This is a genomic window from Streptomyces sp. Q2, assembly GCF_056820935.1.
Genome location: NZ_JBXEJE010000032.1, coordinates 55,393 through 109,331, shown reverse-complemented (window position 1 = coordinate 109,331; position 53,939 = coordinate 55,393). Strand labels below are relative to the sequence as shown.

The window sequence follows — 53,939 nt, the reverse complement described above, 5'->3', positions numbered from 1 at the left end:
GGTGTTTAGCGGGCATACGTGAACCCTCCGTACTCTTCGACGGCCTTTGCCATCTCATCGGCGCTGGAGGCCCGTTCGTCCCCAGGAACAGGAGCCGGGCCTTCCTTCTGGGAGTGCGTCACGATTTTCCAGTCACCGCTGGTCCATTGCAGCTTCATGTCGATGGTGAACCAGCTGCTCGTGACCGGGTTGGTGGAGTTCTCGCCGGCGAGGCCGAGGAGGCCGCCGCACCAGACCGCGACGCTCACGCTGTTCGTGGAGGCTTCGGTAACCTTTGTGCCGATCGGGCTTGTCCGAGAGACGAAGGTGTAGCCCGACGGCGCGGAGCCGTCCTCGTTCAGACCGACGTTCTTGTTGAACTCGGGCGTGTACGCCTTGTCCAGCGTTGCCTTCAGGGGCGGGATCCGGGAGGGGGCCATGACTGTCTGCAGGAGCGCGTCCCGCTTGGCCTTGTTGAACATGTCGGCAGACCCCAGCGCCACGGCGTAGTTGGCGGCCGCGCTCTGCGCACCCTGCTCGTCGTGCGCGTACCCCGTCGGGATCCCGCCCGCCTTCTTCGTCACCGGGCGGCTTCCGCTCGCCGCCGTCGACGCTGCGTCCGGCTGGGTGGCTGTCGTGTCGGTGGATGCGGAATCGTCTTTTCCGCGGTTCGCGAAGGCGATCGCGGCGATGAGGAGGACGATGACGCCGACGACCGTGACCAGGCTGCGGGAGGAGGAGCGGCCGCCTCGTCTGGCGCCGCCGTAGACGTCGTGGTCGCGGTCGGGCAGGCGGGTGGTGCGGGTCTGGCCGGTACCGCCGTAGCCGCCGGAGGAGCCCGGCTCGTGGTCGTCCCCGAGAGTCATGCCGCGTACGCCCCCTCGACGTCGTGCGGAAACACGTAGGAGTACGACGGTAGCCGTGCTGGTTCCCGCGCGGGCGCGGTGTGGTGACTCGACATCAGGGAAACGCAACCTCAGCCGGTGGGCACGACGGACGGGTGGGGTAGGGGGAAACCGGGCGCGCCCGGCCGGACCGGAGGTGCGTCGACCGGACGCGGTGCCTACACGGCCATGCCGTACACGATGGTGAAGAGCGTGCCGAGGGAGCCGATGATGAAGACTCCGGTGAGGCCCGCGATGATGAGGCCCTTGCCCTGTTCCGCGCTGAAGGTGTCGCGCAGTGCGGTGGCACCGATGCGCTGTTTGGCGGCGCCCCAGATGGCGATGCCGAGGCAGAGCAGGATGGCCACCGCCATCACGACCTCGATCATCACCTTCGCCTCGTTGCCCAGGCTGCCGAAGGGGCCCCAGTCCGGAGCGATCCCCCCGATGATGGTGTTGATGTCTCCCTCGTCGGCCGCAAAGAGCATGTAAGTCACCGCCCCTGGTGGGTAGTTCCGCGTCCCCTGCACGGGCGCAGAGGTCAGGCATCATTCTCGCCGACAATGACGCTGCCGTATGTCGACTTGGCGTCATCGGTTGGCGGTTTTCGTACGAATACCTTGTCACCGGCCCGCGAGGGTCCCTCGGACGGGTGCGGGACGGTATACGAGGAATCGTATCGTCACTCTGTGTATCACGGCAGGTCACGCCGGGCAATGAGGCCTGAGCGGAACCTGTCGTGTGGTTCCGTCGTTGACCCCTTTCACGACCGGACACGGTGGGTGACGGCCAGTCGGGTGAGTGGTCGGGAAGAATGTTCTCATGGCGAACGGGCCGCGGCTGGATGCCGCGGCCCGTTCGGCCCCGTGCCGCCCGCGGGCCCTCACGGCCCCCTGAGGCGAGATGTGATGACGGTCGTTCAGCCGGTGAAGGCGGCGGTGCCCTCCGGGGTGCCCCAGCCGGTCGGTCCGTCGTAGCCGGAGGCGGCGGTGCAGAAGTAGCTCGTGGAGCAGTTGCCGTTGTTGCCGGAGGTCACGTCGTTGAGCGCCGAGGTGCCGGCGGCCTTGTACGGGAACTGGGCCGGGTAGGAGCTGCTGGACGGTGTGCCGGCGAGGGCGTAGACGGCCGCGATGATGGGCGAGGAGGCGCTGGTACCGCCGAAGGTGTACCAGCCGGCGGTGACGCCGTAGGAGTCGTAGACCGAGACGCCGGTCGCGGGGTCGGCGACGGCCGAGACGTCCGAGATCATGCGCTTGGTGCAGCCGGTGTCGGTCTGCCAGCTCGGCTTGGCGTCGTATTTGGAGCAGCCGGAGCCGGTGCCCTCGGTGGTGCTGGTCTTCCACACGCTCTCGGTCCAGCCGCGGGTCGTGGAGGAGGTGGAGAGCTTGGTGCCGCCGACGGAGGTGACGTACTTGGAGGCGGCCGGGTATTCGGCGCCGTAGGCGGAGTCGCCGGCGCTGACGGTGATGGCGACGCCGGGGTGGTTGAAGTACGAGGAGTCGTACGACGTGTCCGAGGAGGACTCCGAGCCGCCGTAGCTGTTGGAGACGAACTTGGCGCCGAGCTTGACGGCCTCGTTCACGGACGTGCCGAGGTTGGCCATGCTGGCGGACGTCGCCTCGACGAGCGTGATGCTGCAGTTCGGGCAGGTGGCGCTGGCCATGTCGAGGTCGAGGGAGATCTCCTCGGCCCAGCCGCTGTCGGCGGCGGGAAGGGAGGTCGTGGAGCCGGTCTGGCTGACCTTCTTGAAGCAGCCGTTGGCGGTGGTGCAGGTGGAGAGGCCGTAGTACGAGCGGTACTTCGCGAGGTCGGCCTCGGCGTTCGGGTCGTCGTAGGCGTCGACGATCGCGATGGTCTCGCCGGAACCCTTGGTGGAGGCGGCGGAGGTCAGGCCGTAGGCGGACTGGAGGTCGGACGGGCCGTAACCGGTGGGGGTGGAGGCGTCGGCGGCCTTGGGGGTGACGCCGTCCTGCGTCGCCTGCTGCTTCTGGAAGGCGGTGAGGCCGCCGGTGACGCGCAGGGAGTCGCAGGCCAGTTCGCCCTTTTTCTTGGGCGTCGCACAGGGGGTGGCGGACCAAGTGACCTTGGAGGAGGTGGTCTTGGCGGCGGTGGTGGCTTCGGGGGTGGCGCTCGCCTGGGCGGCCGCGGTGCCGAGTCCGGCGAACACGAGCGCGGCGGTGGTCACGGCGGTGGATGCGGTGCGGGTCCATCTGCGCCGGGCGGTGGGGGAGTTGGGGGGTGTCGTACGCAACGTACAGCCTCCTGAGAGTGGTTGACAGGGGCAGTGCGGGTGCTGATGCCGTCGGTACGTGGTCCCCGGCGGCGGGCGGCGGCCCGCCGACGACTGTTGCTTGTTGAGTACGTGACAACAAGGTGGGCTGCGGAATCCTGACTTCCGCCTTACTGAAGGGGGTTGGGGGATTGCTGATCAATGGCCGCGTGATGGCGGGGGGATGGCTGTGGCTTGACCCGGCGCACAGCTGCCGCACAGTTTCCGTTGCGGCTCGGCGGCTCGGCGGCTCGGCGGCTCGGAGGGTTCAGCGGGCTCGGAGGGCTCAGCGGGGCTTGAGGCCGTGGATCAGGTGGTGGATCACGTCGTCGAGGTGGTCGTGGGCCGCGGCCGCGTCGAGCATGCCGCCCGCGGTGAACGAGGCGAGGCCCTGGAGGGCGGCGCCCACGACGATGGTGAGGCGTGCCGGATCGCCGTCGACGATCTCGCCGCGCTCCTGGGCGTCCGCGATCAGCCGCTCCAGGGAGCCCACCGTCCGGTCGACCCCGGCGGCCATCTGCTCCGCGGCCTCGGGGTCGTGCTTGCGGGCGTACATCAGCTCCAGCAGCTCGGCGTTGTCGCTCGCGAACCCCATGTAAGCCCGGGCGAGGGCGGTGAGGCGGGGCTCGAGCGGGAGCGTGGGGTCGTCGGCGGCGCCCAGGGTCTGGGCGAGCCGCTCGTAGCCGGCCAGCGCCAGGGCGTTGAGCAGGGCCTGCTTGTCCTTGAAGTGCCGGCCCGGGGCGGCGTGGCTCACGCCCGTCTCGCGGGCGAGCTCGCGCAGCGAGAGGGAGCCGACCCCCTTCTCCCGCAGGCTGCGTTCGGCACCGGCGAGCAGGGCGGCTCGCAGATCTCCGTGGTGGNGCGGCGTGGCTCACGCCCGTCTCGCGGGCGAGCTCGCGCAGCGAGAGGGAGCCGACCCCCTTCTCCCGCAGGCTGCGTTCGGCACCGGCGAGCAGGGCGGCTCGCAGATCTCCGTGGTGGTAGGGGCGGCTCTCGGGCATGTGGGACATCGTAATCCGATGTTGTCGCTGCCACCTCGCTGCTGTTCCGGCTCCTACCGTTCCCGTGGACTGAGCAGGAGTGAGTCCGCTCAGCCGCGCCCCCCGGACGGTCTTGGGGAACGGTCTTGGGCGCGCTGGTCCCCGGCGCACTCGACCCCGGGGCAGCGACACGGATCCTGTCCGTGGTCCGATCCCGGGAGGCCGGTTCCCTCACGACCTGGCCAGATGGGTACAGCCAGAGGCGACGGGGAGGCCCCGAACCATCACTCCGGTGGAACGGGGGCCCCGCACACTGGCGCCGTACCCGGCGTCCCAGATCACACGATCACCGTAGCCCGAACGGACCAGGACGCCGCAAGCCCGTAAGTCGACCATCACATGATCGAGTTAAACCGTCCTCGTGCCCATTCCCCTGCCAACAGCCGGCAACCCCTTGGCCGCCTTCAGTCGTTGCATGGCCGTCAGGCGGACGGCGAAGTACACCGCGGCTCCCGCGGCGGCGATGTCCAGGGCGTCGGCCGCCATGTACTGCAGCACGGCGTCCCGGACTTCCGACATCGTCTCGGCGCTGTCATAGCGCGAGCCGGCGTACCGGCCGAACAGCGCGCCGGCGACGAACAGGCCCCACCACAGGTTCACCGGCCAGATCGATGCCCGGTACGGCTCGCCGTCGGTCGGCAGCGGGGTGCCGGCTCCCCACATCTCGACGGCGATGCGGTACGGGATCCAGAGGTTCGCCAGCGGGATGAGCCAGCCCCCGATGGCCCAGCCGGCGCCTCTGCGGAACCGGTCGGGGGCCAGCAGCCCGGTGTTGCGACGCATCCGGAAGAACCAGACGACGAAGAGGATCGCGCAGGGCACGTAGACGATGCCGTGAGCGTTCCCGGCCGTCTGGTACAGCGTGTACGCGTCGTCCAGTTCCCGCTGCGGGGCACTGGCAAGGCCGTCCTCGTCGATGAGCGTGTAGATCCGGGCTCCGACGAACACGGCGAACAGATCGCTGAGGGCGACCACGGTGAGCAGTGCCGACGCGGCGGCCAGCAGGGCGCGCGACGAGCGCGGTGCCCCGCCGGGCAGCGAGGGCCGTGGACGCAGGTCACTGGATGCGGACATGATGGCGGCCCCCCACGGGCGAGACGACGGAACGGCCCGCGGAAGATCGCGTGCAGGGGCACGATACGGCCGGCGCTCGGCTGTGCGCATGTCGCCCGGGCGGGGTTCACGAACGCGTGCCCTACGCGTGGGGCGGGTGCTCGGCCCCCTCCACGAAGTGGTCGAACTCGCCCGCCCGTACGCCGAGTACGAAGGCATCCCATTTGCGGCGGTTGGTGGTGACCACGTTGTCCGGGTCGCTGGTCTCGCGGAGGTAGACGGGGGCGTCCCCGTCGTCGCCCTCGCCGAAGGCGATCTCGATCCAGGGGCCGGGGCCGGTGGCGCCGGGTGGGGCGGCTCGGGTCCAGGTGAGGTCGGTGGGGATGTCGCTCAACGGTGGGTTTCCCTCTTCGGTACGGACAGGAAGGCGTCACGGACAGGAAGGCGTCACGGACAGGAAGGCGTCAAGGATCGCCGGTCAACCGTATGCGCACGGAACGCGTTCTCACCTTCGTGCGGCACGCTGGGCTCTGATGAAGCGCCACTTTCACCCCGTCCTCCACGCCGTACTCCTCCTGCTCGCCCTCACCTCGGCCTCCGAGGCCGCCGCCGACGATGGTGCGGGCCCCCTCGGAGTGACCACGGTCGCCGTCCCGACGGCGCGGACCGCTCGCGTGGGGGCGCTGTTCGCGGCCGGGCAGCACTTCTGCACCGCGTCCGTCGTGCACAGTCCGCACCGGGATCTCATCGTCACCGCGGCGCACTGCCTGGACGGGAGCACGGGCACGCTGGTGTTCGTGCCGGGGTACCGGGACGGCCGTGCTCCGTACGGGGCGTGGACGGTCCGCCGGCGGTTTCTGCCCGGGGGCTGGGCCAAGGGGCAGGACGAGGACAGCGACGTGGCCTTCGGTGCCGTCGCCGACCGGGACGGCAAGGGCGTCGAAGAGGCCGTCGGCGGTGGGAACCGGTTCGTCACCGGGATGGCCACCGGGGCGACCGCGGTGACCGTCACCGGGTATCCCGACTCCCGCGACGCCGCCGTCAGCTGCACCAACAGGCCCACCGCGCACAGCCGTACGCAGCAGCGCATCGCATGCCCCGGACTCAGCGGAGGCACCAGCGGCAGCCCGTGGGTGAACGGAGAGGGCGACGTCGTCGGCGTGCTGGGCGGGCACGAACAGGGCGGGGCCACCGCCGACGTCTCGTACAGCGTCGTTCTCGGCGCCGAGGCCACCTCCTTGTACCGGGCCGCGGAACGGGACACCGCGTCCGGCTCTCGGTCGGGGTGAGGCCGAAGGCGACAGGCCCCGCCGACTTCGCGTGCATCGGTTGCGCCGGATTCCCGGTGGGAAGCTCCTAGACTGACGCGGGACTCCCAGTGGCCGAGGGGCGGTTGACGGTGCGTAAGGCATGGATCGTGGGGGGCGCCGCTCTCGCGGCGGGTCTCAGCTTCGTGATGCTGCTCGTCGTCGGGGTGTACGTCGTCGCCGGGAACCTCGTCAACGGGGTGAGCGGGGGCACCAAGGCGTTGGCCAAGGGGGCCGTGCCCGCCGCCTACCAGACCCTTGTGCAGAAATGGGGCAACCTGTGCCCCGCCATCAATCCGGCGCTGCTCGCCGCCCAGCTGTACCAGGAGAGCGGATTCAACCCGAAGGCGCAGAGTCCCGCGGCGGCCCAGGGGATAGCGCAGTTCATTCCCGGGACCTGGGCCACGCACGGAGTCGACGGCGACGGGGACGGAGACAAGGACGTATGGGATCCGAATGACGCGATTCCGTCGGCTGCGTCCTACGACTGCTCCCTGGCCTCGTACGTGAAGGACGTCCCGGGGAATCTGACCGAAAACATGCTGGCCTCGTACAACGCGGGGGCCTACGCGGTCATCAAGTACGGGGGAGTGCCGCCGTACAAGGAGACCCGGAACTACGTGAAGACGATCACGACCCTGGAGGAGAGTTTCGCCGCTCCCGTCAGCCGGGTCGATCCGTCGAAGCAGGCCGCCGGTGCCATCTACTACGCGCAGAAGAAGCTGGGCACGCCCTATCTGTGGGGCGGTACCGGTACCGCTGAGCAGGGCGGGCGGTTCGACTGTTCGGGGCTGACGCAGGCCGCGTACGAGACGGTGGGGATCACGCTGCCGCGGGTCGCCAATGACCAGTACAACGCGGGGCCGCATCCGGCCAGGAGCGAGCTGCTCCCCGGGGACCTGGTGTTCTTCTCGGACGACCTGACCAACTCGCGGGCCATCCGGCATGTGGGCATTTATGTGGGTGGCGGGTACATGATCGATGCGCCGAGAACGGGTGCTGTGATCCGGTTCGACCCGATCGACACCCCTGACTACTTCGGAGCCACCCGGGTCACCGAAGATGGCGCGAAAGCGCTGCCCACAACGGTGTGAACCGAGCGTGAACCTGCCCCCTGAGCTGCAGCGATGAGTCTCTCTTCGGTAACGTCTGAGTGATCATTCGGTGGAGTGTGGAACGTATCAACGAGAGTCATGCGTTCCTGATGACGTAGCTGAGCGGACGACGGACATCACAGTCGGCGGATGCGGATCTACACACCACGGGGGTGGGCACAGCGGTGCGCGCAAGGGCGTGCCGGGAGAGACGACGAAGGGGCCGTGCGCCATGGCTGGACTCGCAGAATCCGGGTCGAACCCTGACGTCGATCTGCTGTACGACATCAACGGCCTCGCCAAGGACGCGCCGGCCTGGTTCGACCGGGCCATGGAGTACGTCGGCGAGTACGGGCTGCTGCTCGCGATGGTGCTGCTCGTGGTGTGGTGCTGGTGGTCCGTGCGGCGGCGGGGCGGTGAGGACGCGGCGTCGTCCGTGGCTGCCCTGGTCTGGGCGCCGCTCGCCGCCGGGATCGCGGTCCTGGTGAACGTGCCGATACGAGGGTTCGTGGAGCGGCCCCGGCCCTTCCTCACCCATCAGGGGCTGGACGTCCTGGTCTCCGGCAAGACCGACTACTCCTTCGTGAGCGACCACGCCACCATCACCATGGCCATGGGCGTCGGGCTCTTCGTCGCCAATCGGAAGTTCGGGCTCTTCGGGCTCGGACTCGCCCTGCTCGAAGGGTTCTGCCGGATCTACATGGGTGTGCACTATCCGACGGACGTGGTCGGCGGGTTCGCGCTCGGTACGGCTGTCGCACTGCTGCTCTCGCCCGTGGCCATGGCTCTGCTGACGCCCGTGGTCAAGGCCGTCGAGCGGTCGCCGCGGGCCGGGTGGCTGGTCAGGGCGCGGGGGCGGTCGTACGACGGGCCGGACACGGTGATTTCGGGGGCTCGGCGTGAGGCGGGGGCCGAGGAGCGGGACCTGGCCGCGTAGGCGCGTTCTCCCAGGCTCCCGGTGTCCTACAGCGCCTGCGGGTAGGTGAAGAAGCGGGTCGGGTCGTACTGCTTCTTCAGCTGTGCCAGGCGGGTCGCCGCATCGCCGTAGTACGCGTTTCGCCAGTCCTTGAGGGTCGGGTCCGTGTAGTTCTGGTAGGCCGCGCCCGAGGCGTACGGCTTCATCGCCGTGTGGGCCCCGGTCAGCCAGGACTCGGCCGTCGAGCCGCTCGTGCCGGCCCGCCAGGAGGCGATGTACTGGGCGAGCATCCGGGAGCGGCGGTGGACGAACGCCGTCGCCGTGGGGGAGACGCGGTTGACCGCTCCGCCGAGGGCCGTGAACGCGATGCTGCCCGAGCCGCCGCGGACGGACCTCAGCTGCTTCAGGAGGATCTGGACCGCGGCGGGGGAGAGCGACCTGTCGAAGAAGTCCGACCGGGCCGCGTAGGTCTCCCGGCCCAGTGCTCCCTGCGGGGAGCGGCCGGGGGTCGTGCCGGGCAGGTGGCACATCGCGTCCGCCGAGAAGGACGAGCAGCCCGCGTAGATCTCCATCGCCTCCTCGTAGCCACGGCGGCGGAGGGAGACACTGCTTGCCGGGGCGCCCACCTTGTCCGCGAGGCGGTCGACCGCGTTCTGGAGCTCGCCGTACGTGCCGAGGGAGAAGGCGGCGACCGAGACGGTGGAGTGGCCGCCGGACGTGCCCGCCAGGTGCAGGGACGACCAGATCTCGTCCGGCTGGGTCGGACCCCACTCCTGCCAGGCCCTGACGACCGCCGCGGCCCTCGACCACGGCCAGGACAGGTACGCCGTCACGGCCTGCGGGGCCGGGTGGGTCTTGAAGCGCAGTTCCGTCACGACGCCGAAGTTGCCGTTGCCCGCGCCTCGCAGGGCCCAGAAGAGGTCCTTGTGGTCGGTGGCGTTCGCGGTGAGTTGCTTGCCGTCCGCGGTGATCAGGGTGGCCTGGGTGAGACTGTCGCAGGTCAGGCCGTAGGCGCGGGAGACGACTCCGTGGCCGCCGCCGAGGGTGAGGCCACTGACGCCGACGGTCGGGCAGGAGCCGGCGGGGATGGTCACGCCCTTCGCGGCGAGGGCACGGTAGACGTCGATGAGCTTGGCGCCGGCGCCGACGACCGCCGTGTCGCCGCTTGCCCGGACCCGGTTGAGTTTCGAGACGTCGATGATCAGGCGGCCGTTGCCCGAGGACCAGCCGGCGTAGGAGTGGCCGCCGTTGCGGATCGCTACGTGGAGGGTGTGGGCCCGGGCGTAGGAGAGGGCCGTGCGGATGTCGTCGGGGTGCGCGACGTAGGCGACCGCGGCCGGTTTCAGGGCGTCGAAGCGGGTGTTGTACAGCTGGCGGGCTGCCGGCCAGTTGGCGTCGCCGGGGCGGACGAGGGGGCCGTCGAGGGTGCGGGCGAGGGCGGACCAGTTGGCGGGGGCGGTGGCGGTGGTCGACTTGAAGGTTGTCGTTGTCCGTGTGCCGTTGTCCGGCCCGGGATCGCCGGCCTTGCAGGCTGTGGCCGCGGCCGTGAGGGTGGCTGCGCCGGCGGCGAGGAGGGTGCGCCGTTCCATGTCCGTGCCTGTGCCTTTCGTCGGGCCTTCGTGGAACGAGACGGGGGAACGGGGGTGGGGGTTCCATGGTGCGGGGGGCTTGGGGGCGGGGGTAGGGGTGGGTTGCGCAGCCCGGCGCTGCGGGGTGCCGCCTGCGCCCACCCGTGCCGCCCCGGCTGCCCGCGGGTTGGCGGGTGGGCTGGGGGCGCGCCAGCGGTACGACTGTCCGCAGATTGGCGGGGTCGTTCAGTTGGGGAGGTGGGCCTCCGCGTCTGCTCTTGCTGAGCTTCTTGCTCTGCGGGCCGGGCCGCGCCAGCCGCAGGTGCAGTGGGCTGTGCAGAAGCGGCCCTGTTCGACTGTCGTCGTGCGGTGGGTGGGTCGGTCGGCGGGTGGGGGGATCCTGTCCTGCTGCGCCACGCCGACAACGTTACCCATGCCGGGTAAAGCGTTGGTACGCGCGTGACGACCCCCGTCTGCTCGTCGTTAGGCGGAACGACAGTGGGCCCGTGACGGCGTACCGGCTGGGGGTAGACAGGCGATGGCGGAGCGGCAGCACGGTCGGGTGGGTGGGGTGGTCGTCGCGGTGGGGGTCCTGGCCGGTGTCTGCTTCGGGGCCGCGGGGTGTTCCGCGAGCGGCGCCGCCCTCGACGAGGACGCGCGGGCCGGGGATCCGGTCGAGACCTTGCACCGGGCCGCGGACACCCTGGTGGACGCCGGGAGTTCGAAGGCCCGTACGTCCATGGAGATGGCCACCGGGGGGACCCGGGTCACCATTCGCGGCCAGGGGGTGTACGACTACCGGCGGCAGTCGGGGCGGTTGAAGGTGATGCTGCCGCAGGATCCGGCGGGCACCAGCAAGCACCGGCCCATCACCGAACTGCTCGCCCCCGGGGCGCTGTTCATGAAGAACCGGGGCGCCGGGGTGCCCGTCGACAAGTGGGTGCGGGTCGACACCGCCACGCTGACCGACGGGAACCTGGTGACCGGCGGGGCCACGGATCCGTTCGCCGCCGCCGAGGTGCTGCGCGGGACGCGGACGGCGGTGTATGTGGGAAAGACCGAGGTCGCGGGGACGGCGGTGCGGCACTATCGGGGGACCGCGGATCTCCGGCGGGCGGCGCGGGACGCGTCGGCCGGGAACAAGGGGCCGCTCGCGGCGGCGGCGAAAGGGTTCGCCACGGCCCGTGTGCCGTTCGACGTCTATCTCGACGACGAGGGGCGCATCCGCAAGGTCCGGCACCGGTTCAGCTTCCTGAACGGGCGGCAGGAGGGGACCGTGGCGGTCGCTTCCACGACGCTGTTGTACGACTTCGGGGTCGCCGCCGACGTGCGGTTGCCGGCCGCCGGTGACATCTACGCGGGCAGGATCGCTGAGGAGTGAGGGCGGTTTCGGCCATGGGCGCGGGCCCGTGACGGCCTCAAGGACTAGCCCGTCCGTGCCATGCGCGGTGTGTACGCCGCTCCCTACTCTAGGAAGTCGGTGACGGCAGAGAAGAGGTGATGCGCGTGGCTCCGGTCGGCGGTACGGCAGTTCAGGACCACGTGGCCCTCGCCGAGATCGAGTTGTGCGGAGAGCTGATCATCGCGGCCTCGGCGGCGGACGAGGACCGGCTCAGTCTGGAGAGCATCGACGAGGTGCTGAAAGTGGCCGAAGAACGCGCGAACGCCTCCGGCTACTAGCCGGAGGCGCCCCTGTCCCGGGCCTCAGCCCCGGGTCGTCACGTCCGCAGCAGGCGGGCGATCGCCTTGGTCGCCTCCTCCACCTTCGCGTCGACCTCGGCGCCGCCCTTGACGGCCGCGTCGGCGACGCAGTGGCGCAGGTGTTCCTCCAGGAGCTGGAGGGCGAAGGACTGCAGGGCCTTGGTGGAGGCGGAGACCTGCGTGAGTATGTCGATGCAGTAGGTGTCCTCGTCGACCATCCGCTGCAGGCCCCTGATCTGGCCCTCGATGCGGCGCAGGCGCTTGAGGTGTTCGTCCTTCTGCTTGTGGTACCCGTGCACGCCGCGGTCGTGGTCCGTCACGACTTCCGGCTGTGCGGCGGAGGGCGCCTCCGCGCCGGCCTCGGTGGTCGTCATCGCGTCCTCCACATCATGGGCAGACATATACCCCTCCTGGGTATATGGTACCGAACTTTGCGGGGTATGTGGCCTGCGGGCGGCCCCCGTGTCGAACACTCTGCCTGATGGGCGACACTGGTGGACGGCCCGTTAGCCGTGGCCGGATGATGCGCCTAGCATCAGCCTGACCGAAACCGATGCACCCCGAGGACCCCTTGTGCGCTTTCGTCTGACCCCCAGGGAGACGAGCTTCTATGACATGTTCGCCGCATCCGCGGACAACATCGTCACGGGCTCGAAGCTCCTCATGGAACTGCTCGGAGCGGACACCGCCGGCCGGGCCGAGATCGCGGAGCGTATGCGGGCCGCGGAACACGCGGGTGACGATGCCACGCACGCGATCTTCCACCAGCTGAACTCCTCGTTCATCACGCCGTTCGACCGCGAGGACATCTACAACCTCGCGTCCTCCCTCGACGACATCATGGACTTCATGGAGGAGGCCGTCGACCTGGTCGTCCTCTACAACGTGGAGGAACTACCCAAGGGCGTCGAGCAGCAGATCGAGGTACTGGCCCGGGCCGCCGAGCTGACCGCCGAGGCGATGCCGAACCTGCGGACCATGGACAACCTCACCGAGTACTGGATCGAGGTCAACCGGCTGGAGAACCAGGCCGACCAGATCCACCGCAAGCTGCTCGCCATGCTCTTCAACGGCAAGTACGAAGCCATCGAGGTGCTGAAGCTCAAGCAGATCGTGGATGTGCTGGAGGAAGCGGCCGACGCGTTCGAGCACGTGGCGAACACGGTGGAGACCATCGCCGTCAAGGAGTCCTGAGCTTTTCATGGACACCTTTGCGTTGATCGTGACCATCGGGGTCGCGCTCGGATTCACCTACACCAACGGCTTCCACGACTCGGCGAACGCGATCGCCACGTCCGTGTCGACGCGCGCGCTCACACCGCGGGCGGCGCTGGCGATGGCCGCGGTGATGAACCTCGTCGGTGCCTTTCTGGGCAGTGGGGTCGCGAAAACCGTCAGCAAGGGGCTGATCGAGACGCCCCAGGGCGACAAGGGGATGGGGATCCTCTTCGCGGCGCTGGTCGGCGCCATCGTCTGGAACCTCATCACCTGGTACTTCGGTCTTCCCTCGTCCTCGTCGCACGCCTTGTTCGGCGGCATGGTGGGGGCGGCGCTCGCGGGCGGGACGGAGGTCATCTGGTCCGGCGTCCTCGAGAAGGTCGTCATCCCGATGTTCATCTCGCCGGTCGTCGGTCTGATCGCCGGCTACCTGGTGATGTGCGCCATCATGTGGCTGTTCCGCCGGTCCAATCCGCACAAGGCCAAGCGGGGTTTCCGTATAGCGCAGACCGTGTCGGCGGCCGGTATGGCGCTCGGACACGGTCTTCAGGACGCGCAGAAGACCATGGGCATCGTGGTGATGGCGCTGGTCATCGGTGACGTCCAGGGGGCGGACGCCCCGATCCCGGTGTGGGTGAAGATCGCCTGTGCCGTGATGCTGTCGCTGGGGACGTACGCCGGTGGCTGGCGGATCATGCGGACGCTGGGCCGGAAGATCATCGAGCTGGACCCGCCGCAGGGGTTCGCCGCCGAGACGACCGGTGCGTCGATCATGTTCGTCACGGCGTTCATCTTCAAGGCGCCGATCTCCACGACCCACGTCATCACCTCCGCGATCATGGGCGTCGGCGCGACGAAGCGAGTGAACGCCGTGCGGTGGGGCGTCGCCAAGAACATCGTCCTGGGCTGGTTCATCACGATGCCGGCGGCGGGGATCGTGGCCGCGGTGAGCTTCTGGATCGTGGACCTGGCGTTCCTGTAGGGCCGGTTGCTCCACGGCCGCCATCAGAAGACGGGCCCGCCCCCTGAAACCAGGGGGCGGGCCCTTCTCGTCCTCGCGGTGGCACCGCCATGCAGCACCGCGAGGGTCTTGGGGGGAGAGCGGTCTAGCCGAAGCGGCCGGAGATGTAGTCCTCCGTGGCCTGGACCGACGGGTTGGAGAAGATGCGCTCCGTGTCGTCGATCTCGATCAGCCGGCCGGGCTGGCCGACCGCCGCGAGGTTGAAGAAGGCCGTGCGGTCGGAGACGCGGGCCGCCTGCTGCATGTTGTGCGTCACGATGACGATCGTGAAGCGTTCCTTCAGCTCGCCGATCAGGTCCTCGATGGCGAGGGTCGAGATGGGGTCGAGCGCCGAGCAGGGCTCGTCCATCAGCAGCACGTTCGGCTCCACCGCGATCGCCCGCGCGATGCACAGGCGCTGCTGCTGGCCGCCGGAGAGGCCCGAACCGGGCTTGTTGAGACGGTCCTTCACCTCGTTCCAGAGGTTCGCGCCCTTGAGGGACTTCTCGACGACGTCGCTCAGTTCCGACTTCTTGTACGAGCCGTTCAGGCGCAGACCCGCCGCGACGTTGTCGAAGATCGACATCGTGGGGAAGGGGTTGGGACGCTGGAACACCATGCCGACCTCGCGGCGGACCGACACCGGGTCGATGCCGTGGCCGTAGAGGTCCTCGTCGTCCAGCAGCACCTTGCCCTCGACGCGGCCGCCCACGGTGACCTCGTGCATCCGGTTCAGCGTGCGCAGGAACGTCGACTTGCCGCAGCCGGAGGGGCCGATGAAGGCCGTCACCGAGCGCGGCTCGACCGTCATCGAGATGTCCTCGATCGCCTTGTGGGCGCTGTAGTAGGCGGTGAGCCCGCTTACGTCGATTCGCTTGGCCATGTCTCTACTTCACTTCCAGGATCAGTCGCCGTATGGCCGCGTCAGCGACCGGTCTTCGGGGCCTTCCAGCGGGCGATGCCGCGGGCCCCCAGGTTGAGGATCATCACGAAGGCGATCAGCGTCAGCGACGCCGCCCAGGCGCGGTCGTAGGCCGCTCCGGAGCCCGCGCTGTTCGCGTACTGCTGGTAGATGTACAGCGGCAGCGAGGCCTGCGCCCCCTCGAAGGGGTTGGAGTTGATGAACGGGTTCCCCCACACCAGGAGCAGTACGGGAGCCGTCTCACCCGCGATCCGGGCGATCGCCAGCATGATGCCGGTGGTGATGCCGCCGATGGAGGTCGGCAGGACCACCTTCAAAATCGTGCGCCACTTCGGGACACCGAGCGCCAGGGAGGCCTCGCGCAGCTCGTTCGGGACGAGCTTGAGCATCTCCTCCGTGGAGCGGACGACGACCGGCATCATCAGGATCGCGAGGGCGAGCGAGCCGGCGAAGCCGAACGGCTCCAGGTCCATCATCAGCATCAGGCTCAGGATGAACAGACCCGCGACGATGGAGGGGATACCGGTCATCACGTCGACGAAGAAGGTGATGGCCCGGGAGAGGTTGCCGCGTCCGTACTCGACCAGGTAGATCGCGGTGAGCACGCCGATCGGCGCGCCTATGAGTGTGGCGAGGGCGACCTGCTCCAGGCTGCCGAGGATGGCGGCGTAGATGCCGCCGCCCGGCTCGGTGTCGGCGACGACACCCATGGAGTGGGTCAGGAAGTAGACGTCGAGGACCTTCACGCCGCGCGCGACGGTCACCCAGACCAGGGAGACCAGCGGGACCACGGCGAGCAGGAAGGCCACCCAGACCAGCGAGGTCGCGAGGCGGTCCTTGGCCTGGCGGACGCCCTCGACGCGGGCGGCGACGACGTACGAACCGACGATGAAGAGGATCGCGGCGATCAGGCCCCACTGGATGCGGCTGTCGAGGCCGGCGGCCAGGCCGACGCCGACCGCCACGGCGACGGAGCCGGCGGCGATGACGTAGGGGGACCACTTCGGGAGGCGGGCACCCTGCAGGGTGCTGGGGCGCTTGTCGGCGAGTGCGGTGCTCATGCGTTGGCCCCCGAGTACTCCTTGCGGCGGGCGATGATCAGGCGAGCCGCGCCGTTGACCAGCAGGGTGATGACGAACAGGACGAGGCCGGAGGCGATGAGCGCGTCACGGCCCTGCTCGGTGGCCTCACCGAACTTGCTGGCGATGTTCTGGGCGAAGGTGCCGCCGCCCGGATCGAGCAGGCTGGCCTGGATGTCGAAGGTCGGCGAGAGCACGGTGGCGACGGCCATCGTCTCGCCGAGGGCGCGGCCGAGGCCGAGCATCGAGGCGGAGATCACACCGGAGCGGCCGAAGGGCAGGACGGCCATGCGGATGACCTCCCAGCGGGTGGCGCCGAGGGCGAGGGCCGCTTCTTCGATCATCAGCGGGGCCTGGCGGAACACCTCGCGGCTCACGTTGGTGACGATCGGCAGGATCATGATCGCGAGCAGGATGCCGACCGTGAGCATCGACCGGGGGGCACCGCCCTCCCAGGAGAAGACGCCGGTCCAGCCGAGGTAGGTGTCCAGCCAGCCGAACAGGCCGTTCATGTGCGGTACGAGGATCAGCGCGCCCCACAGGCCGTACACGATGGACGGCACGGCGGCGAGCAGGTCGATCACGTAGGCGATGGGACCGCTCAGCCGGCGCGGGGCGTAGTGCGAGAGGAACAGCGCGATGGCCACCGCGATCGGGACCGCGATGACCATGGCGACGATCGAGGAGACCACCGTGCCGAAGGCCAGGACCGCGATGCCGAACTTCGGCGGGATGGCGGTGGCGTTCCACTCGAAGGCGGTGAGGAAGTTGGCCTCGTCCTTGCTGATCGCGAGGGAGGCGCGGTAGGTGAGGAAGACCGCGATCGCGGCCATGATCACCAGCAGCAGGATGCCCGACCCGCGGGAGAAACCGAGGAAGATCCGGTCACCGGGTCGGGTGGCGCCACGGGCCGCGCGCTTTTGTTCGGTCGCGGTCGGTGGCTCGATTGGGGCAGGAGCTGCGGTGCTCTTCGTGGTTATGTCCATCGGGTTTCTCCGGTCTGCGGGCCGTACGCGCCGTACGGCCCTGTGGAGCCGTACGCGATGTGCGGGTGGCTCCTGGCGGCGGTGCACCGGACGGTGCGGTCCGGACCGGGGTTTTCGGGCCCCGGGCCGGACCGCACTCGGATCAGCTCAGGCCCTCGATGGTGGTGCGGACCTTGGCGATGATGTCGTCGGGGATGGGGGCGTAGTCGTTCTCGGCGAGGATCTTCTGGCCGTCCTCGGAGGCGATGTAGCGCAGGAACGCCTTGGTGGCGGGCAGCGTGTCGGCCTTGTTGCCCTTGTCGCAGACGATCTCGTACGTGACGAGGACCATCGGGTAGGCGCCGTCGGCCTTGGTCGCGTAGTTCAGCTGCAGCGCGAGGTCCTTGCCGGTGCCGACGACCTTGGCGTCCGCGATCGCCTTGGTGGCGTTGTCGACGGTGGCCTCGACCGGGGTGGAGGCGCCGGTGTCGAGGGCGACCGTCTTGATGCCGTCCTTGGCGTACGACAGCTCGAAGTAGCCGATGGCGCCGTTGGTCTGCTTCACCTGCTGGGCGACACCGGAGGACTGCGGAGCGGACTGGCCGCCCTTGGCCTGCCAGGCCTTGCCGCCCTCGTAGGGGAAGTCGCTCTTGGCGGTGGCGATCAGGTACTTGGTGAAGTTGTCCGTCGTGCCGGACTCGTCCGAGCGGTGGAACGCCTGGATCTTGAGGTTGGGCAGGTCGACGTCGGGGTTCAGCTTCTTGATCGCCTCGTCGTTCCAGTTGGTGATCTCGTTGTTGAAGATCTTGGCGAGGGTCGGGGCGTCCAGGGTGAGCTTGTCGACGCCGGACACGTTGAAGCCGACCGCGATCGGGCCGCCGACCATCGGGAGGTCGATGCCCTGACCGCCGGAGCAGACCTGCTTGGAGGCGGTGACCTCTTCGGGCTTCAGCGCGGAGTCGGAACCGGCGAAGGGCACCTGGCCCTGCGTGAACGCGGTGACACCGGCGCCCGAGCCGCCGCCCTTGTAGTTGATCTGCACGCCACAGGCGGCGGAGAACTGCTTGACCCAGGCGTCGATCGCGTTTTTCTGCGCGGAGGAGCCGTCGGCGAGGAGCTGACCCTTGGCGTCGTCACACTTGATGTTCCCGGCCGCCGCGGTCGAGGTGGCACCGCCGCCGCTGGTGCCGGTGTCGTCCGAGCCGCACGCCGTGAGGGCCAGGGCGCCGGAGACGGCGAGAGCACCGAGGGTGAGGGCCCGCCGGTTCATGCGCTGAAGCTTCACTTGAGGGAGTTCCTTCCGAGAGCCGCCGTCCTGAACCGGCGGCGTGCGAAGTCTGTACGGCTGAAATTAGGCAGAACAGGTGAAGGCGCCGAAGGCCGTGAATGAACGGGGGGTGAACCCCTGAGGACGGTGCGGTGAGGTCACGGAACGCTCACGTCGAGGACACGGAGTGATTTCCGTCGACTATCTCAGGCGAAGGGCCCGGAGCAGGGCGTCGACGAGGGCGCGGTCCCTCGGCTGGGTCAGGCGGTTTCGGGCCGCGGTCGGAGGCAGCCACAGGATGCGGTCCACCTCGTCGTTCGGGGTGAAAGCGCCGCTCGTCGCCTCGGCCGCCCAGTAGCGGACCTCCTTGGGACGGTCGTTCGCCAGGTAGCGGACGGTGGGCAGGCGGGTGCCGGCCACGGCCCGGTGACCCGTCTCCTCCTCGACCTCGCGCAGGGCGCCGGACAGATGGGCCTCGCCGCGCTTCAGCTTGCCCTTGGGGTGCGACCAGTCGTCGTACTTCGGCCGGTGCACGAGACAGATCTCCAGCTTGCCGTCGACGGGGGAGCGGCGCCACAGGACGCAGCCGGCCGCCTGGACGGGGGGCTCCGCGGCTTCCTTCGCTCGGGGCATCGGTGTCACCGCCTCCACGGGGAGATGGGTCAGGGCGTGCCGACCGCCTGCCTCTGCCAGCACTGCTGGAAGGCGAAACGTGCCGCCTCCACCTCGTGCCGCTGGTCGGCGTGCAGCACGCCGAGGGCGTACGCCGTCGCCGGGGCGATACGGGGGGTACGGGCCGCGTGGGCCGCTGCCGCCGCGGCCTCCGAGGCGTCGCGGTGGCGGTCGAGGGCCTGGCCCGCGGTGAGCAGCCGGACGTCTACGGGTGCCATCTCGCCGTCGAGGACCTCGCGGGCGTAGCGGTGCAGGCGCAGGAGGAGACGGACCTGGTGCCAGGGGGCGTCCTGGGGGTGCGGGGCCGGGTCCGGGGAGAGGCCGTGGATCAGGGCCTCCGCGTTGTAGGGGCTGCCGGCGGTGACGAGGGGCAGGGCGGCGATCGCGTCCGTGAGGCGGTCCTCGGCGGCGGCGGCGAAGGAGTCCAGGCCGGTGGTGGTCGCCGTGGGGGTGAGGGGGACCTCGCTGGCGAGTAAGGCGATGTTGTCGGCGACCGCGTGGAAACGGGAGGAGCCGAGGGCCTGGAGGGCGGTGCTGTGCGCTCGGGTCCGGGCGAGGGTGAGCTGGCGGTCGAGCAGGGCGCCCGCCTTTGCCGCGCCGACGGTGAGGTTGCCGCGGTCCGGGGCGGGGGCGGGGGCGGGGGCGGGTGCGGTGGGGTGGGTCGGGGAGCCGGCGTTGCCGGGTGCCGCTGCGCCCACCCGTGCCGCCCCAGCGGCACGACTGCCCGGAGCTGCGTCGGCGCGACTGCCCGCAGCTTCGCGGGCTGTCGCGTTGCCCGCCGACTGGGTCGGGAAGACCGCGCCCGACAGGCGGTGCAGGGCGAGGAGCAGGCGGTCCAGGCGGGCGCCGTACGCGTGCTCCATCGCCAGGGTTCCCGACAGCCAGGCCAGTTCGGGGCGCGTCGCGTCCGACCACTCGGGGTCGAGGAGGGGGCGGAAGGTGTGCAGGCTGCCGCTGATGCGGCGGACCGAGCGGCGCAGGGCCCGGGCCGCGTCGACGGAGTCCTCCGCGCCGTTCGCGCCGGCCGCGGTGCCGCCGGTTTCGCGGTGCAGCCGTAGCGCGCGGAGGAACTCCGTGGCCTGGGACCGCAGGTAGCCCGCGAGGGCGTCCCCCGTCACGGGCCCGGCGGGCCCGGACCGGGGATCCGTCGGGTCAAGGTGTTGCTGTGCCACGCCGGCGCCTCCGGGCGTCTATGAGCATCTCCTGGACGTTGCGCAGGGGCTGGCCGTCCTGGTCGGTCGCGTGCCGGGTCCACTCGCCGTCCGGGCCGAGGTGCCAGGACGCGGTGGTGTCGGACATGCCGGTCTCCAGCAGGCGGTTGAGGGCCGCCCGGTGGGCCGGGTCGGTGACCCTCACCAGCGCCTCGATACGGCGGTCGAGGTTGCGGTGCATCATGTCGGCGCTGCCGAACCACACCTCCGGCTCGCCCCCGTTGCCGAAGGCGAACACCCGGGAGTGTTCGAGGAAGCGGCCGAGGATCGAGCGGACCCGGATGTTCTCGGACATGCCCGTGACGCCGGGGCGGACCGCGCAGATGCCGCGCACCCACACGTCGCACTCCACGCCCGCCTGGGACGCCCGGTACATGGCGTCGATGATCGCCTCGTCCACCATCGAGTTGACCTTGATGCGGACGAAGGCGGGGCGCCCGGCACGGTGGTGCTGGACTTCCTTGTTGATCCGCGCGATCAGGCCGTCCCGCAGGGACTTGGGGGCGACCAGGAGGCGGCGGTACGTCTCGCGGCGGGAGTAGCCCGAGAGGCGGTTGAAGAGGTCCGAGAGGTCCGCGCCGACCTGGGGGTCCGCCGTCAGCAGGCCCAGGTCCTCGTACAGCCTGGCCGTCTTCGGGTGGTAGTTGCCCGTGCCGACGTGGCTGTACCGCCGTAGCGTGTCGCCCTCCTGACGGACCACCAGGGACAGCTTGCAGTGGGTCTTCAGACCGACCAGGCCGTAGACGACATGGCAGCCCGCCTCCTCCAGCTTGCGCGCCCACTTGATGTTGGCGTGCTCGTCGAAGCGGGCCTTGATCTCCACCAGGACGAGGACCTGCTTGCCGGCCTCGGCGGCGTCGATGAGCGCGTCGACTATGGGGGAGTCGCCCGAGGTCCGGTACAGGGTCTGCTTGATGGCGAGGACGTCCGGGTCGTCGGCCGCCTGCTGCAGGAACGCCTGGACCGACGTGGAGAAGGAGTCGTACGGGTGGTGCAGCAGTACGTCCCGGGTGCGCAGGGCGGCGAAGATGTCGGCCGCGGACGCCGACTCGACCTCGGCCAGGTCGCGGTGGACACCGGCGATGAACTTCTTGTACTTCAGTTCGGGCCGGTCGAGGGAGGCGATGCGGAAGAGGCCCGTGAGGTCCAGGGGACCGGGCAGCGGGTACACCTCCGCCTCGCTGATCTTCAGCTCGCGGACGAGGAGGTCGAGGACCTCGCGGTCGATCGACTCCTCCACCTCCAGGCGCACCGGCGGCCCGAAGCGGCGCCGCATGAGCTCCTTCTCCAGGGCCTGGAGGAGGTTCTCGGCGTCGTCCTCCTCGACCTCCAGGTCCTCGTTGCGGGTGAGGCGGAAGGCGTGGTGCTCCAGGACCTCCATGCCCGGGAACAGCTCCTCCAGGTGGGCGGCGATGACGTCCTCGATGGGGACGTAGCGGCCCGGGGAGCTCTCCAGGAAGCGGGACAGCAGCGGCGGCACCTTGACGCGGGCGAAGTGGCGGTGCCCGGTGACGGGGTTGCGTACGACGACGGCCAGGTTGAGGGACAGCCCCGAGATGTACGGGAAGGGGTGGGCCGGGTCGACCGCCAGCGGGGTCAGCACGGGGAAGATCTGGTGGCGGAAGAGGGTGAACAGGCGGGCCTGTTCCTTCTCCTGGAGCTCGCTCCAGCGCACCAGGTGGACGCCCTCCTCGGCGAGGGCGGGGGCGACGTCCTCGTGGTAGCAGGCGGCGTGCCGGGCCATGAGTTCGCGCGAGCGGGCCCAGATCATCTCCAGGACCTCGCGGGGCTGGAGGCCGGACGCGGACCGGGTCGCGACCCCGGTGGCGATGCGGCGCTTCAGGCCGGCCACCCGGACCATGAAGAACTCGTCCAGGTTGCTGGCGAAGATCGCGAGGAAGTTCGCGCGCTCCAGCAGGGGGGTGTTCGGGTCCTCGGCGAGTTCGAGGACCCGCTCGTTGAACGCGAGCCAGCTGCGTTCCCGGTCGAGGAAGCGGCCCTGCGGGAGCTGGGGGCCGTCGAACGGCGCCTCTTCGTACGCGTCGAGGTCGGCGTCGATGTCGGGTTCCAGGTCGGAGACGGCGGCCGACACGGTGTGCGGGCGGTGCGCGGCGATGGAACCCACGGAGGGCTGGGCGTGCTGGACCTGTGCCTGGGTGTTTGGCTGGCTCATGGACCCATTCTTCCGCGCCACGAGCGATACAGGCGCGTCGGACAGGGCGGGCGGGAGCGCGGGGGCGAAACGGGCCTCCCCGTTCCTCGCTGTCCCCTCGGGGGGCGGCGCGGGCTCTGGCACGACGGGCTTCATCCACTGAGCCTCGCAAGCCTGTCTGAACCAGCGGTTACGGCGACATGGCGTGTGGGACACCGGGGAACGGCTCACGGGCGTCCGCACCTGGCGAGGGACGCCTTGACGTGCGTCCCTTCTCCCCGGCGATGGACGTCTCGACTGTGCGTCCCTGGCTCCGGTGGACGGCGTCTTGACCGTGCGTTCCGGTCCTCTGGTGGCGGACGTCTTGGCCGTGCGTCCCTGCCTCCGGTGGACGGACGTCTCGGCCGTGCGTCCCGCGGCGATGGACGCCTCGGCCGTGCGTCCCGCGGCGATGCGTCTTGACCGTGCGTTCCGGTCCTCTGGTGGCGGACGTCTCGGCCGTGCGTCCCTGGCTCCGGTGGGCGGACGTCTCGGCCGTGCGTCCCGCGGCGATGGACGCCTCGGCCGTGCGTCCCGGCGGCGATGGACGTCTTGACCGTGCGTTCCGGTCCTCTGGTGGCGGACGTCTTGACCGTGCGTCCCTCCCCCCCCGTGGAGAGACGCACGGTCCGCTTCAGCGGGTGCGGCGGCGCAGTAGCCAGAAGGCGGTGGTCGTGGCCGCGGCGGTGACGGCGAGGAGGATGCCGGTCTCGACGAGGTGCAGGGGCCAGAAGTGGGACGGGGGATGGTAGGTGCCGTTGCCCACCTGCCACCAGTCGTTGGTCACCTTGCGGGCGCCGGAGCCGCCGGTCACCGTCGGCCAGAAATCCTCCCGCTGCCGTTCCATGATCTGGTTGAGCACCACCATCACGGCGACGGAGACCCCGAGCGCGGGCAGCGAGCGGCGCAGCACGAGTGCCGTGAGCGTGCCGACGGCGAGGGCGCACAGGCCGTAGGCCACCACCGCCGGGCCGTGGGCGGCGAAGACGTCGGCGAAGCTCCAGCTGTCGCCCATCAGGTCCCGGTTCGCCGACCAGGCCCACCGGTAGACGGGGACGAAGACAGCGCCGGTGAGGATGATCAGCAGGGCGGGCAGCGCGAGTTTGACGGCCAGCCAGCGGGTGGGCGTCACGCCCTGCGTCCAGGCGAGCCGCGCGGTGCCGCTCTCCAGCTCGCGGCCGATCAGCGAGCCGCCCGCCCAGGCGGCTACGGCCCAGAAGCTGTAGTACATGAACGTGCTGATCCAGCCCGTCGGCGCGCTGTAGTCCAGGCCGGCCCAGACGGCGTGGCAGAGGCCGGTGTTCCTGGGGCAGCTGTCCAGCGCGGCGCGCGCCGAGTCCGCGGTGACCTCGTTCAGCCACACCAGCCAGGCGACGGAGCCGAGGACGAAGAGCCCCCACACGATCCCGGCCGTGCGGTGCAGCCGCAGCACCGTGCGGGCCAGGCCCTGGACGGCGGTCATACGGCGGCTCCCTTGCGGACGCCGGTCCGGTGCCGCAGCACCCGGAACGCCAGCACGGTCAGCGTCGCGGTGACGGCGAGGAGGACGGCGGTCGCCATGAGCTGGAGGGGCCAGTAGTGCGACTCGGGGTGGTAGTCCTTGTAGAAGCTGACGGCGTCGAGGCGGTCGAAGAGCGTGCCGCACGTGGGGCCGGCGTTGCTGCCGCAGTACTGGGGGATGTCGAGGCGGTCGCCGTCGGCGGTGAGCAGGCCATCGGCGACGCCCATGCCGGAGCCGGACGGGCCGTCCCGCAGGCTGCTGACGTGGGTGGCGGTCGGCCAGAGGTGGGGCAGGGCCAGGAACATCGCGATCCACAAGGCGCCCGTGGTGCAGACGGCGCCGACCATGGCGGCGAGCGACCGGCGCAGCAGCAGGCCGAGGAGGGCACCGGCGGCCAGGCCCGCCAGGGCGAGCCCGACGACGATGGGCCCGCTCGCGTAGAGGGTCTCGACGCTGTACCAGGGCTTGGTGTTGTCGACGCGGCCCTGGCCCGCCGACCACGCCAGGCGGTGCAGCAGGGCCGCGAGGGCGGTGCCGGCGGTGATCAGGGCCGCGGGCAGGGCGAGCTTGGCGGCCAGCCAGCGGGTGGGCGTCACGCTCTGCGTCCAGGCGAGCCGGGCGGTGCCGCTCTCCAGTTCGCGGCCGATCAGCGAGGCGCCTGCCCAGGCGGCGACCAGGAACGGCACCGCCAGGAGGGCGAAGCTCGTGTAGAGGGAGACGTCCTTGTAGAGGAGGATCGCGTCCTGGTCGTACGCGCACGCCGTGTTCATCCCGCAGGCGTCGTACCCCTGCCAGCCGAGCGCCGACGCGTCGGTGAGCGGGCCTCCGAGCCACAGCAGCAGGACGGCGAGGGCGACGACCAGGCCCGTCCAGGCGTACAGGGCCGGGCGGTGGAGCCGCAGCATCCAGCGGAGCTGGCGGGGTGGCGCGGCGGGGGCGGGCGTGGGCGCGGCGGGGCCCGGTGCGGCGGCCGGGGTGGGTGCGGTCACAGTGCTCACGCGGCCTTCTCCTCGCGTTCGGCCGGGGTCAGGGCCGGTGCCTCGGGGTTGCGCAGATGGGCGAGGACCAGGTCCTCCAGGGAGAGGCGGCCGCCTGTGCGCCAGTCGCCGGCGAGCGGGCCCGCCGGGCGGATCAGGGCGGTGAGCTGGCGGCCGGTGGTGCGGGACTCGACGACGGTGTGCGGGGCGAGGTCGGTCTCGGCGGGGACGGACACGCGCGCGTGGGCGGCCAGGAGTTCGTCGATCTCGCCGGAGAGGCGGACCCGGCCGCCGCCGATCAGCAGGAGGTGGTCGCAGGAGTCCTCCAGCTCGGCGACCACGTGCGAGGACATCACGATCGTGGTGCCGTCCTCGGCGGCCCGCGCCATCAGGACGCCCATCAGCTCGTGCCGGGCCAGCGGGTCGAGGTCGGCCATCGGCTCGTCCAGGAGCAGCAGTTCGGGGCGCTTGGCCAGGGCCAGGGCGAGCGCGACGCGGGTGCGCTGGCCGCCGGAGAGGGAACGTATGCGGGACTTGGGGTCGAGCTCGCCGTCGGCCACGATCCGCTCGGCCGCAGCGCTGTCCCAGCGGCCGGGGTTGAGGTCGGCGCCCATGCGCAGCGTCTCGGCGACGCTGAGCTGCGGGTACAGCGGTTTGTCCTGGCCGACGAAGCCCACGCGCGTGCGTGCCTCGCCCGGGGTCGTCCCGAGGACGGTCACCGTGCCCTCGTTGGGGGCCAGCAGGCCGGCGGCGAGGGCGAGCAGGGTGGACTTGCCCGCCCCGTTGGGGCCGACGACCGCGCAGACGCGGCCGGCGGGCAGCCGGAAGGTGCACGACTGCAGTGCCCAGCCGCCTCGGCGGCCGAAGCGCTTGCCCAGCGCGGCCGCGGCCATCGCCGTGTCGGTCATGACGGGTCTCCTTGGAAGTGTTTCTCGAGTACGGCGGTGAACAGCGCGGCCACGTCCTCGCGGCCCAGTCCGGCCTCGCGGGCCCGGGCCGTCCAGGTGTCCAGCTCGCCGTGCAGGGGGGAGTCGGCCGGTGCGGTGCCCAGCGTGCGCCGGACGAAGGTGCCCAGTCCGCGCTGTGCCTCGACGAGGCCCTCCCGCTCCAGTTCGCGGTAGGCCTTGAGGACGGTGTTGGGGTTGATGGCGGTGGCCTCCACGACCTCGCGGGCCGTCGGCAGTTTGTCGCCGGGTTCGAGGAGACCGAGGCGGAGGGCCTGCTTGGTCTGCTGGACGATCTGGACGTAGGTGGCGACGCCACTGTGCCGGTCGATGCGGTACTCGACCACCCGTTCCACCACCCTTTAACTAATTGAGTAGTGAAAGGGTGGTGGAAGAGGCGTCGGAAAGTCAAGCGTGATTGCGTGAACCGTTCGACAGGGCTCGTCCGATGAGGAGACGTGAGCGAAACGAGAAGCGACGGGGAGCTGCTGCGGGCCATCGCGGCGGACGGGGACCGGCGCGCCTTCGAAGAGCTGTACCGGCGCTTCGCGCCGTGGCTCACCGCACGACTGCGCGGCCGGTGCTCCGACGCCGGGATCGTCGACGACGTCGTACAGGAGACCTTCCTGGCGGTGTGGCGGGGGACCGCCCGCTACCACGCGGAGGGCGATGTCGCCGGATGGCTGTGGCGCATCGGTTCGCGGCGGCTGGTCGACGCGCTGCGCGGCGACGGGGCACGGGGGCGGCTGCGGCAGGCGCTGGCACGGCTGCGGCACCGGGACGAGGCGTCCGCGGAGGAACGCGTGCTCGCGGGGGTGGAGCACGGGGACCTCGCGGGCGCCCTGGTCCGGCTCTCACCGGAGCTGCGCGCCGTGCTGCAGGCGACGGTCATCGACGGGCTGACCACCCGGGAGGCGGCCGTCCTCCTCGGCATCCCGCCGGGCACGGTCAAGACGCGGGCGATGCGGGCCCGGAAGCAGTTGCGGGAGGCGCTGGCATGACGACGAACCTACGAGCACGGGAGGTGGCGGCATGACCTGGCATGTGTCCGAGGAGGATCTGCGGGCCTACGCCCAGGGTGAGTTGGCGCCCCCCGTCCTCTGGTCCGCGGACGCGCATCTCACCGCCTGCGCCCGGTGCCGGAGTGTGCTCGCCGACGTGAGCGACCCGGTCGCCCTCGACGCGGGCTGGGAGCGGCTCGACGCCGAACTCGACGCCCCCCGGCCGGGGCTCCTGGAGTCCCTGCTCGCCCGGATCGGGGTCCCCGACCACACCGCGCGGCTGCTCGCGGCCACGCCGGTGCTGCGCGGATCCTGGCTCGGTTCCGTCTTCGCCGTCCTCGTGATGACCGTTGCCGTGGCCAACTACCGTCCGGACGCCGGCACGCCCACGCTGTTCCTCGCGCTCGCGCCACTGCTGCCGCTGGGCGGGGTCGCGCTCTCGTACGGACCCGCTCTGGACCCGACGTACGAGATGGCCGTCGTCTCGCCGACGCACGGCTTCCGGCTGCTGATGATCCGTACGGTCGCCGTGCTCGTCACCGGACTGGGCCTCAACGGGCTCGCCACGCTCGCGCTCCCCGGTTACGGGCTGCGCGCGCTCGCCTGGCTGCTGCCCGCCCTCGCCCTCACCGCGACCGGCCTGGCCCTCACGCCGAGGCTCGGGCCGGTGCTCGCGCCGGCCCTGGTCGGCGGGTCCTGGATCGCACTGCTGCTGACGGCGCACGCGCGGCAGGCGGCCGACGGGGACCCGCTCGCACCGTTCACCGCGGCCGGGCAGGGCGCGTCCGCGGTGGTCGCGGCCCTCGCCGCCGGGCTGCTCTTCCTTCTTCGTGACCGTTTCGACCTCTTCAACGGGAGTTCCGCATGACCCCCACCGTCTCCGCCTCCGGGCTGAGCCTGCGCTACGGCGGTACCCGCGCCCTCGACGACGTGTCGCTGCGACTGACCCGGGGCGTCACCGGGCTGCTGGGGCCCAACGGCGCCGGGAAGACCACCCTGTTGCGGGTGCTGGCGACGGCCGTGCCTCCGGACCACGGGGCGTTCACCGTGCTCGGGAACGACCCGGCCACCTCGCGCGGGCGGCAGGAGGTGCGGCGCTCGCTCGGCTATCTGCCGCAGACCCCCGGCTTCCACCCGGACTTCACGGCCTTCGAGTTCGTCGACTACGTGGCGATCCTGAAGGAGCTGACCGACCGGGGCGCCCGCCACCGGGAGGTCAGGCGGGTGCTGCAGGAGGTCGACCTGGGTGACGTACGCGGCCGGCGCATCAAGAGGCTGTCCGGCGGCATGCGGCAGCGGGTCGCGCTGGCGGCCGCGCTCGTCGGCGACCCCGGCTTCCTCGTCCTCGACGAGCCGACCGTCGGCCTCGACCCCGAACAGCGCATGCGCTTCAGGGAGTTGATCGCGCAGGCGGGAGAGGGGCGGACCGTGCTGCTGTCCACCCACCAGACGGAGGACGTGGCGATGCTCTGCAACCGGGTCGTCGTCCTGGCCGCCGGCCGGGTCCGTTTCGACGGCACCCCGGCCGAACTGACCGCGCGGGCCGCGGGCCGGGTGTGGAGCAGTACGGAACGCGACCCGGGCGCACTGGCCGGCTGGCGCACCGGCACCGGCTCCTTCCGCAACGTCGGCGATCCCCCGCCGGGCGCCGACCTCCTCGAACCCACCCTGGAGGACGGCTACCTGCTCACCCTCGACGGCACGGACGCGGAGGTGGCTGCAGCGTGAACACGGTCATGGAAGCAACGGTCCCGCCCGTCACGCAGGGCGAGCCACGCCGGCCCTGGGCGGCCGTGGCCGCCCTCGCCCGCTTCGAGGCACGCGACCTCCTGCGCTACATCCCGGTCCTGGTCACCCTCCTCGTCTACGTCGGCTACACCCTCTACAAGCTGCTGTCCGAACGCGAGGGCATGGACGCCTACCCCGCCCTCCAGGACGCCGACCGCGGGACGCAGAGCGCGCCCCTGCTCCTGGGCATCGCCCTGCTGGTCTGCGTCAACCGGGGCGCGCTGCGCTCCCGCCGGCGCGGCACCGACCGGCACTTCGACGTGCTGGTGATGGAGCCGTGGCGGCGTACGGTCGCGCACGTCCTGTCGGTCGTGCCGTTCGCCGTGCTCACCTCGCTGGTGGTGCTGGGCGAGTTCACCTGGCAGGCGCTCAGGCCGGGCGCGGTGGGCCACGGATCGGTCGCCGAACTCGCCGTCGGGCCCCTGTACGTGCTGCTGTGCGGCGCCCTTGGCGTGCTGATCGCCCGCCTGGTGCCGACCGTGTTCGCCGCGCCGATCCTGGTGCTCGGCCTGTTCACCGCCGCCACGTTCATCTCCGTCGGCACGGGCGACGCCGAGGGGAGCCGCTGGCTGTCGCCGGTCGTCGGCGAGAACAGCAGCGAGACCCTGCCGTCCGACCTCATCGGGCGGCCCGCCGCCTGGCACGCCCTCTACCTGATCGGCCTCGTCCTGCTGGCGGCCACGGCTGCCGTACTGGCCGCCGGCGGCCGGACCCGGTCCGTCAAGGCCGGCCTCGCGGGCGCCCTCGCCCTCACGCTGACCGGCGCGGTCGCCCAGTCCGGGGGCGTCTCGGCGGAGCTGACCGCGGCCCGGGAACGGGCCACCCTCACCCCGGAGAAGCAGCAGTCCTGCACCCGGCACGGGACCTCGACGTACTGCGCGTTCCCGGAGTGGACCGGCCAGGCGGCCACCTGGGCGGACGTCGTCGACCGCGTCCAGTCCCTCGCGGGCGGCTCGGCGGCCCAGGAGCCGTTGCTGGTACGCCAGCGGATCGACGCCACCTACGGCCTCGACTCCGACAGCACGATCACCCCGTCCACCACGCCCCACCAGGTCACCGTCGGCACGCGCTGGGGCGGCAACCGCGTCCCCGAGTTCGCGGCGGCCGTCGCCTCCGTGCTGGTCGCGGGCGACGAGACCAAGGGCGGCGACCTGTGCGACGGGCGCGTGGTGACCGTGATGTGGCTGGCCCTGGGCGGCGCCGCCGACCCGGTTACCGACCTGCGCAACGTCCGCCTCGACGACAGCCTCAGCGGCTCGGCGATCGTCCTGATGCCGACCAACCCGCTGTCCATGTCCGCCGGACAGACATCGGTGACGGTGGAACTGCTGAAGCGTCCGCGGGCCGAGGTCACCGCGGCGGTCAAGAAGCACTGGAGTGAACTGACGGCTCCAGGGGTGACCACGGCTCAGGCGGCTCGGCTGCTGGGCGCCGAGGTGCCCAAGGAGGGCGACGAGTGTGCGGAGTGACGGGGGAGAGGGGCGTTGAGGGGGAGCGGGGATGCGGGTTGTGACGGGAGCGGTGGTGGGGGGCCTGCGGCCGGGGTGTGAGTGGGTCGGGCGGTGAAGGGTGCTGAGGGGGCGGCGTGGCGATGCGGGGTGTCGAGGGGGAGCGGGGATGCGGGTTGTGACGGGAGCGGTGGTGGGGGGCCTGCGGCCGGGGTGTGAGTGGGTCGGGCGACGAAGAGCGCTGAGGAGGAGGCATGGTGTTGCGGGGCGTCGAGGGGGTCCGTCAGGTGCGTGGCGTGAGCGGGGTCTTGGTGTGGGCTGTCGGGCGTACCGTCCCCTGGCGGGCGCTGGGCGCGGGGGCCGTCGTAGGGCTGTTGCTCGTCGGGCTGCCGCGGCTGGCCGACGGCCCGCCGGACGCCTGGCTGGCCCTCAACCTGCTGCGGGCCGCTGCCCTCGCCTTCGCCCTCGGCCTGTCGTTCCTGCTGGACGATCCCGCCCGGCACCTCACCGCACCCGTCACCACCCGGCGCTGGGTGCGGGCGGGGCTGCGGGTGGCGTGGGTCGCGCCGGTGGCCGTGCTGTGGTGGACGGCCGTACTGGCCCTGGTGCCGCACCAGGTACGGCCCCCGGTCGGCGCCGTCACCGTGGAGGCCGCGGCGACCGCCGCCCTCGCACTGGCCGCCGCCGCGACGGCCGTGCGCCTCGCGAACGAGCCCGAGCCGGGACCGTCCGTGGCCGCCGCGATCTTGGTTACGGCGATCCTGGCCCGCCTGCTGCTGCCGGACCGCTGGTCCCTGTTCGTACCGACCGGCGACCCGCAGTGGCAGGCCGCCCACGAACGCTGGGCGCTGATCCTGGCAGCGGCGGCGCTGCTGTGGGCCGCGTGCGGGCCGGAACCCCTACGGCGGAGGTGGCTACTGCGACGCCGCTCCGCGGTGGCGGGACCGACGGGCGGGTGAGGGCGAGGACCTCACTCCGGACAGGCCCGTCCTAGTCGTGGCCGGGCGGGATCCGGTCCTGGGGCGCGGCAGCGGCTTCCGCTGCCGCGTCCTCGGCCTGCGCCCTCGCGGCCACGGCCGGGTCGGCCGAGTCGGACACGAACTCCGCGACCCGCAGGGTGCAGTGCCACAGAGTCATCGACCCCTTGATCATCACCACGTACGACTCGCGGTCGGCGAGCCGGTAGACCCGGCGCCACTTCTCGTTGATCCCGGGCCGCGGCAGATACGTGTGGAGGAGGCGCTGGAGTTCCTCCAGCGCCCGGTCCTTCGTGTCTCCCGCGGCGTAGAACTCACTCTCGTCGTAGTCACCACTGCGGTACTCCGCGATCACGACCCAGTCACCCATGCTCGCCCCCCATGTCCGGTCAGGTCTCCGTGCGGTACATCAGGTCCGTCTCGTACGTCACGAACCCCAGCCGCTCGTACACCGACACCGCCGCGTTGTTGTCGGCGTCGACATACAGCATCACCGTCGGCAGCCCCCGCCCCGCGAGGTGCCGCAACCCGATCGCCGTAAGGGCCTTGCCCAGCCCTCCGCCCTGCGCACCGGGCCGTACGCCCACGACGTACACCTCGCCGAGCCGTTCCTCCGCGTGGACCTTCGTCCAGTGGAAGCCGACCAGTTCGTCGCCCCGGAAGGCGAGGAAGAACCCGGAGGGGTCGAACCACGACTCGGCCTTGCGGTCGTCGAGGTCCCGCTGGGTGAGGGAGCCCTGCTCGGGATGGTGGGCGAAGGCGGCCGCGTTGGCCGCGAGCCAGGCGGCGTCGTCGGTGCCGGGGACGAAGGTGCGGACGGTCACGCCTTCGGGAAGCACCGGGTCCGGAAGGTCCAGGTCCGTCAAGGTCCGCCGCATCTGCCGCAGTTCGCGGAAGAGGGTGAGGCCGAGAACCTGCGCAAGATGCCGCGCGGCGGAGTGGCCACCGTGCGCCCACACCCGCAGCCGCTTGCCGGACGCGGCGAGCAGCGCCGAGCCCAGGGCCCGCCCGTGGCCGTGACCGCGGTGCGCGGGATGGACGACGAGTTCGGCGGCCGGCGCCTCCACCGGGTCAGTGTCCTCCAGTTGCGCGTAGCCGACCAGTTCGGCCCCCACAGACAGCAGCAAATGGGACACGCCCTCGCGCGGACCGCCCCGCAACTGCAGCCGCCCTTGTTCGGACACCGCCTGCTGCCCGTCGTTGCGGGCGGCCTCCGCGAGCAGCCCGAGCACGGCCTCGGTCCGGTCCGGGGGGAGCGCGAAGTGGGTTTCGATCGAGCGGGAGCTGCCGGGGAGTGCGGTGTCGTCGCTGGTCATGCGTACGAGGGTAAGGGGAGGTACCGGCAAAGTGGCGGCAAAGAAGCAACCAGGATGTAACCACGAAACCTCTGTCGCGCTACGCGCGTTGACCCTAGGCTGCGCCGGGACGGGGCCACTTCCTCACCCACTTCCTCACCAGAAACCCAGGGGGGCGTATGCCAGCCACATCCCAGTCGCACGAGCACCGCAGACGTCGTACGTATCGTCTGGTGGCCGCGGCCGCCGGTCTCGCCACGGTCGGCGCGCTGGCGGCCGCGCTGCCGTCGACGGCGAGCGCGGGCGAGTCCAAGGGCAAGCCCGGCGGTCAGGCGCCGGGCCGCTACCAGGACGTACAGCTGCTGTCGTTCAACGACCTGCACGGCAACCTGGAGCCGCCGTCCGGCTCTTCCGGCCGGGTCACCGAACTCCAGGCGGACGGCACGACCAAGACGATCGACGCCGGTGGGGTCGAGTACCTCGCCACCCACCTGCGCCAGGCTCGCGCGGGCAACAAGTACTCCATCACGGCGGCAGGCGGCGACATGGTCGGTGCCTCCCCGCTGATCTCGGGCCTCTTCCACGACGAGCCCACCATCGAGGCGCTGAACAAGCTCGACCTCGATGTGACGAGCGTCGGCAACCACGAGTTCGACGAGGGCGCCAAGGAGCTGGGCCGCCTGCAGAACGGCGGCTGCCACCCGACCGCCGGCTGCTACTCGGACGAGGAGTTCGACGGCGCCGACTTCCCGTACCTCGCGGCGAACGTGCTGAACGAGAAGACCGGCAAGCCGATCCTCAAGCCCTACTGGGTGTGGAAGAAGAAGGACGTCAAGGTCGGTTTCATCGGCGTGACCCTGGAGGACACCCCGGGCGTCGTCTCCGCCGAGGGCGTCAAGGGCCTCAAGTTCAAGGACGAGGTCGAGACGATCAACAAGTACGCCAAGGTGCTGCAGAAGCAGGGCGTCAAGTCGATCGTCGCGCTCATCCACGAGGGCGGCCTGCCCGCCTCGGCGTCGTACAACTACGACTGCGACTCCCCGGGCGCCGGCGACGGCATCTCCGGCCCGATCGTCGACATCGCCAAGAACATCACCCCGCAGGTGGACGCGCTGGTCACCGGCCACACCCACGCCGCGTACGCGTGCACGATCAACGACCCGTCGGGCAAGCCGCGCACGGTCACCTCGGCCGCGTCCTTCGGCCGCCTCTACACGGACACCACGCTGACCTACGACCGCTGGACGGGTGACATCGCCCGTACGGCCGTGGCGTCCGCCAACCACGTGGTCACCCGGACCGTCCCCAAGGCGACGGACATGACCGAGCTGATCAGCAAGTGGAACGCCCTGGCGGCGCCCATCGGCAACCAGGCGATCGGCTACATCTCCGCCGACATACCGAGCACCGGCACCGAGTCCCCGATGGGCGACCTGATCGCCGACGCGCAACTCGCGTACGGCAAGGAGCTCGACCCGGAGACGGACCTCGCGCTGATGAACCCGGGCGGAGTCCGGGCGGGCCTCACCTACGCGGCCAAGGGCACCGAGGGCGACGGCGTGGTGACCTACGCCGAGGGCTTCACAGTGCAGCCGTTCTCCAACACCGTGAACCTGCAGGACTTCACCGGCGCCCAGCTGATCCAGATCCTCAAGGAGCAGGTGAGCGGCACGAACACGGCCGCGCCGAAGATCCTGCTGCCGTCGACCGGCCTGACGTACACGCTCGACCTGACGAAGACCGGCGCCGACCGCGTGGTCGCCGACACCGTCAAGCTCAACGGCACGGCCATCGACCCGGCGGCCACCTACCGCGTCGCGACGAACAGCTTCCTCGCGGGCGGCGGCGACGGCATCACCACGCTGGGCCAGGGCACCAACGACCTCGTCGGCGGGGACGACCTGGCGGCCCTGGAGAAGTACCTAAAGGCCAACTCCTCGGCGGCGAACCCGATCGCGCCGCCGGTGACGAACCGGATCACGGTCGTGCAGTAGGTCGCGCAATCCATCGCGCGGAACGTGGCCCAGTAGGCCGCGCGGTGATCGTGAGCTGAGTCGCATACCTCGGGTTGAGGTTGCGGGTGGGGGGCACACGCATGGTCGGATGGATCGATGCGCGCCCCCCACCACATATCGACCCAGCCCCACGCAGACCCGTATGAAGTTCCTGCAGTTCCTGCAGTTCCTGAAGTGCCCGAGGCGCTGGGCGGAGACGAGTCATGGTCCCCGCCCCAGCACCGCCGGGGCGGCAGGCGCCGTCGGCGCGGCCGCTTCGCCGGACTGCCGTTCGCGCTGAAGGCGGTGGTGGGCCTGTCGGTGCTCGCCGCCTTCCTCGCCCTCGGTGACCGCTGGGCCGTGCTCTACGCCGAGCAGCGGGCGGCGGACGCCCTCAAGGACCGTATGAAGCTGTCCGCGGCACCCGAGGTGAAGATCGGCGGCTTCCCCTTCCTGTCCCAACTCGTCGGTGGGCGCCTGGACTCGGTGAAGGTGACCGTCCCGGACGTGGCGGCCGACCGGGTCACGCTGGCCTCGGTGTCGGCGACGGCACGGGACGTCACCCTCGAAGGCGACGGGCCGACCTCCGTGAGCGGGGCCCGCATTCCCGAGCTGCGCGGTGACGTGCTGCTCTCCTTCGCCGACATGAACCGTGAACTCGGCGCGTCCCAGGTGACGTTCACGGGCGCCGACCGTGACCGGATCCTGGCGCGCGGCACGCTGCCGGTCGCCGGACACGATCTGCGGATGCGGGCCGACGTCCGCATCGGGCGCGACGGCGACCAGGGCATCGCCACGACGATCGGCGGAATGCGCCTGAACGTGGGAGACCTGGCGACGTACCGGCCCGGCGTCCGCGCCTCGGAGGGCCTGCACCTGACGCCCAAGTCGGCCGCCGGGCTGGCTCGTGAGACCCGCAAGGTGCGCGCTCTGCTGGGCGTGCCCTCGGTCGTACGGAGCATGGGCGTACCGGACACGACCGTCCGCGAGGCACTGCGCAACGACGACAAGCTCGGCGCGCTGACCGGTTCCCGCGACTTCGTCCACCAGGCCATGCGGGTCAACCTCCTCGACCTGACCCTGGCCCACCCCGAGGTGCTCGACCGCCTCGGCTTCGACCCGGCGCTCCTCGACGCCCTCTCCCGGCTCACCCGCCCGGTCCTCGCCGACCAGCTCTCCCTGGGCTTCCAGCTGCCCGAGTTGCCCCAAGGTGAGCTGCGCCTGCGGGACGTACGGGTGGAGAAGGACGGGATCAGGGTCCGGCTGACGGGACAGGGACTGGCCTTCGGCGACTGAGGCCGTATTGCGGACGGCGGGCCGGCTGGGGTCAGAGAGCGACCAGGTCGATGACGTTGATGACCACGTGGCGGTTGGACACCACGTACGTGATGAAGCCGTCCTGGAAGGCGGCCGACCAGCTGTTGTCACGGTTGCTGATCGCGGGCGGGCCGAAGGGATTGAGGCTGAGCCGCTTCTCGAGCTCTTCAAAGGAAGCGCGCTGGGGCACCTTCAGGGCGGCCTTTCGGCGAGCCGCGCAGTCGACGTACCTGATCGCGTACGCACTCACCCGGACCTGCCCGCGTCGATCGGCCGGTTCTCGGCGTCGTAGGCGTTGCCGTCCGCGTCCCGGAAGACCAGGCCCTCGGTGTCGCCCTCGGTCATCCGCTTGACCGTCTGCTCGACCTCGTCCAGGTAGCCCGGCGTCGCGCAGGCGCAGGCGAAGGGGAACCACTTGTCGGTCACGGCGTCGAGCGCCGACTGGTCGAAGTCGGCGGCCGCGCTGAGCCAGTCCTGCTCGAAGCCCCGCAACCAGTCGGGTCGCCGTTGCAGAGCGGCTCGGATCGCCTCGGGAGTTCTCTCGCAGGAGTGGGGATCCACCTCATGAGCCATGATCGGTTTCTCTTCTCCGGCAGGACGACGTGTGGTGACCGGACGTGGTGACCGGACACCCAAGGTAGAGCTTGCCGGGTGCGGAGTGCCCAAGGATGAGGGTGATGACGTGGTGAGGCCGGTGTTCACGGGCCGCTCCGGGGGATGCGTTCGCCGCGGCTGACCGCGATACGCAGGACGTCCGCCAGGCATTCCGCCGCCCTGGTCAGCGCGAAGCGCACGGCTCGCTCTCCCGCGGTGGTGTCGGCCAGCACCGCCTTGGCCCCCGCGAGCACCTGCGCACCGGATTCCAGCTGGGCCGCCTCCAGGTCGTCGGCAAGCCGGGAGAGCCTGCTGTGGTCGCTGTCGGTGCTCAGGTAACAGGGGTTGCCCTCGGGAGTGGTCCAGGGGAGCAGACGGAGGCTGCCGGTCGGCGGTGCGTCCTCGGAGGTACTCACGCGGAGAACAGTGACCTCATCCTGTTGTGGCAGCGAGTCGGCGATCCTGTTGCCTACGTGGAAGGCAACGGGATCGGCGTGCTGATCGACGATCCGGACAAGGTTCTGTCCTACCGCTTGTCCTACGATCTGGTCAGGGACGCGGCGCTGACTCCGGTGGAGTCGACGGCGTTCATCAAACGCCTTCTGGAGGAGAGCAGATCATGAAGCGAACTCCCGACCTCGGCACCGCTGTGTGGCGCAAGTCGTCTTACAGCGACGGGGGAGCCTCGAACTGCCTCGAGGTCGCCGACGGCTACCCCGACCTCGTCCCCGTCCGCGACAGCAAGGTCCCGGACGGCCGGGCGCTCGTCTTCGGTACGGCCGCCTGGTCGGCCTTCCTCACGCACGCGGCGCGCAGCGCGTAACCCAGCCCCGCACCCGGGCGATCAGCTCACGCCGGGGCTGGGAAGCGGACTATCGGCGTACGTGCGGCGCGTCGAAGGAGCTTATTGATCATGACCGTCCACGCTGTGGAACCCCAGTCGGTCATTCCCCCCATGCCCGAGCGGACCCCGAAGGCATTGCGTGAAGCCATTGCTCAGCACGCCCCGCAGGGAGTCCAACGACCTCGTCGAGGCCAAGGCGCTCATCGAGGAGACGTCCAACATCCGTCACCAAGCGCAGCGGCTGGAGCCCGGTCAGTGACCAGCGGAGGATTCATGGGGCCGCCGTGGCAAATGGACTGGACACTCAAGGCTCAGGCACGTTGACGCGTTGCCCGAGCAGGTGCGGAAGATGGTCGACGCCGTGCGCGCCGAACCGGTCACGGCGGAGGACCCCTGTTTCCGGGGCGTCGACACCGACGCGAACCTTCCCCATGGCATGAAGTGAACTGAGCGCAGCCCCCTCACCCCCGCAGCGGACAGGCCGGGGGTGAGGAGGGCGGCGCACGTCAGGAAGCCGAAGGCGTCCAGTCGCCCAGCCAGTCCGCGACCTCCTGGCCGGCGGCCTGCGCGTCGGTCAGGAGGGGGCGGTCGGTGCTCGCGGCGCCCGCGCCCGCGCCGGTGTTCTTGTACTCGGCGAAGCGGTCGTCCTTCCAGGAGAAGCCGCTCATGTCGGTCCAGGGGGTGGTCCGGATCGCCGCGCTGAGGTTGGTGTTGCGGACCGTGGTCTGCGGGTCGAGGGAGGCGTCGCCCCCGGCGTGCCAGGGGCGGCCGAGGTAGAAGGTGCGGTCGGAGACGTCGCCGTTGACCGTGGAGTTGGCGATCAGGATGCCCTTGCGGCCCGCCGCCGTGCTCGGGGCGGTGACGTAGCCGGCCGAGGTGCCGTTCCAGCGCTTCTTGAGGGTGATGACCGACCGGTCGATCACCGCGGTCGCCCGGCCGAAGATGAAGTCGACGTTGCCGATGACGTAGGAGTTCGCCATGTAGACGCGGCCCAGCTTGTCCTTCGACGCGGTGTCCACCAGCAGGGTGTCCTGGTCGCCGCTGACGATGACGGAGTCCAGGAGGACCTTGTCGGCCGCGGTGCGCAGGGCGACGGCCTGGTGGCCGGAGAGGGACTGGTTGGCGGCCTCGTCGAAGTCGTTGGAGATGGTCAGGTTGCGGGCCTGGAAGTCGTCCGCCTCGACGGCCATGGTGGCGCTGCCCCCGGTGCCGTAGGTGCCGGAGCCGTCCGGCTTCGGCGTCCCGGACGCGTTGTTGTAGACGATCACCGTGTCCTTGCGGCTGCCGCCCGTGCCCTGGACGGTGACGTGCGGCTTGTTGGCGGGGACCTTGACGAGTTCGCGGTACGTCCCCGGCTTGACGGAGATGACGACCCGCGACGGGTTGTTCGCCGGTACGGCGTTCACCGCGGCCTGCACGGTCGAGTACTGCCCGCTGCCGTCCTTGGCGACGGTGAGGGTGGTGGCGGCAGCGGCGGTGGTCGAGGCGGTCGCCGTACCGATCGAACCGCGCGGTCCCACCCCGGACTTGAGCAGCGACGGCACGTCCGCCGTCTTGTCCGCCGTGTACGCGTAGTACGTCTTCGGGTCGAAGGCCGTACCACCGCTCTCGTTGCGCCCGCTGGTCCCGACGAAGGTGTTGCCCTTCTGGACGATGCTCGCGGTGCTGTCCTTGATGACGGGGTTCTTCATGCCCTGGAAGTAGGAGTTCTCCAGGACCATCTTGGTCGCGCCGCGCGAGTAGTTGCCGTAGGAGGAGTTGACGTCGGTGCCGGCGACGTCCTCCAGGAAGTTGTTGTAGAGGTGCGCGTGGGCCGCGTTGTCCGTCGACGGGTTGCGCTGCTCGGTCTCGCGGATCCAGTTGTGGTGGATCGTGATGTCGGTGACGACGTTCTCGGTCCAGCCGATGCCGAAGGCCTTGTTGTCCTGGCTGAGCTTGTTCCAGGACACGGTCACGTTCGTGGTGTCCTTGCGGACGTCGATCAGCCCGTCGGCCATGTTCCGCAGGTCGTTGTGGTCGATCCAGACGTGGTGGGCGCCGTCCATCTGGATCGCGTCGAAGTCGTGGTCCTTGTCGTTCCAGATGCCCTGGTAGGCGTCCCGGATCGTCAGGTTCCGGATGATCACGTTGTGGACGCCGGAGCCGAGGAAGAACCCGCCGCCGACGATGTGCCCGGAGGTCCCGGCGCCGACGATCGTCTTGTCGGAGGCGACCTTGATCTCCTTGCCGACCGGGTTCATGGGGATGGTGGCGGCCACGACGATGACGTACGGCTCGGCGGCGGTCGCGTACTTCTCCAGGTCCGCGAGCGTCTTCACGGTGACGGTCTTGCCGTCCCGGCCGCCGTACGTCCCGTTCTGGCCCAGGGAGTTGACGGAGGCGAAGCCGTCGGCGGTGGCGGTCGCCCAGGCGGGGGCGGCGGTGGCCGCGGAGGCCGTTCGCTGAGCGTCCGCGCCGAAGACACCGAATTCCGTGCCGTAGGCGAGAGTGCCGGCGGCGGTCAGCGCCAGGGGGACGCCGACCGCCAGCGCGGTCTTCCTTCTGCGGTGGCGGGGCTTGCTGCGGGTTTCACTCACGGCGGTTTCCGATCGAGTCAAGTGACAGGGGGATCACGTCACTTGCTTGTCGGAGCCGGTGGGGGAAAGGTTGCCGCGCCGGTGCGGATCGGTGGCCTCAGGCCCGGATCAAACGCGTCAGGTCCGGATCAAGGACCTCAGGCCCGGATCAAGGACCTCAGCCCGGATCAAGGACCTCAGGTCCGGATCAAGAACCTCAGACCCGATCAGGCGCAGGTCTTCGGGTCCAGCTTCTGCTCCCACTTGTCCTCACGGCCGTCGGGCTGGCCGTTGGGCAGGAGTTTGTCGGAGGTGCCGTCGATGTAGTAGCCGTAGGAGTAGACCGTGTTGTACCCGCGGTCACGCCAACTGTGCACGGTCTTGCGCCCGTCGCCCTTGTCCCACTCGTAGTCCTCGACGTAGAAGATCGGGTTGACGCGCACCACGCGCTGGTACGGCGTCCAGGTCACGGCGACCTGGGTGCACGGCGGGATCGTCTTCTCGCTGCGGCGCTCGAAGGACGAGGTCTTCTCCCAGCCCCACTCGTAGCCGGCGCTGCCGCCCGCGGTGCCCGAGAAGATGCTCTTGGCGAGGGAGAGGCTGATCGAGGCACCGACGCTCTTCTTGGCGAACGTCTTGGTGCTGTAGCTGCTGACGAAGGTCTCCTTGTCGTCCTTCGAACCCCGGTTGCCGATCCAGGGGGAGACGCGGACCGGCTCGCCCTTGGTGGACCAGGTCGAGGCCTGTGCGTAGCCGCACCAGCCGCGGAAGACCTCCCACGGCCCGGCGGGTATCCACAGCGGAACCACGTCCCGCAGGTACTCGTCGCGGGTCTTGAACTCGCCGGTGTCGACGTTGAGGGCGCCGTAGACGCCCGTCAGGCTTCCCTCCTGCTCACAGAGCCGCTCGATCATCAGGTCGGTGTTCCCGGGGTCGGTGCCCCGGATGTTCGTCGCGCCGCCCGGACCGCCGCCGGCCGCCTGCGCGGAGCCGGTGCCGGCCAGCAGGCCGGTCAGGGCGAGGGCGGTGGAGGCGGTGACCAGGGCGCTCTTCTTGAGAGCTTTGCGCGCCTTGCCACGTGAGGTGCGGATGAGTCGCATGGGGGGTGGCTCATTCCTGGGTGCTGTGCACAGGTGCGTGGGGCACCTGTCTGACAGCCCAGGAAGATGGCAGAGAACTCACGAGTAGGGTCGGAATTGCGTGAGGAATGACAGGACATTGACAGAGAGGAGGGGCTGCCTGTCGGTCTTTGCCCGCTTACGTGAGCAACTCACGTGAGCAACTGCGCGAGCCCTTCCGCGAAGCGCACGAACCCGTCCCGACTCGGACCTCCTCGAGCGACCCGGAATCCGTACCGACGGCCGTGGAAGGCGGTCTGGACCGCGTGGAACTGGGCCCACCGCCGGACCTGTTCACGGTCGAGCTCCGCCGCCTCGGCGAAGACGTCCAGGGCGCGGTGCACGGCCTTGGACAGGTCGTCGGCGGCCAGCAGGGCCAGGGCGCGCGACTTGAGCAGGGTGCCGCCGTCGTAGGCGGGATCCCCCGCGTACCCCTTGGGGTCGACGGCCAGCCACGGCTCACGGTCGGCGCGCAGGATGTTCCGGGCATGCAGGTCACCGTGGATCAGGGTGTCCGGCTGGACGCGCCCCAGCTCACGGACGGTCGCGACGGCGGCATCCAGCACGCGGCCGGCCAGACCGTGTTCCAGTTCCCCGGCGTCCCGGCGCAGCTCTTCCTCCCAGCCGTCGGCCCTCTCCCGCAACCGGGGCAGCCCAGCCGGCGCCGGAACGGCCAACCGCCGGTTGAGCCGCCCCGCGACGGTCACGATCCTGTCCTCGTCCCCGTCCTCGACCTCCCCCAGGGTCCGCGTCCCGACCCGCTCAAGGAGCATCGCGAACCGCTCGTCGTCGCGGGCGTACAACAGGACGGCCCCCCGCCCGTCCCACGCGGCGAAGGCGTCCGGCTCATGGACGTTGCCGGGATGCGGGAACGACACCTTCAGTACGGCGTCCGCCCCATCGCCCTGCCCCTGCCGCACGGGGACGATCACGCCGACGCCCCCGTGCAGCACCTCGCCGTCCGGTACGCAGTCCCACCCGTCCAGCAACTGGTCGACGAGGTCGGGGAGTCCGGCGATCCACGCCGCCCCTGCCTCTCCCTCGCGCTCCACGGTGCTCCGTACGAACGTCTCCGGTACCGGGATCATCCGGGCACCCTACGGGAGCGGGTCCGCCACCGGCTCGGCGGGCGGAGGCGTCGGCGCCCCCGGCAGCCGTACGGTCGCCACCGTGCCGCCGCCCTCCGCGCGGGCCAGGGTGACCTCGCCACCGGCCTGTTCCACCGTCCGGGCGACGATCGACAGGCCGAGGCCCGACCCGGGCAGGGCGCGGGCGCTGGGGGAGCGCCAGAAGCGGTCGAAGACGTGAGGGAGTTCGTCTGCGGGGATGCCGGGGCCGTGGTCGCGGACGGTGAGCACGCCGTCGGCGAGCCGCACCTCCACGGTGCCGCCCTCGGGACTGAACTTCACCGCGTTGTCGAGGATGTTGACGACCGCGCGCTCCAGCGCGGCCGGTTCCGCGCGGACGAACCAGGGCTGGAGATCGGCGGTGATGGTCAGCTCCGGCCCACGGAGCCGCGCCCGGCGCAGGGCCGACTCGACGGCGTCCTCCAACGCGACGACTTGGAGACGCTCGCCCCGCTGCCCCTCCGAGCGGGACAGCTCCTGCAGGTCGCCTATGAGAGCGGCCAGCTCGGTCATCTGCGCCTTGACGGAGGCGAGCAGTGCCTTGCGGTCGGCCTCCGGGATGGGGCGGCCGGTCTCCTCGCTGCGGGTGAGGAGCTCGATGTTCGTGCGGAGGGAGGTGAGGGGGGTGCGGAGCTCGTGACCGGCGTCCGCGATGAGCTGCTGCTGGAGCTCGCGGGAGTTGGCGAGGGAGGACGTCATCGAGTTGAAGGAGCGGGAGAGACGAGCGACCTCGTCGTCTCGGTCTTCGTCCACGGGGATGCGGATGCTCAAGTCCTCCGTGCGGGCCACGTGTTCGACGGCCTCGGTGAGCTTGTCGACGGGGCGGAGGCCGGCACGGGCGACGGCGAGACCGGCGACGCCGGCACCGAGGACTCCGATGCCGGAGACGAGGAGGAGGATGAGGGCCAGTTCGTTGAGGGTGGACTGGGTGCTCTTCAGCGGTACGGCGACGATGAGCCCGACGTTGGGTCCGGCCTCCCCGGTGACGGTCGTGGTGGGACCCATCGGCCGGGTCATCACGCGGACTTCGTTGCCGTCCTCGTCGGTGCCGTTGCGGAAGTAGATCCGGCTGATGTCGCCGGTCTTGATCTTGTCCTTGTCGGACTGGGTGACCTTGACGGTGCCGGTGGAGTTGTCGGTGACGCAGACCTTTCCGGTCTCCGTGACCACCTGGGAGTAGTTGTTCCGGAAGAAGCCATTGCCCTGTGGGGTCGCGGAGCAGTTGGCGAGGGCTGCCTGGGCCTGTTGGATCTGTCCCGGCCCCTTGATTCCCCTCTGCAGGTCGCTGTTCAGCTGCTCGTACAACTTCCCCTGCACAATGAACCAACAAGTGACCGAAACCGCCGCCACCGCGAACGCCACCGCCGCCGCCACCAGCATCGCCAGCCGCGACCGGATCGGCAGCGACCGGAACCGGCGTACGACCTTGTTCACTCCGCCCCGCCCTGTCGCAGCACATACCCCACGCCCCGAACCGTGTGCACGAGCCGCGGCTCGCCGCCCGCCTCGGTCTTGCGGCGCAGGTACATGACGTACACGTCGAGGGAGTTGGAGCTCGGCTCGAAGTCGAAGCCCCATACCGCCTTGAGGATCTGCTCACGGGTCAGCACCTGGCGCGGGTGTGCCATGAACATCTCCAGCAGCGTGAACTCCGTACGGGTCAGCTCCACCGGCCGCCCGGCACGGGTGACTTCCCGCGTCGCGAGGTCCATGCGCAGATCCGCGAAGGTCAGCGCCTCGTCCTGCTCGACCGTGCCCGCCCCGGCCGCCGCCGCGTACGAGCTGCGGCGCAGCAGCGCACGGACGCGGGCGAACAACTCGTCGAGTTCGAAGGGCTTGACGAGGTAGTCGTCCGCCCCCGCGTCCAGTCCCGTCACCCGGTCGCCGACCGTGTCGCGGGCCGTCAGCATCAGGATGGGGGTCGTGTCGCCCGCGCCGCGGATCCGGCGGGCGGCCGTGAGGCCGTCCATGCGGGGCATCTGGATGTCGAGGACGACCAGGTCGGGCTGGTACGCGGTCGCCTTCTCCAGGGCGTCCGCGCCGTCGACCGCGACCTCCGTGTCGTAGCCCTCGAAGGCGAGGCTGCGCTGGAGTGCTTCGCGCACCGCCGGCTCGTCGTCGACGATCAGGATGCGCTGGGTGTCACGGTCGCCATCGGCGGGGCTCATGGGCTTCGGATTCCTCGGGTGGGGTGGGAGAACTGGGGACTGAAGCGTGCTGAACGTTTTCAGCCTCGCATGCTTCCCGACCGGCGCTGAAGGACGAGCGGGGTGGGATCAGCCGCGTACGGTACGGCGGCGGCTGCGCGCTGCACTCGCGCGGCGGCCCGCGCCGTGGGCGACGGCGGCCACTTCGGGCGCCCGCGTCACCGGCGTGTGCAGTTCGTACGCCACCTCAAGGGCCAGGGTGAAGTCGGCCGGGCCGGTGCCGGTCGTGGGGTGCGAAACCTGCTTGATCATGACGTACTCCCTACGGACGGGGTGGGATCGGGCTCAGCTGTCGGAACCGCCGGCCCGCAGCGTGGCCAGGTCGGACTTGACGGTGTTGATCGGGATGGCGAAGCCGAGGCCCACGCTGCCTGCGCTCGACGAGCTGGTGGAGTCGGCGGCCGAGTACATCGCGGAGTTGATGCCGATGATGTTGCCGTTCATGTCGATGAGCGCGCCGCCGGAGTTGCCGGGGTTCAGCGAGGCGTCGGTCTGGAGCGCCTTGTACGTGGTCGTCGACGAACCGGTGTCGCCGTTGAACTGCCGGCCGCCGAACTCGAACGGCCACTGGCCGCTGCCGTCCTGCTGCTGACCCTGGCTCTCGTCGGTCGAGACGGTCACGTCACGGTTCAGGGCGGAGACGATGCCGCTGGTGACGGTGCCGGTCAGACCCTCGGGGGAGCCGATCGCCACGACCGTGTCGCCGACCTGGACGCCGCTGGAGTCGCCGAGGGTGGCCACGGTCAGGCCGGAGGCGTCCTCCAGCTTGATCAGGGCGAGGTCCTTCTTGCTGTCGGTGCCGACGACCTTCGCGGTGTACGTCTTGCCGTCGCTGGTGCTCACCTTGATCGAGGAGGCGCCGGACACGACGTGGTTGTTGGTGATGATCTCGCCGTCGCTGGTGATGATCACGCCGGAGCCGGTGGACTCACCGGCGTTGGAGGTGGCGTTGATCTCGACGATGCTCGGGCTGACCGCCTTGGCCACCCCGGCGACCGTGCCCTTGGCGGCGGACGGGATCACGTTGGTGCTGGTGCTGCTGGTGGCGACCGTGTCGTTGCCGGTCAGCTCCTGGATGCCGTACGCGGTACCGCCGCCTATGGCCGCGGCGACGATCGCCACGGCGGCGAGCAGGGCGAGCGGGCCGCGGGTGCGCTTCCTGGGCGCCGGAGCCGGCGCCGGCGCGGCGGGCTCGGCGGGCACGCCCGTCATCACGCCCGTACCACCGCCGTTGCCGGCACCGCCGCCGTAGGCACCTCCGGTACCGGCACCGCCGCCGTAGGCACCTGCGTAGGCACCGTCGGCCGCGAATCCGGTCGGTGCGGACGCCTGCGAGGCCTGGGACGGCCAGACGGTGGTGCCCGGCTCGACGGTGACCGGCTGCCCGGGCTGGTGCGCCGGCGGGGGCGGCCACTCGGGGTTCACGGGGGAGGCTTGCTGCTGGGGGTACGCGGCCTGGTCGCCGTGACCCTGGGGGTTCTCGTACTCGCCGCTGCGGCGGAAGCTCTCGGTCATGACACGTAGCTTGTCCGCCGACCATGAGAGCTCCCTGAGCGCTTGCTGAGAACCCCGGCAGAACCTCGTACGTCCGATATAAAGACGTCTCTCGCAGCTCGGCGACGTCTCTCAGAGAGCTCTCACAAAGGCCGCGGGGACCTCACGCGCAGCCGCAGGACTGCCGTACGACCAGCCGCGAGGGAAACACCTTCAGCCGTTCCCGACGGGAGCCCGCCACCCGCAGACCGTCGTCGAGGACGAGGTCGACCGCGGCCCGCGCCATCGCGGAGCGGTCCGAGGCGACGGTCGTCAGGGGCGGGTCGGCGAGGGCCGCTTCCTTGATGTCGTCGAAGCCGACCACGGCCAGCTCGCCGGGTACGTCTATCCGCAGTTCGCGCGCCGCGCGCAGCAGGCCGATCGCCTGGTCGTCGGTGGAGCAGAAGATCGCGGGCGGGCGGTTGGGCCCGGCGAGGATCTTGAGGGCGGCCTGGTAGGCGTCGTAGCGGTTGTACAGGGCTTCGAAGAGCCGGCCCTCGGTGGGGATCCCGGCCTCGGCCATCGCGCGCCGCCAGCCTTCCACGTGGTCGGAGACCGGGTCGCCGACGGACGGGGTCTCGGCTATGCCGCCCATACAGGCGACGTACGCGTAGCCGTGTTCGAGCAGGTGGGTCACGGCGAGGTGAGCGCCGCCCAGGTCGTCGGTGACGACGGCGACGTCGTCGATGGCCTCGGGCCGCTCGTGCAGCAGGACGACCCTGGCGTCCCAGGCCTCGATCTCGGCGGCGGCGTTGTCGTTCAGCGCGTGGCTGACGAGGATGAGTCCGGACACGCGCATTCCGAGGAAGGCGCGCAGGTAGTGGACCTCGCGTTCGCCGATGTAGTCGGAGTTGCCGACGAGCACCATTTTTCCGCGCTCGGACGCGGCCTGTTCGACCGCGTGCGCCATCTCCCCGAAGAAGGGCTGGCGCGCGTCCGGCACGATCAGGCCTATGAGATCCGTGCGCCGGGACGCCATCGCCTGGGCGACGCGGTCCGGCCGGTACCCCAGTTCCTTGATCGCGGCGAGGACACGCTCGCGCGTGGCCGGGGCAACCGGCCGGGGTCCGTTGTTGATGACATAGCTGACGACGGCAGTGGACGTCCCTGCCAGTCGTGCTACGTCATCCCTGGTTACCTTGGCCACGGGCGGAGTCTACGCGGATGGACCCGCTCTGGGCAGGGCGTCAAGCAGGCTCCCTGTGCGGAAGCGGCGCCCGGCCCGAGCGGGTGAGCGTCCGCTATGCCTCTGCGGAGATCTCCGCGCCGTCCAGGGCGGCCGCCTCGTCCGCATCCTCCGGCTTTGACTGGGCCGCCTTGGCCTTCGCCTCGTCGGTGGCGCGGTCACCCTTCTCGGGAGTAACGAATCGATAACCGACGTTCCGGACGGTCCCGATCAGCGACTCGTGCTCGGGTCCGAGCTTGGCGCGCAGCCGTCGTACGTGGACGTCGACCGTGCGGGTGCCGCCGAAGTAGTCGTAGCCCCAGACCTCCTGCAGCAACTGGGCGCGTGTGAAGACGCGGCCCGGGTGCTGGGCGAGGTACTTCAGGAGCTCGAACTCCTTGAACGTGAGGTCGAGGACGCGGCCCTTGAGCTTGGCGGAGTAGGTCGCCTCGTCGACCGACAGGTCGCCGTTGCGGATCTCCATGGGGGAGTCGTCGTTGACGATCTGCTGCCGGCCCATGGCCAGCCGCAGGCGGGCCTCGACCTCCGCCGGTCCGGCGGTGTCGAGGAGTACGTCGTCGATGCCCCAGTCGGCGGTCACGGCGGCGAGGCCGCCCTCGGTCACGACGAGGATGAGCGGACAGCCGGGCCCGGTGGACCGCAGCAGCTGGCACAGGCTGCGGACCTGCGGGAGGTCGCGGCGCCCGTCGATGAGGATGACGTCGGCGCCCGGGGTGTCGACGAGGGCGGGGCCTTCGGCCGGAGCCACTCGCACGTTGTGCAGGAGCAGGCCGAGGGCGGGAAGCACCTCCGTCGACGGCTGGAGGGCGTTGGTCAGGAGCAGCAGAGAACTCATACGTCTGGTTCCTCCTCGGTCCCTGCGAGGACGTTTGCGGCACTGCGGCACTGCGGACTGCTCTGCATTCCCGGGGCCCCGTACACCTGCGGTTTTCCGCCTCGTATACAACGCGTCCGGAAGCACAAAAGGACCCGGGGGCTACGCTGCCCGAGTCCTCTGCCTAGGAGAATAGCCCACATGAGCACTGGTCGGGCAGGTCATGTGGCGCGTTCCACCATTCGTCCGCACTCCGAGACGAGCAGACGCGCACCTTTCCGGACGTTTCTGCACACGGCCGACGGTATTTCCATTGATTCCGTATACGACCCGGGGGCGGTCGTATACGACGCCGGAAGGCCATCTTCCCGTGATCTCGTGTTCGTGATCGCGCACGGTTTCACCGGTGACGCGGACCGCCCGCACATTCGCCGTATCGCGCGGGTGTTCGCCCGGTACGGGGCCGTGGTCACGTTCTCCTTCCGCGGCCACGGCGCCTCCGGCGGGCGCTCCACGGTCGGCGACCGCGAGGTGCTCGATCTCGCCGCCGCGGTGGAGTGGGCCCGTTCCTTCGGGCACGCGCGCGTGGCCACCGTCGGCTTCTCCATGGGCGGCTCGGTGGTGCTGCGGCACGCGGCGCTGCACCCGCCGGACAAGTCGGGGCGCGCGGGGCGCACCGAGGCGCACACGGAAGCGCACGCGGACGTGGTCGTCTCGGTGAGCGCTCCCGCCCGCTGGTACTACCGGGGCACGGCTCCCATGCGCCGCCTCCACTGGCTGGTGACGCGCCCCGAGGGCCGCCTGGTGGGCCGCTACGGGCTCCGGACGCGCATCCACCACCGGGAGTGGAGCCCGGTACCGCTGTCCCCGGTGGAGGCGGTGCCGAGGATCGCCCCGAGGCCCCTGCTCATCGTCCACGGCGACCGGGACGGCTACTTCCCCCTCGACCACCCCCGCATGCTGGCCACCGCCGCCGGTGACCACGGCGAACTCTGGCTGGAGCCCGGCATGGGGCACGCGGAGCACGCGGCCGGCGACGAGCTGCTGGCCCGGATCGGGGACTGGGCGGTCGCACGGCCGGGCTAGCCTGACCGTGTACACCGCCGATTGATTGAGGAACCGATGCCAAAGGTCACGGTGCGCTACTGGGCCGCCGCGAAGGCCGCGGCCCAGATCGCCGAGGAGCCGTTCGACGCGGCCACGCTCGCCGAGGCGCTCGACGCCGTGCGCGGGCGACACCCCGGCGAACTCGTGCGCGTCCTGCAGCGATGCTCGTTCCTCGTCGACGGTGACCCCGTCGGCACCCGCGCCCATGAGACGGTACGGCTGGCCGACGGCGGCACGGTCGAGGTGCTGCCGCCGTTCGCAGGAGGGTGACGATGAGCGACCAGCCGTACGAGGGCGGTACCCCGTACCCGCCCCAGCAGGGGTACGAGGGATCCGAGGGATACGACCCCTACTGGCAGCAGGCCTACGAGGACCAGCAGGCCGCCCAGCAGTACACGCAGCAGTGGCAGGGGCAGACCTGGGAGACGCAGGTGCAGCAGCCGGTGTCGGCCGCGGAGACGGCGTATCTGCCGCAGCAGCCGCCCGTGCAGCCGCCGTACGACGCGTACGGGGCTCAGCAGGTGCCGCAGCCGGCGCCTCAGCAGCCTCATGTTCCTCAGGTCCCGGTTGCCCAGGCTCAGGCGTCGCCCGCAGCCGGTGAGCCGGCTTCCGGCTACGGCCCCGCCACCGTCGCCGGCAACGCCCGGATCACCGACGCGCAGCGGGCCCGCCTGGAGGGGCGTTCCCCGATCATCGAGCCCGGCATGCAGCCCGCCGCGCTCACCGCGCTGCTCGGTCTGCTCCTGTCCGGTACGGCCGCCATCGGGTCGTACGCCCTCCTCGTACCGCTCGTCGTCCTCCAGGCGGTCACGGCGGCGGGCTGGTTCCGGCTCAACGGCATGTGGCCCGCCCGGCAGGGCATCGCGCTCGCCTTCCTGGGCGCGCTGGCCGCGGACGCCGTACTGCTCGCGGCCGGCCGCGAGAACGGGCCCGCCGCGATCCTCGGCACGCTGGGCGTCTGGGTCCTGCTGTCCCTCGTCCTCCAACTCCGCTCGCACGCCGACCCGGACGAGCGGATGTACGGCCTGATGGCCACGGTCGCCTCCGCGGCCCTGGCGATCGTCGCGGCCGGCCACCTCGCCGCCGACCCGGACGCGGTCACGGTCGGCGCGGCCGCGGTGGCCGTCGCCGTCCTCGCCCGCGCGCTGCCCCTGCCGACCCCGGCCTCCGTGCTCGTCTCCCTGCTCGCCGCGGCGGGCGCGGGCATCGCGGTCGGCGCGATGACAGGGCTCGGCCCGGAAGGCGCGCTGCTCGGCGCGGGCGCGGCGGTGTGCGCGCTGATCGGCCACCGGGTCGCGAGTTACGACTACCCGTCGCGCTTCGTGCACTTCACGGCGGGCGTGGCCCTGCCCCTGGCAACGGCCGCACCGGCGGTCTACGTGCTGGGACGGGCGCTGGGATAGGCCGCGGCCGGGCGGTGAGGAGTGGGCGTCGTCGGTCCGCAGGGGTGCGGGACCGGCCCCTCCCCTCCTGTCACAGGTGATCGACAATTCTCCGGCCCTCGCCCGGCTCGGGGTTACTCTCACGCTCGACGGCCACCCGTCCGTCAACCGACCGTCGTCCGACCGCCGTCGTAGGGGACAACCGCATGCGCGCACTGCGAATACTTCTGATCCTCGTCGTGATCTTCGGCGGCCTCTTCGTCCTCGCCGACCGCCTCGCGGTCAACTTCGCGGAGGACGAGGCGGCGGACAAGCTGAAGACCAGCGAGGGTCTGGCCGTCACCCCCGACGTCTCCATCAAGGGCTTCCCGTTCCTCACCCAGGTCGTCGGCGGCGAGCTGGACGACGTCGAGGTCGGCATCAAGGACTACGAGGCGGACACCGGCACCAGCGACCAGAAGATCCGCATCGACGACCTCCAGGCGAGCATGAAGGGCGTCGAGTTCTCCGGCGACTACAGCTCCGCCATCGCGAACAGCGCCACCGGCACCGCGTCGATCACGTACGACGAACTGCTCAAGACCGCCAAGTCCGAGCCCACCCAGGTCGCTCCCGGCGTCACCGCCAACGTCGTCGGCCTCTCCGACGGCGGCAACGGCAAGATCAAGGTCGAGATCGAGGCGACGGTGCTCGGCACCAAGCTGCCGGAGCCGGTCTACGTCCTCAGCACGGTCGCCGCCAAGGGCGACACGGTGAAGGTGCACGCCGACACGCTGCCCTCCTTCGGCGGCGTCGACCTCGCCGAGAGCCGGGCCCGGACGGTCACCGACTTCGAGCAGAAGATCGACGGACTGCCCGGCGGCATCCAGCTCGACAAGGTGCAGGCGGCGAAGAACGGTGTGGAGATCACGGTGAAGGGTTCGAACGTCCGGCTGGCCGGGTAAACAGGCCGGAGCACACGGGACGGGCCTGGGGCAGGCACGGGACGGGCACGGACCAGGCAGCCATCAGGTGCCACAAGGCAGACGCCATGAGTCAGCCGCCACGAGGCAGGCATGAGACGAGGCTGTCCGACACGCGAGACGCGCCCGTCCGTGGCGTCGATGTGACGACGGATACATCCGCCCGGGAACCGTGTCCCCACGGCCCGGGCGGACATCTGTTCTCACATCGCGGACGATCGCGTCTCAAAATACGACACGCCGGTGACACGCGCACCTGTCCGTCCCTACGATCGAGGCCATGAAGCGACAGGCGGATCTCACGAAGCGGCGGGCAGTAGACCTGTGCCGCGTCTCCGCCATGCTCTGTCGCACTTTCTGAGCGGAAGCGCAGCCTTCCGTATCCCCCGCCCTGCCCAGGGCATTCGTGCGCACGCGCCTTCTGGCGGCCTGCACGCGCACACCTCTGACTTGCACGCCCCGCCGTAACTGCCCCGGAGGAGAAAGAGCATGAGCCGCAGCGACGTCCTGGTCGATGCCGACTGGGTCGAGGCCAACCTCGACAACCCCAGCATCGCCATCGTCGAGGTGGACGAGGACACGTCCGCCTACGAGAAGAACCACATCCGCAACGCGATCCGGATCGACTGGACCGACGACCTCCAGGACCCGGTCCGCCGTGACTTCGTCGACCAGGAGGGCTTCGAGAAGCTCCTCTCCGCGAAGGGCATCGCCAACGACACGCTGGTGATCCTCTACGGCGGCAACAACAACTGGTTCGCGTCGTACGCCTACTGGTACTTCAAGCTGTACGGCCACGAGAACGTCAAGCTTCTCGACGGCGGCCGCAAGAAGTGGGAGCTGGACGCCCGCGAGCTGGTCGAGGACGTTCCCGAGCGCCCCACGACCGACTACAAGGCCAAGCCGCAGAACAAGGCCATCCGCGCCTTCCGCGACGACGTCGTCGCCGCGATCGGCTCGCAGAACCTGGTCGACGTCCGTTCGCCCGACGAGTTCTCGGGCAAGCTGCTGGCCCCCGCCCACCTGCCGCAGGAGCAGTCGCAGCGCCCGGGCCACGTCCCGTCCGCGCGCAACATCCCGTGGTCGAAGAACGCCAACGACGACGGCACCTTCAAGTCGGACGAGGAGCTCAAGGAGCTCTACGCCGAGGAGCAGGTCGACCTCGCCAAGGACACCATCGCGTACTGCCGCATCGGTGAGCGCTCCGCGCTGACCTGGTTCGTGCTGCACGAGCTGCTCGGTGTGGAGAACGTCAAGAACTACGACGGCTCCTGGACCGAGTACGGCTCCCTCGTGGGCGTGCCGATCGAGCTCGGCGCCAACAAGTAATCCGACCTGAACGACCTCTGGAGACAGACATGTGTGGAGCGAAGGCCGGCGGCCCGGACGCCTCGACGATCAAGCCCGGTGAGACCACGATTCAGGGTCAGGTGACCCGCGACGGCGAGCCGGTGACCGGCTACGTCCGGCTGCTGGACTCGACCGGCGAGTTCACCGCGGAGGTCCCGACGTCCGCGACGGGCCAGTTCCGCTTCTACGCGGCCGAAGGCACCTGGACCGTCCGCGCCCTCGTGCCCGGCGCCACCGCCGACCGCACGGTCGTCGCCCAGCAGGGCGGCCTCGCGGAGGTCGCGATCGCGGTCTGAGTCAGACCCTGACGACTGAAGGGCCGCACCCCCGGTGTGAACACCGGGGGTGCGGCCCTTCGGCGTGAGCCCCTCCGGCCGTCTGTGGCGGATCTACCCTGGAGCCATGTACGCACGGCGCCGACACGTCTACTTCGCCATGATGGGGACCTGCATCGGTCTCTTCGTCCTGGCTTGGGGGGTCGTACGGCTCTGGTCGGTACCCGTGGCGGTGGGCATGTGCGTGGTGGCCATGGTCATTCCCCCGCTCGCCGCCATGGTCGCCAACCGCCGCGGCCCCGACGACCGCTGGTGGGACGACCCCTCCGGCGACCCGAAGTCCGACGACTGGTGGGACGAACTCGACGGGAAGAGGCGGCGGCAGTAGGAAGAGGCGCATGTCGCCTGCGAGGCCGTCCACCGTGGTGCTCGACGCGCGGGACGCGCACGAGCCGGCCGGGTTCTCCTGCTCGGATACGAGGTGCGTGCCGAGGAGCCGGACCGGGTGCTCATCGGCCCGCCCGGCGTCGGTGGCACGGCACTCTCCTTCGAGACCGAACATCGAGGTCGACGACCTGGCGGCCGAGACCACGCGGGCCGTCGCCGAGGGGGCGTGGCTCGCGGAGCACCAGCCACAGGACGACGTACGGGTGCTGTTCGACCCGTCAGGGCACCCCTTCTGCCTCTGGGTGCAGGCGTCTCAGTAGACGAGCGCCTGCGTCTCGTCCCCCATTGCCTCCTGGACGAACACCTGGGCTCCCGCGATGCGTACGCCCTTGATGACGTCGTTCTCCGTGATGTCCCGGCGGGCCGCGCACTGGGTGCACAGGGTGACGCGGCCTGCCGTGAGGATCGAGTCGAGGAGGTCGGGGAGGGGGGCCGCGTGGGGGAGGTCGAACTCGGCGGCACGGCCCGGTAGGGCGAACCACGCGGACTCGCCGGTCAGCCACAGGGAGACGTCGACGCCGCTGGCCACGGCCACCGCCGCCACCGTGAACGCCTGCGAGCACCGCTCGGGGGCGTCCGCCCCGGCTGTCACCTTGATCACGAGCTTCTTTGCCATGGCCGAATCGTAATCAACGTCGGTACAACTCGGTGCTCTGACCATGAGTCTCCTGTGAGCGCGCATACGGAATGCGCACTTCACGTTCTGTGGGGGGACGTCTTGGAAGTACCCGAAGAAGTAGCCGACGCCCCAGTCGCCCCGGTTACTCCGGTAAACCCGATGGTCGCGCCCCGGCGCCGCCGACGCGGGCGTACCGCGCTGCTGATCGCCGGCGCCACCGTCCTCGGCCTGGTCGCCGGCA

General features: G+C 70.5%; 62 protein-coding genes (2 of these 62 only partly in view). 26 read left to right on the top strand and 36 right to left on the bottom strand.

Annotated features, from left to right (window positions below; genetic code table 11):
• The 7 genes from ACWBNA_RS32260 to ACWBNA_RS32230 form a co-directional block, all read right to left on the bottom strand.
• On the bottom strand, positions 1-16 hold the 5' end (the start) of the coding sequence (locus ACWBNA_RS32260; RefSeq protein ID WP_482708048.1) for a hypothetical protein. The gene continues 1,316 nt to the left of window position 1, outside the view; the window shows 16 of its 1,332 coding nt (coding positions 1-16); its start codon is at positions 14-16; its stop codon lies beyond the left edge, outside the window.
• Positions 6-845, bottom strand: a complete 840-nt coding sequence (locus ACWBNA_RS32255) for a DUF8175 domain-containg protein (protein ID WP_482708047.1) — start codon at positions 843-845, stop codon at positions 6-8. The genes ACWBNA_RS32260 and ACWBNA_RS32255 overlap by 11 nt, the downstream gene beginning before the upstream one ends.
• Before the next feature lie 197 nt (positions 846-1,042).
• The gene (locus tag ACWBNA_RS32250; protein WP_019526682.1) at positions 1,043-1,351 is read right to left on the bottom strand and encodes a hypothetical protein; all 309 of its coding nucleotides are present in this window, start codon (positions 1,349-1,351) and stop codon (positions 1,043-1,045) included.
• 431 nt (positions 1,352-1,782) lie between these two features.
• Complete coding sequence (locus ACWBNA_RS32245) at positions 1,783-3,114, bottom strand: S53 family peptidase (RefSeq protein WP_482708046.1); 1,332 nt, start codon at positions 3,112-3,114, stop codon at positions 1,783-1,785.
• Positions 3,115-3,418: 304 nt separating this feature from the next.
• Positions 3,419-3,979, bottom strand: coding sequence for a TetR/AcrR family transcriptional regulator (locus ACWBNA_RS32240; RefSeq protein WP_482708061.1), 561 nt, complete (start codon positions 3,977-3,979; stop codon positions 3,419-3,421).
• 541 nt (positions 3,980-4,520) lie between these two features.
• Positions 4,521-5,246, bottom strand: coding sequence for a DUF4328 domain-containing protein (locus tag ACWBNA_RS32235; protein ID WP_482708045.1), 726 nt, complete (start codon positions 5,244-5,246; stop codon positions 4,521-4,523).
• 121 nt (positions 5,247-5,367) lie between these two features.
• Complete coding sequence (locus ACWBNA_RS32230) at positions 5,368-5,619, bottom strand: DUF397 domain-containing protein (protein ID WP_482708044.1); 252 nt, start codon at positions 5,617-5,619, stop codon at positions 5,368-5,370.
• A 139-nt stretch (positions 5,620-5,758) separates the two neighbouring features.
• Here ACWBNA_RS32230 and ACWBNA_RS32225 point away from each other — a divergent pair, with 139 nt between their 5' ends.
• The 3 genes from ACWBNA_RS32225 to ACWBNA_RS32215 all read left to right on the top strand — a co-directional run bounded on the left by ACWBNA_RS32225 (position 5,759) and on the right by ACWBNA_RS32215 (position 8,563).
• Positions 5,759-6,514, top strand: coding sequence for a trypsin-like serine peptidase (locus ACWBNA_RS32225; RefSeq protein WP_482708043.1), 756 nt, complete (start codon positions 5,759-5,761; stop codon positions 6,512-6,514).
• 167 nt (positions 6,515-6,681) lie between these two features.
• Entirely contained in the window at positions 6,682-7,626 is a 945-nt protein-coding gene (locus ACWBNA_RS32220) for a C40 family peptidase (RefSeq protein ID WP_482708060.1), read from the top strand.
• Positions 7,627-7,858: 232 nt separating this feature from the next.
• Positions 7,859-8,563, top strand: a complete 705-nt coding sequence (locus ACWBNA_RS32215; protein WP_482708042.1) for a phosphatase PAP2 family protein — start codon at positions 7,859-7,861, stop codon at positions 8,561-8,563.
• A gap of 26 nt (positions 8,564-8,589) precedes the next feature.
• On the opposite strand, the gene ACWBNA_RS32210 is transcribed toward ACWBNA_RS32215, so the two are convergent.
• Positions 8,590-10,131: an FAD-binding oxidoreductase gene (locus ACWBNA_RS32210; protein ID WP_482708041.1), complete on the bottom strand. Its 1,542-nt coding sequence runs from the start codon at positions 10,129-10,131 to the stop codon at positions 8,590-8,592.
• Positions 10,132-10,356: 225 nt separating this feature from the next.
• Complete coding sequence (locus ACWBNA_RS32205) at positions 10,357-10,545, bottom strand: hypothetical protein (protein WP_482708040.1); 189 nt, start codon at positions 10,543-10,545, stop codon at positions 10,357-10,359.
• Positions 10,546-10,648: 103 nt separating this feature from the next.
• On the opposite strand from ACWBNA_RS32205, the gene ACWBNA_RS32200 reads away from it, so the two are divergent.
• Positions 10,649-11,491: an SCO4651 family lipoprotein gene (locus ACWBNA_RS32200; RefSeq protein WP_482708039.1), complete on the top strand. Its 843-nt coding sequence runs from the start codon at positions 10,649-10,651 to the stop codon at positions 11,489-11,491.
• A gap of 119 nt (positions 11,492-11,610) precedes the next feature.
• Positions 11,611-11,790, top strand: coding sequence for a hypothetical protein (locus ACWBNA_RS32195; RefSeq protein WP_383866744.1), 180 nt, complete (start codon positions 11,611-11,613; stop codon positions 11,788-11,790).
• A 38-nt stretch (positions 11,791-11,828) separates the two neighbouring features.
• Here ACWBNA_RS32195 and ACWBNA_RS32190 read toward each other — a convergent pair whose 3' ends face one another.
• Positions 11,829-12,185: a metal-sensitive transcriptional regulator gene (locus ACWBNA_RS32190; protein WP_482708059.1), complete on the bottom strand. Its 357-nt coding sequence runs from the start codon at positions 12,183-12,185 to the stop codon at positions 11,829-11,831.
• A gap of 199 nt (positions 12,186-12,384) precedes the next feature.
• On the opposite strand from ACWBNA_RS32190, the gene ACWBNA_RS32185 reads away from it, so the two are divergent.
• Positions 12,385-13,005 (top strand): DUF47 domain-containing protein, encoded by a 621-nt coding sequence (locus ACWBNA_RS32185; protein ID WP_030043659.1) that lies wholly within the window; start codon positions 12,385-12,387, stop codon positions 13,003-13,005.
• 7 nt (positions 13,006-13,012) lie between these two features.
• The gene (locus ACWBNA_RS32180) at positions 13,013-14,011 is read left to right on the top strand and encodes an inorganic phosphate transporter (protein WP_482708038.1); all 999 of its coding nucleotides are present in this window, start codon (positions 13,013-13,015) and stop codon (positions 14,009-14,011) included.
• 124 nt (positions 14,012-14,135) lie between these two features.
• Here ACWBNA_RS32180 and pstB read toward each other — a convergent pair whose 3' ends face one another.
• The 11 genes from pstB to ACWBNA_RS32125 form a co-directional block, all read right to left on the bottom strand.
• Positions 14,136-14,912, bottom strand: a complete 777-nt coding sequence (pstB, locus tag ACWBNA_RS32175; protein ID WP_482708037.1) for a phosphate ABC transporter ATP-binding protein PstB — start codon at positions 14,910-14,912, stop codon at positions 14,136-14,138.
• A gap of 41 nt (positions 14,913-14,953) precedes the next feature.
• Positions 14,954-16,012: a phosphate ABC transporter permease PstA gene (pstA, locus tag ACWBNA_RS32170; protein WP_482708035.1), complete on the bottom strand. Its 1,059-nt coding sequence runs from the start codon at positions 16,010-16,012 to the stop codon at positions 14,954-14,956.
• Positions 16,009-17,016 (bottom strand): phosphate ABC transporter permease subunit PstC, encoded by a 1,008-nt coding sequence (gene pstC, locus ACWBNA_RS32165; RefSeq protein ID WP_482708034.1) that lies wholly within the window; start codon positions 17,014-17,016, stop codon positions 16,009-16,011. Before pstC ends, pstA begins: the two co-directional genes overlap by 4 nt.
• 142 nt (positions 17,017-17,158) lie before the next feature.
• Complete coding sequence (pstS, locus tag ACWBNA_RS32160) at positions 17,159-18,280, bottom strand: phosphate ABC transporter substrate-binding protein PstS (protein WP_482708033.1); 1,122 nt, start codon at positions 18,278-18,280, stop codon at positions 17,159-17,161.
• A gap of 183 nt (positions 18,281-18,463) precedes the next feature.
• Complete coding sequence (locus ACWBNA_RS32155) at positions 18,464-18,895, bottom strand: NUDIX hydrolase (protein WP_482708032.1); 432 nt, start codon at positions 18,893-18,895, stop codon at positions 18,464-18,466.
• A gap of 29 nt (positions 18,896-18,924) precedes the next feature.
• Positions 18,925-20,106, bottom strand: coding sequence for a CHAD domain-containing protein (locus ACWBNA_RS32150; RefSeq protein ID WP_482708031.1), 1,182 nt, complete (start codon positions 20,104-20,106; stop codon positions 18,925-18,927).
• The gene (locus ACWBNA_RS32145) at positions 20,087-22,453 is read right to left on the bottom strand and encodes an RNA degradosome polyphosphate kinase (RefSeq protein ID WP_482708030.1); all 2,367 of its coding nucleotides are present in this window, start codon (positions 22,451-22,453) and stop codon (positions 20,087-20,089) included. The genes ACWBNA_RS32150 and ACWBNA_RS32145 overlap by 20 nt, the downstream gene beginning before the upstream one ends.
• Before the next feature lie 517 nt (positions 22,454-22,970).
• On the bottom strand, positions 22,971-23,798 hold the full coding sequence (locus tag ACWBNA_RS32140) for a hypothetical protein (RefSeq protein ID WP_482708029.1): 828 nt from the start codon (positions 23,796-23,798) through the stop codon (positions 22,971-22,973).
• Positions 23,795-24,835 carry an ABC transporter permease gene (locus ACWBNA_RS32135; RefSeq protein WP_482708028.1) on the bottom strand — a complete coding sequence of 347 codons (1,041 nt, stop codon included), beginning with the start codon at positions 24,833-24,835 and terminating at the stop codon, positions 23,795-23,797. The genes ACWBNA_RS32140 and ACWBNA_RS32135 overlap by 4 nt, the downstream gene beginning before the upstream one ends.
• Positions 24,832-25,722 (bottom strand): ABC transporter ATP-binding protein, encoded by an 891-nt coding sequence (locus ACWBNA_RS32130; RefSeq protein ID WP_482708027.1) that lies wholly within the window; start codon positions 25,720-25,722, stop codon positions 24,832-24,834. The genes ACWBNA_RS32135 and ACWBNA_RS32130 overlap by 4 nt, the downstream gene beginning before the upstream one ends.
• Positions 25,719-26,105: a GntR family transcriptional regulator gene (locus ACWBNA_RS32125; protein ID WP_482708058.1), complete on the bottom strand. Its 387-nt coding sequence runs from the start codon at positions 26,103-26,105 to the stop codon at positions 25,719-25,721. The genes ACWBNA_RS32130 and ACWBNA_RS32125 overlap by 4 nt, the downstream gene beginning before the upstream one ends.
• A 111-nt stretch (positions 26,106-26,216) precedes the next feature.
• On the opposite strand from ACWBNA_RS32125, the gene ACWBNA_RS32120 reads away from it, so the two are divergent.
• The 5 genes from ACWBNA_RS32120 to ACWBNA_RS32100 all read left to right on the top strand — a co-directional run bounded on the left by ACWBNA_RS32120 (position 26,217) and on the right by ACWBNA_RS32100 (position 30,954).
• Positions 26,217-26,759: an RNA polymerase sigma factor gene (locus ACWBNA_RS32120; protein ID WP_217241418.1), complete on the top strand. Its 543-nt coding sequence runs from the start codon at positions 26,217-26,219 to the stop codon at positions 26,757-26,759.
• A 31-nt stretch (positions 26,760-26,790) separates the two neighbouring features.
• On the top strand, positions 26,791-27,627 hold the full coding sequence (locus ACWBNA_RS32115; protein WP_482708026.1) for a cupin domain-containing protein: 837 nt from the start codon (positions 26,791-26,793) through the stop codon (positions 27,625-27,627).
• Complete coding sequence (locus ACWBNA_RS32110) at positions 27,624-28,487, top strand: ABC transporter ATP-binding protein (RefSeq protein WP_482708025.1); 864 nt, start codon at positions 27,624-27,626, stop codon at positions 28,485-28,487. The genes ACWBNA_RS32115 and ACWBNA_RS32110 overlap by 4 nt, the downstream gene beginning before the upstream one ends.
• Positions 28,488-28,495: 8 nt before the next feature.
• Positions 28,496-30,016: an ABC transporter permease gene (locus tag ACWBNA_RS32105; RefSeq protein WP_482708057.1), complete on the top strand. Its 1,521-nt coding sequence runs from the start codon at positions 28,496-28,498 to the stop codon at positions 30,014-30,016.
• Positions 30,017-30,249: 233 nt separating this feature from the next.
• The gene (locus tag ACWBNA_RS32100) at positions 30,250-30,954 is read left to right on the top strand and encodes an ABC transporter (protein ID WP_482708024.1); all 705 of its coding nucleotides are present in this window, start codon (positions 30,250-30,252) and stop codon (positions 30,952-30,954) included.
• Between the two features lie 31 nt (positions 30,955-30,985).
• Here ACWBNA_RS32100 and ACWBNA_RS32095 read toward each other — a convergent pair whose 3' ends face one another.
• Entirely contained in the window at positions 30,986-31,342 is a 357-nt protein-coding gene (locus ACWBNA_RS32095) for a hypothetical protein (protein WP_482708023.1), read from the bottom strand.
• 19 nt (positions 31,343-31,361) lie between these two features.
• Positions 31,362-32,288, bottom strand: coding sequence for a mycothiol synthase (gene mshD / locus ACWBNA_RS32090; protein ID WP_482708022.1), 927 nt, complete (start codon positions 32,286-32,288; stop codon positions 31,362-31,364).
• Between the two features lie 158 nt (positions 32,289-32,446).
• On the opposite strand from mshD, the gene ACWBNA_RS32085 reads away from it, so the two are divergent.
• Both ACWBNA_RS32085 and ACWBNA_RS32080 read left to right on the top strand, forming a co-directional pair.
• Complete coding sequence (locus ACWBNA_RS32085; RefSeq protein ID WP_482708021.1) at positions 32,447-34,261, top strand: bifunctional metallophosphatase/5'-nucleotidase; 1,815 nt, start codon at positions 32,447-32,449, stop codon at positions 34,259-34,261.
• A 117-nt stretch (positions 34,262-34,378) separates the two neighbouring features.
• Entirely contained in the window at positions 34,379-35,557 is a 1,179-nt protein-coding gene (locus ACWBNA_RS32080; RefSeq protein ID WP_482708020.1) for an LmeA family phospholipid-binding protein, read from the top strand.
• A 31-nt stretch (positions 35,558-35,588) separates the two neighbouring features.
• On the opposite strand, the gene ACWBNA_RS32075 is transcribed toward ACWBNA_RS32080, so the two are convergent.
• The 3 genes from ACWBNA_RS32075 to ACWBNA_RS32065 form a co-directional block, all read right to left on the bottom strand.
• Positions 35,589-35,828, bottom strand: coding sequence for a hypothetical protein (locus tag ACWBNA_RS32075; RefSeq protein WP_482708019.1), 240 nt, complete (start codon positions 35,826-35,828; stop codon positions 35,589-35,591).
• Positions 35,825-36,151 (bottom strand): DUF6247 family protein, encoded by a 327-nt coding sequence (locus ACWBNA_RS32070; protein ID WP_482708018.1) that lies wholly within the window; start codon positions 36,149-36,151, stop codon positions 35,825-35,827. The genes ACWBNA_RS32075 and ACWBNA_RS32070 overlap by 4 nt, the downstream gene beginning before the upstream one ends.
• 125 nt (positions 36,152-36,276) lie before the next feature.
• Positions 36,277-36,588, bottom strand: coding sequence for a hypothetical protein (locus ACWBNA_RS32065; protein WP_482708017.1), 312 nt, complete (start codon positions 36,586-36,588; stop codon positions 36,277-36,279).
• Here ACWBNA_RS32065 and ACWBNA_RS32060 point away from each other — a divergent pair.
• Both ACWBNA_RS32060 and ACWBNA_RS32055 read left to right on the top strand, forming a co-directional pair.
• Positions 36,487-36,795 (top strand): Scr1 family TA system antitoxin-like transcriptional regulator, encoded by a 309-nt coding sequence (locus tag ACWBNA_RS32060; RefSeq protein ID WP_482708016.1) that lies wholly within the window; start codon positions 36,487-36,489, stop codon positions 36,793-36,795. The genes ACWBNA_RS32065 and ACWBNA_RS32060 overlap by 102 nt on opposite strands.
• Positions 36,792-36,995: a DUF397 domain-containing protein gene (locus ACWBNA_RS32055; protein ID WP_482708015.1), complete on the top strand. Its 204-nt coding sequence runs from the start codon at positions 36,792-36,794 to the stop codon at positions 36,993-36,995. Before ACWBNA_RS32060 ends, ACWBNA_RS32055 begins: the two co-directional genes overlap by 4 nt.
• Before the next feature lie 527 nt (positions 36,996-37,522).
• Here ACWBNA_RS32055 and ACWBNA_RS32050 read toward each other — a convergent pair.
• The 9 genes from ACWBNA_RS32050 to ACWBNA_RS32010 all read right to left on the bottom strand — a co-directional run bounded on the left by ACWBNA_RS32050 (position 37,523) and on the right by ACWBNA_RS32010 (position 47,577).
• A complete protein-coding gene (locus tag ACWBNA_RS32050; protein ID WP_482708014.1) occupies positions 37,523-39,592 on the bottom strand; it encodes a pectinesterase family protein in 2,070 nt (689 codons plus the stop codon).
• Positions 39,593-39,798: 206 nt separating this feature from the next.
• Positions 39,799-40,671 carry a hypothetical protein gene (locus ACWBNA_RS32045; RefSeq protein ID WP_482708013.1) on the bottom strand — a complete coding sequence of 291 codons (873 nt, stop codon included), beginning with the start codon at positions 40,669-40,671 and terminating at the stop codon, positions 39,799-39,801.
• A 170-nt stretch (positions 40,672-40,841) separates the two neighbouring features.
• Positions 40,842-41,777, bottom strand: coding sequence for an aminoglycoside phosphotransferase family protein (locus tag ACWBNA_RS32040; RefSeq protein WP_482708012.1), 936 nt, complete (start codon positions 41,775-41,777; stop codon positions 40,842-40,844).
• A 9-nt stretch (positions 41,778-41,786) separates the two neighbouring features.
• Positions 41,787-43,250, bottom strand: coding sequence for a HAMP domain-containing sensor histidine kinase (locus ACWBNA_RS32035; protein WP_482708011.1), 1,464 nt, complete (start codon positions 43,248-43,250; stop codon positions 41,787-41,789).
• Entirely contained in the window at positions 43,247-43,984 is a 738-nt protein-coding gene (locus ACWBNA_RS32030) for a response regulator transcription factor (protein WP_482708010.1), read from the bottom strand. The genes ACWBNA_RS32035 and ACWBNA_RS32030 overlap by 4 nt, the downstream gene beginning before the upstream one ends.
• Before the next feature lie 108 nt (positions 43,985-44,092).
• Positions 44,093-44,275, bottom strand: coding sequence for a hypothetical protein (locus ACWBNA_RS32025; protein ID WP_482708009.1), 183 nt, complete (start codon positions 44,273-44,275; stop codon positions 44,093-44,095).
• Positions 44,276-44,308: 33 nt separating this feature from the next.
• Complete coding sequence (locus tag ACWBNA_RS32020; RefSeq protein WP_482708008.1) at positions 44,309-45,538, bottom strand: S1C family serine protease; 1,230 nt, start codon at positions 45,536-45,538, stop codon at positions 44,309-44,311.
• Between the two features lie 142 nt (positions 45,539-45,680).
• Complete coding sequence (locus tag ACWBNA_RS32015; protein ID WP_482708007.1) at positions 45,681-46,703, bottom strand: LacI family DNA-binding transcriptional regulator; 1,023 nt, start codon at positions 46,701-46,703, stop codon at positions 45,681-45,683.
• 94 nt (positions 46,704-46,797) lie between these two features.
• The gene (locus tag ACWBNA_RS32010; RefSeq protein ID WP_482708006.1) at positions 46,798-47,577 is read right to left on the bottom strand and encodes a winged helix-turn-helix transcriptional regulator; all 780 of its coding nucleotides are present in this window, start codon (positions 47,575-47,577) and stop codon (positions 46,798-46,800) included.
• Between the two features lie 180 nt (positions 47,578-47,757).
• Here ACWBNA_RS32010 and ACWBNA_RS32005 point away from each other — a divergent pair, with 180 nt between their 5' ends.
• From ACWBNA_RS32005 to ACWBNA_RS31965, 9 genes are all read left to right on the top strand, one after another.
• Positions 47,758-48,642 (top strand): alpha/beta hydrolase, encoded by an 885-nt coding sequence (locus ACWBNA_RS32005; protein WP_482708005.1) that lies wholly within the window; start codon positions 47,758-47,760, stop codon positions 48,640-48,642.
• A 36-nt stretch (positions 48,643-48,678) separates the two neighbouring features.
• Entirely contained in the window at positions 48,679-48,933 is a 255-nt protein-coding gene (locus ACWBNA_RS32000; protein ID WP_217237038.1) for a MoaD/ThiS family protein, read from the top strand.
• A gap of 2 nt (positions 48,934-48,935) precedes the next feature.
• Positions 48,936-50,066 (top strand): hypothetical protein, encoded by a 1,131-nt coding sequence (locus tag ACWBNA_RS31995; protein WP_482708004.1) that lies wholly within the window; start codon positions 48,936-48,938, stop codon positions 50,064-50,066.
• A 185-nt stretch (positions 50,067-50,251) separates the two neighbouring features.
• Positions 50,252-50,989: an LmeA family phospholipid-binding protein gene (locus ACWBNA_RS31990; RefSeq protein WP_482708003.1), complete on the top strand. Its 738-nt coding sequence runs from the start codon at positions 50,252-50,254 to the stop codon at positions 50,987-50,989.
• 298 nt (positions 50,990-51,287) lie between these two features.
• On the top strand, positions 51,288-51,368 hold the full coding sequence (locus ACWBNA_RS31985; protein ID WP_373464534.1) for a putative leader peptide: 81 nt from the start codon (positions 51,288-51,290) through the stop codon (positions 51,366-51,368).
• A 128-nt stretch (positions 51,369-51,496) separates the two neighbouring features.
• Complete coding sequence (locus ACWBNA_RS31980; protein ID WP_217237035.1) at positions 51,497-52,336, top strand: sulfurtransferase; 840 nt, start codon at positions 51,497-51,499, stop codon at positions 52,334-52,336.
• A gap of 29 nt (positions 52,337-52,365) precedes the next feature.
• Entirely contained in the window at positions 52,366-52,653 is a 288-nt protein-coding gene (locus ACWBNA_RS31975; RefSeq protein WP_010351646.1) for a DUF1416 domain-containing protein, read from the top strand.
• A 106-nt stretch (positions 52,654-52,759) separates the two neighbouring features.
• Positions 52,760-53,020, top strand: a complete 261-nt coding sequence (locus ACWBNA_RS31970) for a DUF3099 domain-containing protein (protein WP_482708002.1) — start codon at positions 52,760-52,762, stop codon at positions 53,018-53,020.
• A gap of 10 nt (positions 53,021-53,030) precedes the next feature.
• Positions 53,031-53,339: a VOC family protein gene (locus ACWBNA_RS31965; protein ID WP_482708001.1), complete on the top strand. Its 309-nt coding sequence runs from the start codon at positions 53,031-53,033 to the stop codon at positions 53,337-53,339.
• On the opposite strand, the gene ACWBNA_RS31960 is transcribed toward ACWBNA_RS31965, so the two are convergent.
• A complete protein-coding gene (locus ACWBNA_RS31960; RefSeq protein ID WP_482708000.1) occupies positions 53,333-53,695 on the bottom strand; it encodes a DsrE family protein in 363 nt (120 codons plus the stop codon). The genes ACWBNA_RS31965 and ACWBNA_RS31960 overlap by 7 nt on opposite strands.
• 162 nt (positions 53,696-53,857) lie before the next feature.
• On the opposite strand from ACWBNA_RS31960, the gene ACWBNA_RS31955 reads away from it, so the two are divergent.
• A protein-coding gene (locus ACWBNA_RS31955) for a hypothetical protein (protein WP_482707999.1) crosses the window boundary here: on the top strand, positions 53,858-53,939 show its start. The gene runs 638 nt beyond the window's last position; only the first 82 of its 720 coding nucleotides appear in the window; it begins with the start codon at positions 53,858-53,860; the stop codon falls past the right edge of the window.

Coding starts and splice junctions, on each gene's coding strand:
- ACWBNA_RS32255 (WP_482708047.1), bottom strand. CDS start 845: ATGACTCTCGGGGACGACCACGAGCCGGGCTCCTCCGGCGGCTACGGC.
- ACWBNA_RS32250 (WP_019526682.1), bottom strand. CDS start 1,351: ATGCTCTTTGCGGCCGACGAGGGAGACATCAACACCATCATCGGGGGG.
- ACWBNA_RS32235 (WP_482708045.1), bottom strand. CDS start 5,246: ATGTCCGCATCCAGTGACCTGCGTCCACGGCCCTCGCTGCCCGGCGGG.
- ACWBNA_RS32225 (WP_482708043.1), top strand. CDS start 5,759: ATGAAGCGCCACTTTCACCCCGTCCTCCACGCCGTACTCCTCCTGCTC.
- ACWBNA_RS32220 (WP_482708060.1), top strand. CDS start 6,682: ATGCTGCTCGTCGTCGGGGTGTACGTCGTCGCCGGGAACCTCGTCAAC.
- ACWBNA_RS32215 (WP_482708042.1), top strand. CDS start 7,859: ATGGCTGGACTCGCAGAATCCGGGTCGAACCCTGACGTCGATCTGCTG.
- ACWBNA_RS32210 (WP_482708041.1), bottom strand. CDS start 10,131: ATGGAACGGCGCACCCTCCTCGCCGCCGGCGCAGCCACCCTCACGGCC.
- ACWBNA_RS32205 (WP_482708040.1), bottom strand. CDS start 10,545: ATGGGTAACGTTGTCGGCGTGGCGCAGCAGGACAGGATCCCCCCACCC.
- ACWBNA_RS32200 (WP_482708039.1), top strand. CDS start 10,649: ATGGCGGAGCGGCAGCACGGTCGGGTGGGTGGGGTGGTCGTCGCGGTG.
- ACWBNA_RS32195 (WP_383866744.1), top strand. CDS start 11,611: ATGCGCGTGGCTCCGGTCGGCGGTACGGCAGTTCAGGACCACGTGGCC.
- ACWBNA_RS32190 (WP_482708059.1), bottom strand. CDS start 12,185: ATGACGACCACCGAGGCCGGCGCGGAGGCGCCCTCCGCCGCACAGCCG.
- ACWBNA_RS32180 (WP_482708038.1), top strand. CDS start 13,013: ATGGACACCTTTGCGTTGATCGTGACCATCGGGGTCGCGCTCGGATTC.
- pstB (WP_482708037.1), bottom strand. CDS start 14,912: ATGGCCAAGCGAATCGACGTAAGCGGGCTCACCGCCTACTACAGCGCC.
- pstA (WP_482708035.1), bottom strand. CDS start 16,012: ATGAGCACCGCACTCGCCGACAAGCGCCCCAGCACCCTGCAGGGTGCC.
- pstC (WP_482708034.1), bottom strand. CDS start 17,016: ATGGACATAACCACGAAGAGCACCGCAGCTCCTGCCCCAATCGAGCCA.
- ACWBNA_RS32155 (WP_482708032.1), bottom strand. CDS start 18,895: ATGCCCCGAGCGAAGGAAGCCGCGGAGCCCCCCGTCCAGGCGGCCGGC.
- ACWBNA_RS32145 (WP_482708030.1), bottom strand. CDS start 22,453: ATGAAGCCCGTCGTGCCAGAGCCCGCGCCGCCCCCCGAGGGGACAGCG.
- ACWBNA_RS32140 (WP_482708029.1), bottom strand. CDS start 23,798: ATGACCGCCGTCCAGGGCCTGGCCCGCACGGTGCTGCGGCTGCACCGC.
- ACWBNA_RS32130 (WP_482708027.1), bottom strand. CDS start 25,722: ATGACCGACACGGCGATGGCCGCGGCCGCGCTGGGCAAGCGCTTCGGC.
- ACWBNA_RS32115 (WP_482708026.1), top strand. CDS start 26,791: ATGACCTGGCATGTGTCCGAGGAGGATCTGCGGGCCTACGCCCAGGGT.
- ACWBNA_RS32110 (WP_482708025.1), top strand. CDS start 27,624: ATGACCCCCACCGTCTCCGCCTCCGGGCTGAGCCTGCGCTACGGCGGT.
- ACWBNA_RS32105 (WP_482708057.1), top strand. CDS start 28,496: ATGGAAGCAACGGTCCCGCCCGTCACGCAGGGCGAGCCACGCCGGCCC.
- ACWBNA_RS32100 (WP_482708024.1), top strand. CDS start 30,250: ATGGTGTTGCGGGGCGTCGAGGGGGTCCGTCAGGTGCGTGGCGTGAGC.
- ACWBNA_RS32095 (WP_482708023.1), bottom strand. CDS start 31,342: ATGGGTGACTGGGTCGTGATCGCGGAGTACCGCAGTGGTGACTACGAC.
- mshD (WP_482708022.1), bottom strand. CDS start 32,288: ATGACCAGCGACGACACCGCACTCCCCGGCAGCTCCCGCTCGATCGAA.
- ACWBNA_RS32085 (WP_482708021.1), top strand. CDS start 32,447: ATGCCAGCCACATCCCAGTCGCACGAGCACCGCAGACGTCGTACGTAT.
- ACWBNA_RS32080 (WP_482708020.1), top strand. CDS start 34,379: ATGCGCGCCCCCCACCACATATCGACCCAGCCCCACGCAGACCCGTAT.
- ACWBNA_RS32070 (WP_482708018.1), bottom strand. CDS start 36,151: ATGGCTCATGAGGTGGATCCCCACTCCTGCGAGAGAACTCCCGAGGCG.
- ACWBNA_RS32055 (WP_482708015.1), top strand. CDS start 36,792: ATGAAGCGAACTCCCGACCTCGGCACCGCTGTGTGGCGCAAGTCGTCT.
- ACWBNA_RS32045 (WP_482708013.1), bottom strand. CDS start 40,671: ATGCGACTCATCCGCACCTCACGTGGCAAGGCGCGCAAAGCTCTCAAG.
- ACWBNA_RS32040 (WP_482708012.1), bottom strand. CDS start 41,777: ATGATCCCGGTACCGGAGACGTTCGTACGGAGCACCGTGGAGCGCGAG.
- ACWBNA_RS32030 (WP_482708010.1), bottom strand. CDS start 43,984: ATGAGCCCCGCCGATGGCGACCGTGACACCCAGCGCATCCTGATCGTC.
- ACWBNA_RS32025 (WP_482708009.1), bottom strand. CDS start 44,275: ATGATCAAGCAGGTTTCGCACCCCACGACCGGCACCGGCCCGGCCGAC.
- ACWBNA_RS32020 (WP_482708008.1), bottom strand. CDS start 45,538: ATGACCGAGAGCTTCCGCCGCAGCGGCGAGTACGAGAACCCCCAGGGT.
- ACWBNA_RS32010 (WP_482708006.1), bottom strand. CDS start 47,577: ATGAGTTCTCTGCTGCTCCTGACCAACGCCCTCCAGCCGTCGACGGAG.
- ACWBNA_RS32005 (WP_482708005.1), top strand. CDS start 47,758: ATGAGCACTGGTCGGGCAGGTCATGTGGCGCGTTCCACCATTCGTCCG.
- ACWBNA_RS32000 (WP_217237038.1), top strand. CDS start 48,679: ATGCCAAAGGTCACGGTGCGCTACTGGGCCGCCGCGAAGGCCGCGGCC.
- ACWBNA_RS31995 (WP_482708004.1), top strand. CDS start 48,936: ATGAGCGACCAGCCGTACGAGGGCGGTACCCCGTACCCGCCCCAGCAG.
- ACWBNA_RS31990 (WP_482708003.1), top strand. CDS start 50,252: ATGCGCGCACTGCGAATACTTCTGATCCTCGTCGTGATCTTCGGCGGC.
- ACWBNA_RS31985 (WP_373464534.1), top strand. CDS start 51,288: ATGAAGCGACAGGCGGATCTCACGAAGCGGCGGGCAGTAGACCTGTGC.
- ACWBNA_RS31980 (WP_217237035.1), top strand. CDS start 51,497: ATGAGCCGCAGCGACGTCCTGGTCGATGCCGACTGGGTCGAGGCCAAC.
- ACWBNA_RS31975 (WP_010351646.1), top strand. CDS start 52,366: ATGTGTGGAGCGAAGGCCGGCGGCCCGGACGCCTCGACGATCAAGCCC.
- ACWBNA_RS31970 (WP_482708002.1), top strand. CDS start 52,760: ATGTACGCACGGCGCCGACACGTCTACTTCGCCATGATGGGGACCTGC.
- ACWBNA_RS31965 (WP_482708001.1), top strand. CDS start 53,031: ATGTCGCCTGCGAGGCCGTCCACCGTGGTGCTCGACGCGCGGGACGCG.
- ACWBNA_RS31960 (WP_482708000.1), bottom strand. CDS start 53,695: ATGGCAAAGAAGCTCGTGATCAAGGTGACAGCCGGGGCGGACGCCCCC.